Annotated in this window: 45 protein-coding genes, 1 tRNA gene, 1 rRNA gene and 1 pseudogene (1 of these 48 running past the window's edge); 19 read left to right on the top strand and 29 right to left on the bottom strand. The window is 71.1% G+C overall.

Going from position 1 to position 57,671, the window contains the following annotated elements; all coding sequences use genetic code 11:
- The 3 genes in view from ACIQNU_RS24365 to miaB are tightly spaced (at most 50 nt apart) and all read right to left on the bottom strand, a layout consistent with a single transcriptional unit that may run on beyond the window.
- Positions 1–105: the 5' end (the start) of a class III extradiol dioxygenase subunit B-like domain-containing protein gene (locus tag ACIQNU_RS24365; RefSeq protein ID WP_401370075.1), read on the bottom strand. It extends 708 nt beyond the left edge of the window; only the first 105 of its 813 coding nucleotides appear in the window; the start codon lies at positions 103–105; its stop codon lies beyond the left edge, outside the window.
- A gap of 50 nt (positions 106–155) precedes the next feature.
- Complete coding sequence (locus ACIQNU_RS24360) at positions 156–422, bottom strand: hypothetical protein (RefSeq protein ID WP_401370072.1); 267 nt, start codon at positions 420–422, stop codon at positions 156–158.
- 29 nt (positions 423–451) lie between these two features.
- A complete protein-coding gene (gene miaB / locus ACIQNU_RS24355) occupies positions 452–1,990 on the bottom strand; it encodes a tRNA (N6-isopentenyl adenosine(37)-C2)-methylthiotransferase MiaB (protein ID WP_401370071.1) in 1,539 nt (512 codons plus the stop codon).
- A gap of 94 nt (positions 1,991–2,084) precedes the next feature.
- Between miaB and ACIQNU_RS24350 the strand changes: the two genes are divergently transcribed.
- Together ACIQNU_RS24350 and nhaA are read left to right on the top strand one after the other, a co-directional pair.
- Positions 2,085–2,768 carry an NADPH-dependent F420 reductase gene (locus ACIQNU_RS24350; protein ID WP_401370068.1) on the top strand — a complete coding sequence of 228 codons (684 nt, stop codon included), beginning with the start codon at positions 2,085–2,087 and terminating at the stop codon, positions 2,766–2,768.
- 36 nt (positions 2,769–2,804) lie between these two features.
- Positions 2,805–4,766 (top strand): Na+/H+ antiporter NhaA, encoded by a 1,962-nt coding sequence (nhaA, locus tag ACIQNU_RS24345; RefSeq protein WP_401370067.1) that lies wholly within the window; start codon positions 2,805–2,807, stop codon positions 4,764–4,766.
- 24 nt (positions 4,767–4,790) lie between these two features.
- Here the strand turns inward: nhaA and ACIQNU_RS24340 are convergent, their stop codons facing one another.
- Both ACIQNU_RS24340 and ACIQNU_RS24335 read right to left on the bottom strand, forming a co-directional pair.
- Complete coding sequence (locus ACIQNU_RS24340; protein WP_401370065.1) at positions 4,791–5,369, bottom strand: GNAT family N-acetyltransferase; 579 nt, start codon at positions 5,367–5,369, stop codon at positions 4,791–4,793.
- Positions 5,370–5,378: 9 nt separating this feature from the next.
- Positions 5,379–6,209, bottom strand: coding sequence for a hypothetical protein (locus ACIQNU_RS24335; RefSeq protein WP_401370062.1), 831 nt, complete (start codon positions 6,207–6,209; stop codon positions 5,379–5,381).
- 67 nt (positions 6,210–6,276) lie between these two features.
- Here ACIQNU_RS24335 and ACIQNU_RS24330 point away from each other — a divergent pair, with 67 nt between their 5' ends.
- Positions 6,277–6,729, top strand: coding sequence for a hypothetical protein (locus ACIQNU_RS24330; RefSeq protein ID WP_401370061.1), 453 nt, complete (start codon positions 6,277–6,279; stop codon positions 6,727–6,729).
- A gap of 82 nt (positions 6,730–6,811) precedes the next feature.
- On the opposite strand, the gene ACIQNU_RS24325 is transcribed toward ACIQNU_RS24330, so the two are convergent.
- Complete coding sequence (locus tag ACIQNU_RS24325; protein ID WP_401370058.1) at positions 6,812–7,507, bottom strand: hypothetical protein; 696 nt, start codon at positions 7,505–7,507, stop codon at positions 6,812–6,814.
- Between the two features lie 80 nt (positions 7,508–7,587).
- On the opposite strand from ACIQNU_RS24325, the gene ACIQNU_RS24320 reads away from it, so the two are divergent.
- Both ACIQNU_RS24320 and ACIQNU_RS24315 read left to right on the top strand, forming a co-directional pair.
- On the top strand, positions 7,588–8,112 hold the full coding sequence (locus ACIQNU_RS24320; RefSeq protein ID WP_401370057.1) for an AAA family ATPase: 525 nt from the start codon (positions 7,588–7,590) through the stop codon (positions 8,110–8,112).
- Positions 8,113–8,251: 139 nt separating this feature from the next.
- Positions 8,252–9,247: a TAXI family TRAP transporter solute-binding subunit gene (locus tag ACIQNU_RS24315; RefSeq protein WP_401370054.1), complete on the top strand. Its 996-nt coding sequence runs from the start codon at positions 8,252–8,254 to the stop codon at positions 9,245–9,247.
- A 63-nt stretch (positions 9,248–9,310) separates the two neighbouring features.
- On the opposite strand, the gene ACIQNU_RS24310 is transcribed toward ACIQNU_RS24315, so the two are convergent.
- Both ACIQNU_RS24310 and ACIQNU_RS24305 read right to left on the bottom strand, forming a co-directional pair.
- Positions 9,311–10,711: an ATP-binding protein gene (locus ACIQNU_RS24310; RefSeq protein ID WP_401370051.1), complete on the bottom strand. Its 1,401-nt coding sequence runs from the start codon at positions 10,709–10,711 to the stop codon at positions 9,311–9,313.
- A gap of 9 nt (positions 10,712–10,720) precedes the next feature.
- Entirely contained in the window at positions 10,721–11,419 is a 699-nt protein-coding gene (locus tag ACIQNU_RS24305) for a response regulator transcription factor (protein ID WP_401370048.1), read from the bottom strand.
- 279 nt (positions 11,420–11,698) lie between these two features.
- Between ACIQNU_RS24305 and ACIQNU_RS24300 the strand changes: the two genes are divergently transcribed.
- The 7 genes from ACIQNU_RS24300 (at position 11,699) to ACIQNU_RS24270 (ending at position 18,464) form a co-directional block, all read left to right on the top strand.
- Entirely contained in the window at positions 11,699–12,475 is a 777-nt protein-coding gene (locus ACIQNU_RS24300) for an amino acid ABC transporter ATP-binding protein (RefSeq protein WP_401370045.1), read from the top strand.
- 101 nt (positions 12,476–12,576) lie between these two features.
- On the top strand, positions 12,577–13,497 hold the full coding sequence (locus tag ACIQNU_RS24295) for a glutamate ABC transporter substrate-binding protein (RefSeq protein WP_401370042.1): 921 nt from the start codon (positions 12,577–12,579) through the stop codon (positions 13,495–13,497).
- Between the two features lie 158 nt (positions 13,498–13,655).
- Complete coding sequence (locus ACIQNU_RS24290; RefSeq protein WP_401370040.1) at positions 13,656–14,303, top strand: amino acid ABC transporter permease; 648 nt, start codon at positions 13,656–13,658, stop codon at positions 14,301–14,303.
- Positions 14,300–15,235 carry an amino acid ABC transporter permease gene (locus ACIQNU_RS24285; RefSeq protein WP_401370037.1) on the top strand — a complete coding sequence of 312 codons (936 nt, stop codon included), beginning with the start codon at positions 14,300–14,302 and terminating at the stop codon, positions 15,233–15,235. The genes ACIQNU_RS24290 and ACIQNU_RS24285 overlap by 4 nt, the downstream gene beginning before the upstream one ends.
- 259 nt (positions 15,236–15,494) lie before the next feature.
- Complete coding sequence (locus tag ACIQNU_RS24280; protein WP_401370523.1) at positions 15,495–17,081, top strand: FAD-dependent monooxygenase; 1,587 nt, start codon at positions 15,495–15,497, stop codon at positions 17,079–17,081.
- A 451-nt stretch (positions 17,082–17,532) separates the two neighbouring features.
- Positions 17,533–18,072 carry a cysteine dioxygenase gene (locus ACIQNU_RS24275; protein WP_401370035.1) on the top strand — a complete coding sequence of 180 codons (540 nt, stop codon included), beginning with the start codon at positions 17,533–17,535 and terminating at the stop codon, positions 18,070–18,072.
- Positions 18,069–18,464, top strand: a complete 396-nt coding sequence (locus ACIQNU_RS24270) for a rhodanese-like domain-containing protein (RefSeq protein ID WP_401370032.1) — start codon at positions 18,069–18,071, stop codon at positions 18,462–18,464. Before ACIQNU_RS24275 ends, ACIQNU_RS24270 begins: the two co-directional genes overlap by 4 nt.
- Before the next feature lie 83 nt (positions 18,465–18,547).
- Here the strand turns inward: ACIQNU_RS24270 and ACIQNU_RS24265 are convergent, their stop codons facing one another.
- Positions 18,548–21,163, bottom strand: coding sequence for an FtsX-like permease family protein (locus ACIQNU_RS24265; protein ID WP_401370031.1), 2,616 nt, complete (start codon positions 21,161–21,163; stop codon positions 18,548–18,550).
- Positions 21,160–21,888, bottom strand: coding sequence for an ArsR family transcriptional regulator (locus ACIQNU_RS24260; protein WP_401370028.1), 729 nt, complete (start codon positions 21,886–21,888; stop codon positions 21,160–21,162). The genes ACIQNU_RS24265 and ACIQNU_RS24260 overlap by 4 nt, the downstream gene beginning before the upstream one ends.
- A 147-nt stretch (positions 21,889–22,035) precedes the next feature.
- Here ACIQNU_RS24260 and ACIQNU_RS24255 point away from each other — a divergent pair, with 147 nt between their 5' ends.
- A complete protein-coding gene (locus ACIQNU_RS24255) occupies positions 22,036–22,863 on the top strand; it encodes a M55 family metallopeptidase (RefSeq protein ID WP_401370027.1) in 828 nt (275 codons plus the stop codon).
- A gap of 42 nt (positions 22,864–22,905) precedes the next feature.
- Here ACIQNU_RS24255 and recX read toward each other — a convergent pair whose 3' ends face one another.
- Both recX and recA read right to left on the bottom strand, forming a co-directional pair.
- Positions 22,906–23,721 carry a recombination regulator RecX gene (recX, locus tag ACIQNU_RS24250; protein ID WP_401370026.1) on the bottom strand — a complete coding sequence of 272 codons (816 nt, stop codon included), beginning with the start codon at positions 23,719–23,721 and terminating at the stop codon, positions 22,906–22,908.
- Between the two features lie 3 nt (positions 23,722–23,724).
- Complete coding sequence (gene recA / locus ACIQNU_RS24245; RefSeq protein WP_401370024.1) at positions 23,725–24,849, bottom strand: recombinase RecA; 1,125 nt, start codon at positions 24,847–24,849, stop codon at positions 23,725–23,727.
- Positions 24,850–25,240: 391 nt separating this feature from the next.
- Here recA and ACIQNU_RS24240 point away from each other — a divergent pair, with 391 nt between their 5' ends.
- Positions 25,241–26,008, top strand: coding sequence for a hypothetical protein (locus ACIQNU_RS24240; protein ID WP_401370022.1), 768 nt, complete (start codon positions 25,241–25,243; stop codon positions 26,006–26,008).
- Positions 26,009–26,033: 25 nt separating this feature from the next.
- On the opposite strand, the gene ACIQNU_RS24235 is transcribed toward ACIQNU_RS24240, so the two are convergent.
- Complete coding sequence (locus tag ACIQNU_RS24235) at positions 26,034–27,362, bottom strand: AI-2E family transporter (protein ID WP_401370019.1); 1,329 nt, start codon at positions 27,360–27,362, stop codon at positions 26,034–26,036.
- A 96-nt stretch (positions 27,363–27,458) separates the two neighbouring features.
- Positions 27,459–27,653: a DUF3046 domain-containing protein gene (locus ACIQNU_RS24230; protein WP_401370017.1), complete on the bottom strand. Its 195-nt coding sequence runs from the start codon at positions 27,651–27,653 to the stop codon at positions 27,459–27,461.
- Positions 27,654–27,732: 79 nt separating this feature from the next.
- Here ACIQNU_RS24230 and ACIQNU_RS24225 point away from each other — a divergent pair, with 79 nt between their 5' ends.
- Complete coding sequence (locus ACIQNU_RS24225) at positions 27,733–28,689, top strand: hypothetical protein (protein ID WP_401370014.1); 957 nt, start codon at positions 27,733–27,735, stop codon at positions 28,687–28,689.
- 80 nt (positions 28,690–28,769) lie between these two features.
- Here the strand turns inward: ACIQNU_RS24225 and ACIQNU_RS24220 are convergent, their stop codons facing one another.
- The 3 genes and pseudogenes from ACIQNU_RS24220 to ACIQNU_RS24210 form a co-directional block, all read right to left on the bottom strand.
- A complete protein-coding gene (locus ACIQNU_RS24220; protein ID WP_401370011.1) occupies positions 28,770–29,078 on the bottom strand; it encodes an AzlD domain-containing protein in 309 nt (102 codons plus the stop codon).
- The gene (locus ACIQNU_RS24215) at positions 29,075–30,010 is read right to left on the bottom strand and encodes an AzlC family ABC transporter permease (RefSeq protein ID WP_401370008.1); all 936 of its coding nucleotides are present in this window, start codon (positions 30,008–30,010) and stop codon (positions 29,075–29,077) included. The genes ACIQNU_RS24220 and ACIQNU_RS24215 overlap by 4 nt, the downstream gene beginning before the upstream one ends.
- Positions 29,983–30,876 (bottom strand): annotated as a pseudogene (locus ACIQNU_RS24210) (AraC family transcriptional regulator); the annotation flags it as partial. The gene ACIQNU_RS24215 and the pseudogene ACIQNU_RS24210, both read right to left, overlap by 28 nt.
- 80 nt (positions 30,877–30,956) lie before the next feature.
- Here ACIQNU_RS24210 and ACIQNU_RS24205 point away from each other — a divergent pair.
- From ACIQNU_RS24205 to ACIQNU_RS24195, 3 genes are all read left to right on the top strand, one after another.
- Positions 30,957–35,891, top strand: a complete 4,935-nt coding sequence (locus ACIQNU_RS24205; RefSeq protein ID WP_401370005.1) for an ATP-dependent helicase — start codon at positions 30,957–30,959, stop codon at positions 35,889–35,891.
- Positions 35,892–36,026: 135 nt separating this feature from the next.
- Positions 36,027–36,854 (top strand): Fpg/Nei family DNA glycosylase, encoded by an 828-nt coding sequence (locus ACIQNU_RS24200; protein ID WP_401370002.1) that lies wholly within the window; start codon positions 36,027–36,029, stop codon positions 36,852–36,854.
- Between the two features lie 234 nt (positions 36,855–37,088).
- On the top strand, positions 37,089–37,853 hold the full coding sequence (locus tag ACIQNU_RS24195) for an SDR family NAD(P)-dependent oxidoreductase (RefSeq protein WP_401369999.1): 765 nt from the start codon (positions 37,089–37,091) through the stop codon (positions 37,851–37,853).
- Between the two features lie 510 nt (positions 37,854–38,363).
- On the opposite strand, the gene ACIQNU_RS24190 is transcribed toward ACIQNU_RS24195, so the two are convergent.
- The 9 genes from ACIQNU_RS24190 to ACIQNU_RS24150 all read right to left on the bottom strand — a co-directional run bounded on the left by ACIQNU_RS24190 (position 38,364) and on the right by ACIQNU_RS24150 (position 53,521).
- A complete protein-coding gene (locus ACIQNU_RS24190; protein WP_401369996.1) occupies positions 38,364–38,834 on the bottom strand; it encodes a Dps family protein in 471 nt (156 codons plus the stop codon).
- Positions 38,835–39,105: 271 nt separating this feature from the next.
- Positions 39,106–39,477, bottom strand: coding sequence for a helix-turn-helix domain-containing protein (locus ACIQNU_RS24185; protein ID WP_401369993.1), 372 nt, complete (start codon positions 39,475–39,477; stop codon positions 39,106–39,108).
- 109 nt (positions 39,478–39,586) lie between these two features.
- The gene (locus ACIQNU_RS24180; protein ID WP_401369990.1) at positions 39,587–40,111 is read right to left on the bottom strand and encodes a CinA family protein; all 525 of its coding nucleotides are present in this window, start codon (positions 40,109–40,111) and stop codon (positions 39,587–39,589) included.
- Positions 40,108–41,091, bottom strand: coding sequence for a CDP-diacylglycerol--glycerol-3-phosphate 3-phosphatidyltransferase (gene pgsA / locus ACIQNU_RS24175; protein ID WP_401369988.1), 984 nt, complete (start codon positions 41,089–41,091; stop codon positions 40,108–40,110). The genes ACIQNU_RS24180 and pgsA overlap by 4 nt, the downstream gene beginning before the upstream one ends.
- Complete coding sequence (gene rimO, locus ACIQNU_RS24170) at positions 41,088–42,602, bottom strand: 30S ribosomal protein S12 methylthiotransferase RimO (protein WP_401369986.1); 1,515 nt, start codon at positions 42,600–42,602, stop codon at positions 41,088–41,090. Before rimO ends, pgsA begins: the two co-directional genes overlap by 4 nt.
- 127 nt (positions 42,603–42,729) lie before the next feature.
- Positions 42,730–43,614 carry a helix-turn-helix domain-containing protein gene (locus ACIQNU_RS24165; RefSeq protein WP_401370522.1) on the bottom strand — a complete coding sequence of 295 codons (885 nt, stop codon included), beginning with the start codon at positions 43,612–43,614 and terminating at the stop codon, positions 42,730–42,732.
- A 397-nt stretch (positions 43,615–44,011) separates the two neighbouring features.
- On the bottom strand, positions 44,012–46,798 hold the full coding sequence (locus ACIQNU_RS24160; RefSeq protein WP_401369983.1) for a DNA translocase FtsK: 2,787 nt from the start codon (positions 46,796–46,798) through the stop codon (positions 44,012–44,014).
- Between the two features lie 181 nt (positions 46,799–46,979).
- The gene (locus ACIQNU_RS24155) at positions 46,980–47,660 is read right to left on the bottom strand and encodes a two-component system response regulator (protein ID WP_401369980.1); all 681 of its coding nucleotides are present in this window, start codon (positions 47,658–47,660) and stop codon (positions 46,980–46,982) included.
- A gap of 275 nt (positions 47,661–47,935) precedes the next feature.
- Positions 47,936–53,521, bottom strand: a complete 5,586-nt coding sequence (locus ACIQNU_RS24150) for a HAMP domain-containing protein (RefSeq protein ID WP_401369977.1) — start codon at positions 53,519–53,521, stop codon at positions 47,936–47,938.
- 261 nt (positions 53,522–53,782) lie between these two features.
- On the opposite strand from ACIQNU_RS24150, the gene ACIQNU_RS24145 reads away from it, so the two are divergent.
- On the top strand, positions 53,783–56,515 hold the full coding sequence (locus ACIQNU_RS24145; RefSeq protein ID WP_401369974.1) for a SpoIIE family protein phosphatase: 2,733 nt from the start codon (positions 53,783–53,785) through the stop codon (positions 56,513–56,515).
- Positions 56,516–56,586: 71 nt separating this feature from the next.
- Here ACIQNU_RS24145 and ACIQNU_RS24140 read toward each other — a convergent pair.
- The 3 genes from ACIQNU_RS24140 to rrf form a co-directional block, all read right to left on the bottom strand.
- Positions 56,587–56,659, bottom strand: a tRNA-Thr gene (locus tag ACIQNU_RS24140).
- A gap of 104 nt (positions 56,660–56,763) precedes the next feature.
- Positions 56,764–57,465 (bottom strand): DegT/DnrJ/EryC1/StrS family aminotransferase, encoded by a 702-nt coding sequence (locus tag ACIQNU_RS24135; RefSeq protein WP_401370519.1) that lies wholly within the window; start codon positions 57,463–57,465, stop codon positions 56,764–56,766.
- A 113-nt stretch (positions 57,466–57,578) separates the two neighbouring features.
- A 5S ribosomal RNA gene (gene rrf, locus ACIQNU_RS24130) occupies positions 57,579–57,671 on the bottom strand; the annotation flags it as partial.

The raw sequence follows: 57,671 nt of genomic DNA, 5'->3' as shown, positions 1-57,671 counted from the left end.
CTCGTCGCATGCCGCGCGCAGCCCGTCGAGTTCGGGGGCGGCGCCCACGGCGACCTCGGGTACGAGCAGCGGAGGACAGGGACAGACAGCGGCGGCAACAAGCATGATCCGCAGGGTAACCCCCGCGCGCGGGGACGGCCCCGGGTGAGGGCGGGTCACTCCTCGATCAGGACGTCCGTCAGGTCGATCACCGTCACGAGCAGGACGACCAGTTTGCCGTCGCTGATGACGTACTCCACGACGAGGCTGCGGGAGAGGGCGATCTCGCGCGTGGACTCGTCGCCGCCGACGGCATGCGACAGCTTGTGGCGGGGTTCGGTGACCAGGATGGCGAGGCCGCGTTCCAGGACGGCGCGGCGCTCGTGGGGCAGGCTGTCCCGCACCCGTGCCGCGCGCTCCGTGAACTCCACGCTGTACGCCATGACGGTCTCCTTCCCGCCCCGGCGCACGGTCAGTCGCAGCCGCAGGCTCCGCCTGTCGCCACGGGCAGCGGCTCCGGCACGCCGATCTTCGGCAGTCCCAGCATCACGCCGGCCGGCTTGGCGGTCTCCTGGGCGTTGCGCTTCTCCCAGGCGTCCCCCGCGCGCGTGCGGCGCACCTTCAGCGTGGGGCCCTCGGCGAGGAGGTGGTGCGGCGCGGCGTAGGTGATCTCGACGGTCACGACATCGCCGGGGCGCACGTCCTCGTCGGGCTTGGTGAAGTGCACGAGACGGTTGTCGGGTGCGCGGCCGGAGAGGCGGTGCGTGGCGCCGTCCTTGCGGCCTTCACCCTCCGCGACCATGAGGTCCAGGGTGCGGCCGACCTGCCGCTTGTTCTCCTCCCAGGAGATCTCCTCCTGGAGGGCGACCAGGCGCTCGTACCGCGCCTGGACGACGTCCTTGGGGATCTGGTCCGCCATCTCGGCGGCCGGCGTACCGGGGCGCTTGGAGTACTGGAACGTGAACGCCTGCGCGAAGCGGGCCTCGCGGACGACGTGGAGGGTCTCTTCGAAGTCCTCCTCGGTCTCGCCGGGGAAGCCCACGATGATGTCGGTGGTGAGGGCCGCGTGCGGGATGGCGGCGCGCACCTTGTCGATGATTCCGAGGTAACGCTCCTGGCGGTAGGAGCGGCGCATGGCCTTCAGGACGGTGTCGGAACCGGACTGGAGCGGCATGTGGAGCTGCGGCATCACGTTCGGCGTCTCGGCCATCGCGGCGATCACGTCGTCGGTGAAGTCACGCGGGTGCGGCGAGGTGAAGCGGACGCGCTCCAGGCCGTCGATCGCGCCGCACGCGCGCAGGAGCTTGCCGAACGCCTCGCGGTCGCCAATGTCCGAGCCGTAGGCGTTGACGTTCTGCCCGAGCAGGGTGATCTCGGAGACGCCCTCAGCGACCAGGGCCTCGATCTCGGCGAGGATGTCGCCGGTCCTGCGGTCCTTCTCCTTGCCGCGCAGCGCGGGCACGATGCAGAACGTGCAGGTGTTGTTGCAGCCGACGGAGATCGACACCCAGGCGGCGTACGCGCTCTCCCGGCGGGTGGGCAGGGTCGAGGGGAACGCTTCGAGGGACTCCGCGATCTCGACCTGGGCCTCTTCCTGGACGCGGGCGCGCTCCAGGAGGACCGGGAGCTTGCCGATGTTGTGCGTACCGAAGACGACGTCGACCCAGGGGGCGCGGCGGACGATGGTGTCGCGGTCCTTCTGCGCGAGGCAGCCGCCGACGGCGATCTGCATGCCGGGCCGCTTGGTCTTCATCGGGGCGAGCCGGCCGAGGTTGCCGTAGAGGCGGTTGTCGGCGTTCTCACGGACCGCGCAGGTGTTGAAGACGACGACGTCCGCGTCCCCGTCGGACCCCTCGGGCGCGCGCACGTACCCCGCGCCCTCCAGCAGGCCGGACAGCCGCTCGGAATCGTGGACGTTCATCTGGCACCCGTAGGTGCGCACCTCGTACGTCTTCGATCCCTCGTACGTCGTCGATCCGTCCACTGCCTGACTCCGGTCGCTCCCGCTCATGCCACCAGGGTAGGCGGTCCTTTCACCGCCTCCGGCCCCGGAACTGCCCCGTGGCCGACGAGTACGGCATTCATATATCCGGTTTAATGCTGCTATGAGCACTCTTGGGCTGATCGGCAGCGGAAACATCGGCGGCACTCTGGCGCGGCTCGGTGTCGCCGCCGGACTGGACGTGGTCCTCAGCAACTCCCGGGGGCCGGACTCCCTGGCCGATCTGGTGGCCGGACTCGGGCCGAAGGCGCGGGCGGCGACCGCGCCCGAGGCGGCGGTGGCCGGGGACTGGGTCGTGGTGACCATCCCGCTCAAGAACTACCGCCAGGTGCCCGCGGAGCCGCTGACCGGGAAGATCGTCCTGGACACGATCAACTACTACCCGCAGCGCGACGGCTCCGTCCCCGCGCTCGACGCGGGTGAGACCACCACCAGCGAGCTGATCCAACGCCACCTCCCGGACGCCAAGGTCGTCAAGGCGTTCAACAACATCTTCTTCAAGCATCTCGCCGCACTCGCACGGCCCACCGGGGCGCCCGAGCGTTCGGCCCTCCCCATCGCGGGTGACGACGACGCCGCCAAGGCGTCCGCCACCCACCTGCTCGACCTGCTCGGATACGACGCGGTGGACGCCGGAAGCCTCGCGGACAGCTGGCGTTTCGAACGCGACCGGCCCGCCTATGTGATGCCGTACGCGCGCAACCCGCAGGACCTGGCGAACGACCCGGGCAAGCCCGCCGGCGCCGACGAACTGCGCGCCGACCTCGCCGCCGCCACGCGCGGCTGACCCCCACGCGCGCGGAGGGCGTCGGTCGGCGGGGACGTGAACGGGTCAGCGAAGGAGCCGGCCGGGTCCGGCCTGCCCCTGACGGCCGTCACGGTGGCCCGCTGGCGCACCTTCGCGCGAACGGAGGCGGGCAGCGCCGCCCTGCTCCTGGTGGCCGTCGCCGCCGCCCTGATCTGGGCGAACGTCGACCTCCACTCGTACGAAGAACTCTGGAACACGCATCTGTCCGTGCACCTCGGTTCCTACGGCCTCTCGCTGAACCTGCACGAGTGGATCAACAGCGGCCTGATGGCGTTGTTCTTCCTCGTCGTCGGCCTGGAGGCCCGCCGGGAGTTCGACATGGGCGAGCTGCGGGACCGGCGCTGGGTGGTCCTGTCGCTGATCGCGGGCCTGAGCAGCATGGTCGTGCCGGTCGTGATCTACCTCGGCTTCAACGCGGGCCGTGGTTCGGTGCACGGCTGGGGCACGGCCATGTCCACGGACACGGCGTTCGCCCTGGGCATCCTGGCGCTCTTCGGCAGGCGGCTGCCCGCGTCGCTGCGCGCCTTCATGCTGTCGATCTCGGTGGTCGACGACCTGGTCGCGCTCGTCGTCATCGCGGTCTTCTACAGCACCGAGATCCATCTCACGGCCCTCTTCGTCGCCCTCGGCGTCCTGGCGCTGATCGTGGCGCTGCGGCTGCTGGGCGTCCGCAGCGGCGGGGCGTGCGCGCTTTTGTCCCTGGTCGTCTGGGTGGCGCTGCTGGAGTCCGGGGTCGACCCGGTGGTGACGGGGCTGGCGGTGGGCGCACTGGTGATCGCCTATCCGCCGCCGCGCGGGGACCTGGAGCGGGCGAGCGGGCTGTTCCGGCTGTTCCGCGAGCAGCCGACCGCCGAGCTTCAGCGGTCGGCGGTCCAGGGGCTGACCTCGGCGATCTCGCCGAACGAACGCCTGGAGCAGCGCTTTCTGCCCTGGGTCAGCTTCGTCGTCGTCCCCCTGTTCGCGCTGGCCAACGCGGGCATCCCGCTGGGGGCACGGGAGTTGGCCGACGCCTTCACCTCGCCGATCACGCTGGGCATCCTGTGCGGCAGCGTGCTCGGGAAGATCGTCGGCATCGTGGGTTCCATGGCGGCGGCGCGGGCGGCCACGCGGGGGCGGCTGCGCCCGAACGTCGGCTGGGGCGCGGTGACCGCGGGCGGGGCGGTGGCCGGTGCCGCGTTCACGGTGTCGCTGCTCATCGCGTCGCTGGCGTTCACGGGCACGGACCTGAACGAGGCCCGGATCGGCATCCTGGCGACGCTGCCCGGGGCCTACGCCGCCGCGTGGGCGGTGTCCGGCGCCATCGGGCTGCTGCCGGCCGCGCGGCGGGCCCGCGCGCTGCTGGGGACCGCTGAGCCCCTGACGGATCTGGCGGTGGCCGTCGACCCCCGGCACGACCGTGTGCGCGGCCCGGACGAGGCGCCGGTGACGGTGGTCGAGTACGGGGATTTCGAATGCACGTACTGCGGGCAGGCGGAACCCGTCGTCCGGGAGCTGCTGGCCGACTTCGGGGACCTGCGCTATGTGTGGCGGCATCTCCCGCTCAACGACGTCCACCCGCGCGCGCAGCTCGCGGCGGAGGCGGCCGAGGCGGCGGCCGAACAGGGCGCGTTCTGGGAGATGCACGACATGCTCCTGGCGCACCAGGACGCGCTCGCCGTCACCGATCTGCTGCGCTACGCGCGCGAACTCGGCCTGGACGAGGAGACCTTCCGCCGGGACCTGCGCCGGCACCGGGGCGCGCGACGGGTGGCCGAGGACGTGGACTCGGCCGACCTGAGCGATGTGTCGGGCACACCTACGTTCTTCGTCAACGGCCGCCGGCACCGGGGCGCGTACGACATCGCGTCACTGTCGGAAGCGGTGGAGCTGGCGCGGCAGCGGGCGCTGGCGGGGGCGACTGGGGGCGCCTTCGGGGGTGCGTCCGGGAATGCGTCCGGGAGTGCTGCCGGGGGTGGCGGTACGGGAGCGGGCGGCTGACCCGGGGACGGGCGGCGGTGGGTGTCAGGAAGGGGGACGCGGAAGGTCCAGTTCTCCTCGGCGGAGGCGGTACACCTGAAGGCGGAGGCCGTAGTACTTCTCCGTCTCGCCGACCCACTCCATCCCCACGCGCCGCGCCGTGGACGCGCCGCGTTCGTTACGGGGGCGTACCACCGCGAACAGTTCAGACGCGCCGGACTCGAAGGCGTAGTGCGCCACCGCGTGCCCCGACTCGGCGGCGAGCCCCTGGCCCCAGGCACCGCGGGCCAGCTGCCAGCCGATCTCCAGGTCGACGTGCACCGGCGGCAGCGTCAGCAGGGCCACCCCGCCGATCAGCTCGCCCGTGTCACGCCGCTCGATCGCCCAGCGGCCCTGGGGCGGCTCCAGGTGGCTGCTGCTCGCGATCCAACCGCCGATGACGTCGCGCATGGCGGTGACGTCAGGCACCCGTTCCATCGCGGGTGCGAGCCATCGCGCCACCTCGTCGGAGCCGTAGATCTCCAGGGCGGCCTCGGCGTCGTCCGGCGTCCAGCGGCGCAGCACGACCCTCGGCGTAGTGATCCGGCCCTCTTCCACGATCACGCGGTGCTCGGACTCAGCCATACCGGAAGGCTACGACACGGCGCGCGCCGGCGGCGGGTCACCGCTGCCCCGCATGAGCAGCAGATCGTCGCCCCAGGAGTCCAGCACAGGGCCGTGTCCGGCGGCGCGGGCGTGCGGCTCCAGCTCGTCGAAGAGCTGCCGCAGGGCGGGGGCGGGCGACGGGGACAGCGCCCGCTCCAGCAGCGGCAGCAGGTGGTCGTGGGCCCACTCGGGGCGGCTCAGGGGGTGGTGGCGCAGCTCCCAGCCCAGGTACTTGTTGTACGGCCGCACGCGCGCGTGGAGCGCGAAAACGTAACCGAGGTGGAAGGGCAGCGCCTCGGCGGCGTCCAGCCGGGTCGCCGTGGCGTCGCCGTTCCGGTCGTTCTTCAGCGCCCGGTAGACGCTGTTCAGGAAGGCGTCGAGAATCTCGGGCGCCCGCTGCGCGGCCTCGTCGGGTGCGAGGCGTGACTTGGCGAGCACCAGGTCCGCGACAAGGCCGTCAGGGGTGTCCTTCAGTACCTCGGCGTGGCAGAAGGCGTACCGGTTCCACTCCGTGCCGGAGCCGGGCAGCGCGTGCGTACGGAAGTCCCGCAGGGGCAGGACCGACACATCGAGCCGGGCGTCGCGCCGGACCTCCCCGGTGAGCGACGGTTCGGCGCCGTCGGCGGCCACCAGGTACACGTCGTAGTCGGAGTGCGGCGTGGCGGCACCCTCGCGGGCCCGGGAGCCGCTGAGGACCGCGCCGGCGACCCGCGGATCGGCGCGGATCCTGGCGAGGAACGCGGCGAACTCTTCGGCGGGCGTCGGGTCCGTGGGGGTCAGATCCGCGGGTGTGGGGTCGGCGGGCGTCCGGTCGGTCACCGCGCCAGCCAACCACCACCACGGGACCCGCCGCACGGCAATATGTCCGCCCCCGTACTGTGCCGCCATGACACGAGCCATCATCACCGACCGGATCGACGCGACGGACGGCGCACACCAGCTCGTCCTTGTCCTGGACGAACCGGATGCGGCCGGCGAACAGGCGATCCTCGCGCTCGGCGGCTACGGCTACGAGGGCGACGGCGTGCTGTACATCGTCGCGACCGACGGATGGATCGAGTACGCGCGCGAGGGTGACGTGTTGACGGCGGACGTGATGGCGTATCCGCTGAAGGATCTGGACCTGACCCCGTTCCCGGAGACGTCCTCGCTCGACCAGAGGGCGCACCGGCTGCTGCGGGTACGGACGCCCGTCGGCCAGGCGGTCCCCCTCGGGCCGGACGAGGGGGTCGCGGTGTGGTTCGCGAAGCCGTCGGACACGGACGAGGACGTCGTCGCCGCGATCAACGCCGTCGAGGACTGGCCGCTGATCTTCGCACCCGGCCCGGCAACGGACTGATCGTGCGGAACGGCGTCCCGCGCGCGTGGGGGGCCGTTCAGCGGTCAGGCGGGGGCCGTTCGGCGGTCCGGTGGGGGCCGGTTCAGCGGTCCGTATGTACGGCCGTCGGATAGCCGATGACGGTGGCGTCGCCGGTCAGATCCGCGGGCGTGAGCGCCGGGTTCAGCGCCGCGACCAGGTCGCCCGTCAGCGGGCGCAGCGCGTAGAGGTCGCGGATCGCCGGCAGCGGCACGGGGACCTCGTAGTAGTCCTCGGCGAAGTCCCGGTACGCCTCCGGTGTGCCGGCGACGAGGAGGCGGAAGAGCCCCAGCGCACCGTCGGGGTCGTCCCGGCCCTCCGGGAACTCGATCGTCCCCGCACTCCAGTGGCCGTCCGCGGCCTGCCGCCACAGGCAGGCCGTCACCACCGGCACCCCGTCCTCGTCGCAGAACGCCGGGTCCTCCACGCACGGCCGGAACACGTCGGGCACGTCGTCGAGGACGCCCGGCCACGGCCCGTCGTACGCATAGGGGCTCATCCACGACTCGTGCGCGAACCCCCGGACGTAGGCGCTCGCGGCCGACAGGACGACGGCGTACTCGTCGCCGGAGCCGTCGCTCATCGACGCCATCTCCTCGCCGTCGGACCAGTGCGCGTCGAACGAGTAGTGGCGGTCCGCCCAGTCCGGGCACAGGATCGCCTCCGCCATCGCCATCGCACGGCTCACGTCCCGTACGACGGATATCGCCGGCAGCAGCCGGGCCACCTCATGAACGGTCACGCGGTCATCCAACCCCATGCATCCGACGGGCCGTTCACCCCCGGGGCCGCCGAGAATGCGGATGCCGTCGTGTCCCGGCCCTGTCAGGGTGGCGAGCCATGTCGACTTGTGAACTGCTGCTCATCGGGGGCGGCTCCGGGGTCGGAAAGACGAGCGTGGCCTGGGAGGTGTCCGAGCTGTTGCAGGCGGCGGACACCGCGCACTGTCTGGTCGAGGGCGACTTCCTGGACCAGATCCATCCGGCACCCGCCGACGACCCGCACCGCACCGCGATCACGGAACGGAACCTCTCGGCGATCTGGGCCAACTACACGGCCCTGGGACAGCGCCGGCTGATCTACACCAACACGGTGAGCGTCCTGGAGGGAGAGATGATCCGACGGGCCATGCGCGACTGCACGATCAGGACCACGTACATCCTCCTCACGGCCGAGGAGTCGACCGTCCGGGAACGGCTCGCCCGGCGCGAGATCGGTTCCCAGTTGATCGCGCACATCGAGCGGAGCCTGCGGATGAAGGGGCACCTGGACGAGCGGGCACCCGCAGGGACCGTATGCATCGGGACGGACGGCCGGTCGGTGGAGGAAATCGCACGGCAGGTGGTGGAGGCGGCTGCTTGGTGAACGCCCCACGGCGCACCGGAGTTCCCGCGCCCCGCGCCGGAGTTCCCGCACCCGTACGCACCCCTGGTCGGTACCCGTACCCCGTCGGTCCCCCGCCGACCCTGGCCAGGCCGGTGTCCGAACTGGCAGGATCGCCCGCATGGTCCCCCCGCTCCCCCGCATCGGCAGGCGGCGCGCCCTCCAGGGCGCGGTCGCCGGGCTCGTCGCGCTCGGGCTGCTGGCGTGGTGGCTGTACCCGCTGGAGAAGAACACCCCGGGCGGCACCGTCACCTTCAGCACGGGAGTGCGCTCCGGCGTGTACGAGCGCTACGGCAAGCTCCTGGAGGCCGCACTCGCGCGCGATCTGCCCCGCCTCAAGGTGCGGCTGACCAGCAGCGAGGGCTCGCAGCAGAACGTCCAGCGGGTCGCCACGGGCGAGGCCGACTTCACCATCGCCGCCGCCGACGCGGTGGAGAAGTACCGTCTCGACGACAAGGAGGGCGCGGACCGTCTGCGCGGCTGCGCCCGGCTCTACGACGACTATGTGCAGCTCGTCGTACCGCGCTCGTCGGACGTGCAGTCGGCCGCCGACCTGAAGGGCAAGCGGGTGGCCGTGGGCCAGGTCGGCTCCGGGGTACGGCTGATCGCCGACCGGGTCCTGAAGGCGGCGGGCCTCGACGTCACCAAGGACATCGACCCCGTGTCGATCGGTATCGACACGATGCCCGGCAAGCTGGAGAACGACGACATAGACGCGTTCTTCTGGTCCGGCGGCCTGCCGACGACGTCCGTACGGCTGCTGTCGGAGCGGTTCGACATCCGGTTCGTCCCCCTCGGGAACCTCGTGGACGCCCTGCACGCGCAGGGGGGCGCCTCGCGCTACTACCGGGGGTCCGTGATGCCCGCGGACGCCTATCCGGCGGCCCAGGAGGGCGACGCCGTGTCCACGCTGGCGGTCGCGAACCTGCTCGTCACCACGGACCGCGCCGACCCGGGGCTGACCGAGCAGCTGACCCGTACGGTGATCGACAGCCGTGACCACATCGGCGCCGAGGTGCACGCGGCCCAGCTGGTGGACCTGCGCACGGCACTCTTCACGGACCCGCTCCAGCTCAACGAGGGCGCGCGGCGCTACTACCGCTCCGTCAAGCCGTAGCCATAGCCATAGTCGTACCGCCCGGTCAGGCCACTGCCGCGGAGCCCCACGCCGTCAGGCCGCTCACGGCGCCGACCGGGGCACCGAAACCGTCACCCTGAGCCCGTGCGGCTCGTGCCGCTCGTACGTGATGCTGCCGCCGCCCGCCGCGAGCAGGGCCCGGGAGATGGACAGGCCCAGGCCCGAACCCTTCACGTTCTGGTGCCGTCCGCTGCGCCAGAAGCGGTCCCCGACGCGCGACAGTTCGTCGTCGGTGAGGCCGGGGCCGCCGTCCCTGACGACGACCGTCGACGTCGTACCGTCGGCGGCGACCGTGACGCGGACCTCCTCGCCGGCCGGCGTGAACTTGAGGGCGTTGTCGACGATCGCGTCCAGCGCGCTGGACAGGGCCACCGGGTCGGCCCAGGCGGTGACGGCGGGGCACTGTCCGGTCAGCCGCACGCCCTTGTCCTCGGCGAGCGGGCGCCAGGCGGCGACGCGCTCGCCGGCCAGCGCGCCTATGTCGGTCAGTTTCAGGTCGGAGTCGGCGTGCTCGGCCAGCGCCAGGTCGAGCAGGTCGTCGAGCACCTGCGCGAGGCGCTTGCCCTCGGTGCGCACCGAGGCGATCTCCTCGTTCCCCTCGGGGAGTTCGAGGGCGAGGAGTTCGATGCGCAGGAGCAGCGCCGCGAGCGGGTTGCGGAGTTGATGGGAGGCGTCGGCGACGAAGGCGCGCTGCTGTTCGAGCACGTCCTCGACGTTGTCCGCCATCTCGTTGAACGACCGGGCCAGGCGTCTGAGTTCCGGGGGACCGCCGGCCGCCGCGACCCGGGACTTGAGGCGGCCCGTCGCGATGTCGTGGGTCGTCGCGTCGAGCACGCGCACGGGCCGCAGCACCCACCCCGTCAGCCGGAGCGCCGCCCCCACCGCGAGGAGCATCGCGGCCACCTCGCCGGCGCCGAGTACCAGCCACCCCCGCAGCGTCTTGGACCGCATCTGTCCGGTGGGCGAGTCGGTGACGACGACGGCGATCACGTCACCGTCGCGGATGACCGGCGACGCGACGACCAGCCGCCCGTCCTGCCAGGGCCACACCTGGTCCGGATTGTGCCCGGGGCGCGAGAGAAGGGCCTCCTGGAATGTGTCCCTCACGGCGCCCTCGTCCGGCAGGTACCAGTTCTCGGGGGCGTGCGCCATGGGCTCGTCGTTGCGGTAGAAGACGCCCGCCCTGATCCCGTACACCTCGTAGTAGCGCGCCAGCTCCTTCTGGAGGGTGTCCTGGCGCTCGTCCCGGAACGAGACGCGGGAACCGCTGGTCTGACGGGTGACGAACTGGGCGAGTGACGCGAAGCGCGCGGTGTCGTCGATCCGGTCGACGACGACGGTCTGCTGCTCCTGCGCGGCGAGGCTCACGGCGAGCGGGAACCCGAGCGCGAGCAGAACCCCCGCCATCAGGACGATCAGCAGCGGGAGGAGCCTGGCACCCACTCGCGGCCTCTAGGACGCGGGGGCGACGAGCCGGTAGCCCACACCCCGCACGGTCTCGATGAGGGCCGGCATCCGCAGTTTGGAGCGCAGGGACGCCACATGGACCTCCAGGGTGCGTCCCGTGCCCTCCCAGCTCGTCCTCCACACCTCACTGATGATCTGTTCCCGGCGGAACACCACACCGGGCCGCTGCGCGAGCAGCGCGAGCAGGTCGAACTCCTTGCGGGTGAGCTGGACGGCGACGCCGTCGACGCTGACCCTGCGCGTCGGCAGTTCGATGTGCACGGGCCCCAGCCGCAGATCGCTGTCCGTGGACGCGCCGCCCTCGTCGGGGACGGTACGGCGGCTGACGGCGTGGATACGGGCGAGAAGCTCACCGGTGTCGTACGGCTTCACCACGTAGTCGTCGGCGCCCAGGTTGAGGCCGTGTATGCGGGACCGTACGTCCGCGCGCGCGGTCACCATGATCACCGGGGTGCTGGTGAGCTTGCGGATCTTGCCGCAGACCTCGTACCCGTCCTGGTCGGGCAGGCCCAGGTCCAGGAGGACCACCGCGAAGGGCGCACGCGCCGGGGCCGCGTCCGGGAGCAGCGCCCGCAGCGCCTCCTCGCCACTGCGCGCGTGGACGACGTCGAAGCCGTGCCGTGCCAGGACCGCCGACAGGGCAGCCGCGACGTGATCGTCGTCCTCGACGAGAAGCAGTCTCATGCCGGCCCCCTTCGGTTCACCGTTCGTTCCCTCGTGCCCTAGGCATCCACGCCGATCCACAGGGACCCCGTCAAGAGGGATCGGGCGCCGCACACGTTCCGTTACGCACCCGGTACGCGCGCGGGAGCGGTGCGCAGCGGGCCTCGGCGCGGGGACCCATCACAGCCAGTGCACGCTTGCGACCGGATCGTTATGCTCAAGTTCCCCTCAGATGTACTGACGGTGGCATTACCACGTCATTACTGTCCTCCCAATCGAGGAGGACGGAGCAATAAGTCGATGACGGATGTATCGGTGGCCAAGGACGCCGTACCCGCGGCCGACGAACTGGTCGTGCTGAAGACCGTGAACAAGCACTTCGGCGCGCTGCATGTGCTCCAGGACATCGATCTGACCATCGCCCGTGGCGAGGTCGTCGTCGTCATCGGGCCCTCCGGTTCCGGCAAGTCCACCCTGTGCCGCACCATCAACCGCCTGGAGACCGTCGATTCGGGGGACATCTCGATCGACGGCAGGCCGCTGCCCCAGGAGGGCAAGGAGCTGGCACGGCTGCGCGCCGACGTCGGCATGGTCTTCCAGTCCTTCAACCTCTTCGCGCACAAGACGGTGCTCGAAAACGTGATGCTGGGCCAGATCAAGGTCCGCAAGGCCGACAAGAAGACCGCCGAGGAGAAGGCCCGCGCGCTCCTCGACCGGGTCGGCGTCGGCACCCAGGCGGACAAGTACCCGGCGCAGCTCTCCGGCGGACAGCAGCAACGCGTCGCCATCGCACGGGCGTTGGCCATGGACCCCAAGGTCATGCTGTTCGACGAGCCGACTTCGGCCCTGGACCCCGAGATGATCAACGAGGTCCTTGAGGTCATGCAGCAGCTCGCCCGGGACGGCATGACCATGGTCGTCGTCACCCACGAGATGGGCTTCGCGCGGTCCGCCGCCAACCGCGTCGTGTTCATGGCCGACGGCCGCATCGTCGAAGAGGCCGTCCCCGACCAGTTCTTCAGCAACCCCCGCAGCGACCGGGCCAAGGACTTCCTGTCGAAGATCCTGCACCACTGAGTCGAAGATCCTTCCTCACCGGAGTGTGACGCCCTGCGACGGTGCGTCTTGTCCCCAACCGTCGCCTCTCCCGAATCTGTCGACACTAAGGATGTTTCATCATGAAGCTCCGCAAGAGCGCCGCCGTCGCCGCGGCTGTTGCCGCCCTCGCCCTGACCGCCACCGCCTGTGGCGGCGACTCCGGCAACGCCGGTGACAAGCCGAGCGACGCGTCCTCGGGCAAGGACGCGCCGAAGCTGCCCACGTACACGGTCGCCAAGGACGTCAGCATCGACTCGGCGACGCTGAAGAAGGCGCAGAGCGCCGGCAAGCTCGTCATCGGCGCCAAGAACGACCAGCCGTTCCTCGGCTTCGAGGACACCGACCGCAAGCGGTCCGGCTTCGACATCGAGATCGCCAAGATGGTCGCCGCCGACCTCGGTTTCGGGCCCGACCAGATCGAGTTCAAGACCGTCGACTCCAACGTCCGGGAGACCACCATCTCCAAGGGCGAGGTCGACCTGTACGTCGGCACGTACACGATCAACGACGAGCGCAAGAAGCAGGTCGGCTTCGCGGGCCCGTACTTCCTGGCCGGCGCCGACCTCCTGGTCCGCAAGGACGACACCGCCGTCACCGGCCCCGACTCGCTCAAGGGCAAGACGGTCTGCTCCATCAAGGGCTCGACCCCGCTCCAGGAGATCAAGAAGCCCAAGTACGGCGCGAAGACCGTCGAGCTGTCGAAGTACTCCGAGTGTGTCCAGCAGCTCCTCAACAACGAGGTCGACGCCGTCACCACGGACGACGCCATCCTCAAGGGGTACGCGGCGCAGCGCCCCGAGAAGCTGAAGGTCGTCGGCCAGCCGTTCACCAAGGAGCCGTACGGCATCGGCATGAACAAGGACGACAAGGCGCTGCGGGACGCCGTCTCCGACGCCATCGAGGCGCACGAGAAGAACGGCGACTACAAGAAGGCGTACGACGCGACGCTGGGCCTGTCCGGCTCGACGTACACCGAGCCGCCGGCGCTTGAGCGCTACTGATCGCCCCTGATCGGTTGACCGCTCCTGATCGACCCTGACGGCGCCCCAGGGCGCCGCCGGCTCTCCTGGCAGCACTCCGTCCGTCCCGGGCGCGTCCGCGTGGCGCGCCCGGCGGCGGCCCTTCCTGCCCGTCCGCCGCCGCCCACGAGGACATCCCCGTGAACGTATTGCTCGACCATCTCCCGGAGTTCCGCGAGGGGTTCATAGGCACCATCCTGCTGACCCTGGCCAGCGGGGTTCTCGCCATGGTGCTGGGTGTCCTCATCGCCGGATTCCGGGTGTCGCCCGTGCCACCCCTGCGGTTCTTCGGCACCGCCTGGGTGACCCTCTTCCGGAACACCCCGCTGACCCTGCTGTTCCTCGTCGCGTGGTTCGTCGTCCCGGTGATCTTCATGCCGGGACTCAGCCCGTGGACAAAGGCGCTGCTGGCACTGAGTTTCTACACCTCCGCGTTCGTCTGCGAAGCAGTGCGCTCCGGCATCAACACGGTGCCCCTCGGCCAGGCGGAGGCCGCCCGCTCGATCGGGATGACGTTCTTCCAGACGCTGCGCCTGATCGTGCTGCCGCAGGCCACGCGCACAGTGATCCCGCCGCTCAGCTCGATCTTCATCGCGCTGACGAAGAACTCGGCCATCGCGGGCGCCTTCAGCACCGCCGAACTGTTCGGTGTGCAGAAGCTGCTCAGCGACCAGGGCTTCGACATCGCCTGGATCTTCCTCTGGGTGGCACTCGGCTACCTGGTCATCACCTTCACCATCAGCGGTCTGTTCCGGCTGCTGGAGCGGCGCATGGGGGTCGCACGATGAGTTCGAGCGTCCTGTACGACGCACCGGGCCCCAAGGCCCGTGTCCGCAACCTGATCTACACCGTCGTCGGTTCGGCGGCCGTGCTCGGCCTGATCGTCTTCGCGGTCTACCGCCTGAACGTCAAGGGCCAGCTGGAGCCCGAGGTCTGGAACATCTTCAACAACGCCGGTGTGCGGACCAACATCCGCGACGGCGTCCTGGCCACCCTCAAGGCGTTCGCGCTCGCCGGTGTGCTGTCACTCGTCCTCGGTCTGCTGCTCGCCGTCGCCCGGCTGTCGGACCACAAGCCGGTCCGCTGGCTGGCGACCGGCTTCATCGAGCTGTTCCGCGCGGTCCCGCTGCTCATCACCATCTACGGCCTGTGGGTGGTGTTCCTGACCTACCGGGACAACCTGGGCGTCATCGGTGACAGCACCGCCTTCTGGGCCCTCGTCATCGGTCTGACCGTCTACAACGGCTGCGTCCAGGCCGAGGTGCTCCGCGCGGGCATCAACGCCGTCCCGCGCGGACAGGTGGAAGCGGCCTACGCGCTGGGCCTGCGCAAGTCGCAGGTGATGATGACACTGCTGCTGCCGCAAGCCGTACGGTCCATGCTGCCGACGGTGATCAGCCAGCTCGTGGTCACCCTCAAGGACACCTCGCTCGGCTACATGATCCTGTACCCGGAGCTGCTGTACGCGGCCCGGACCATGGCCAACAACATCATCGTCAACGGCGAGAACCCGATCACGCCGGTCGTCATCGTCGTCGGCGCCATCTATGTGGCGCTCTGCATGGCGCTGTCCTCGCTGGCGAGCTGGATCGAGCGGCGCGGCCGGCGCGCGAAGACCGGGGTCGTCGTGGCCGCGGCGGCCGAGCCCGCCACGTCGGACGTCGTCCCGGGCCAGCGTCCGGGCGACGGGTCCACCGCGGGGGCGCTCTCCAAGGACTGAGCGCCCGACGGGACGGACGGCACGCGCGCGTAGGGCGTGTCCCCGCACGCGTACCGCATCTCCCGCGCGCGTACCGCATCTGACGCCGTGTGAGCCGAATGTGTGGCCCAAGGAGGCAGTGGCATGATCGCCACTGCCTCCGTCGCTTGACGGGGACACCGGCAATGGGTTGCATACGTTCTGTGATCGCGCATCCCGCCCCGCCCGTCTGCCGCCGTACGACCCCATGGACACCCCGCCGGGCAGGAGGCGCCGCGCCGTGGACCCGGTGATCGTCGCCGGCGCGGGCCCCGTCGGGCTCACGCTCTCCCTCGCGCTCGCGCGCCACGGCGTCCCCTCCGTCCTCCTCGACGAGGGCCCCGGCAAGGACGAACAGCGCCCTGCGCGGACCGCCGTCCTGCGCGACGACACCGCGGCACTGGTCGAACGGCTCACCGGATCGCCGTTCACCGCGACCGGCACCCGGTGGACGGGATGGCGGTCGATGCGCCGCAAACAACTCATGCAGCACGTCACTTTCGGTGACGACAATCCACCTCCTCTGCATCTGCCGCAACACACGCTCACCACCGCGCTGCGCGACGCCGTCGCGCGCGAGCGGCTCGTCAAGGTCGCCGCCGAGAGCCGGGTCGACTCCATCGAGCAGGAGTCCGCGGGGCTGACCGTCCACACCCGGGAGCCCAAGGCCACATGGTGGCGCGGCAGTTACCTGGTCGGCTGCGACGGCCCCCGTTCCACCGTGCGCAAGCTCCTCGACATCCGCTTCCCCGGCCGCACCGCCGTCGAACGGCACGCGGTCGCCGCGCTGCGGACGGAACTTCCTTGGCCCGGTGAAGCGTTGTTGCATCGGATGCCGCCGTGGCGGCTGTCGGGCAGCGAGGTGACCGGACGCCCCCTCGCCGACGGGATGTGGCGCCTGGACTGGCTGCTCCCGGCACGGGGCGAGCTGGTCACCCCCGAATCGCTCGTCGCGCGCATCCGGGAGACCCTGGCCGGCTGGAGCGGAGGGAGCACACCACCGTACGAACTGATCGACACCGGGGTCCACACCGTCCACCACCGGCTCGCCCGCCGGTGGCGCGTCGGGCGCGCGTTCCTCGCCGGGGACGCCGCGCATCTGCTCGGCGCGCTCGGCACCCAGGGCCTCGACGAGGGGCTGCGGGACGCGGACAACCTCGCCTGGAAGCTGGCGCACACCTGGCACCACGGGCCGCACGAGGCGCTGCTCGCCAGCTACCAGACCGAGCGCCGCGCCGTCGTCGCCGCCCGGCTGCGCGCCGCCGACCAGTCCCTGCCGATACTGCGGGGCGGCGGGGGGCTGCGCGCGTACGTACCGGGCGCCGCGCGCGGCCATGACGCGCTGCTCACGGACGGTCACCTGGGACGCGGTCCGCTGGGCGCGCCGGGCGCGTACACGGGCTCGCCCCTGACGCCCGCGCCGACGGACGCGTCCGCCGAGGTGCACACGCCGCCGGGGGCGCCGGTCGTGGACGTCCGCGTGACCGCCGAGGACGGCACCTTCGTCATGCTCCGGGAGCGGCTGGGGCTCGGGCATCTGGTGGTGCTCCTGGTCGCGCCGGGCACCGGCGTGTGGGAGCGCAGGCACTGGGTGACCGCCGGCATCATGCCCCGGCTGGCCGCCGCCGTCACCGCGCTCCCGCACCGCGCCGAACTCCTCGTCACCGAGAGTTACCCCGGCGCCGCCGCGCACAGCGTCCTGCTGATCCGCCCCGACGGCCACCTGGTCGACTCCTTCACCGGCGTCCGCCCGGCGGAGCTGTACGCGGCGGCCGAGACGACGCTGGGGGGAGCGACGGAGTCGGAACCGGCCCGCAGCTCGCGGTAGCCGGGGCAGGTGGGCGGCGGGTAGGGGGCGGGGGCCGGGGAGGCGGCAGGCGGGCCTCGGCGGCGTCCCGCGACAGCGATTGTCGGCCAGGGCGGGAGGCGGGCGTCCGGCCCGTGAGGGGTGTCCCTCGCGCGCGGGACGGCCGTCGAACGGGCCGCCGTCGCGGGGCGCGTTCCGCTCTCCGACATGGAGTTGACCGGGGCACACCACCATGGTGTACTCCGGATCGTGACCGACACCGAGGTGCGCCTATGGCGGAGGGTCCATATGGACCTAGTCCGCTATCTGGGCTGCGTGTGTCGTTTGTCCTGACTGATTTCGCACCTTCAGCCTCGCCCCCTCCTCCACGCGGCCTCCGTACGGCCCGGTCCTGAACGCGCGTACCTCGCTACGCAGACGTCCCGGCCCGCACCTGGCAGCGTGGTCCCTGCGAACCTCCAGGACGGCACCCGTGTCCCAACCCGCAGTATCCGCGACCCCCTCCGCCCAGGCCGTCGCCCCGCCCACCCAGGCGGACCTTCTCGACTACGTCCGCCGTGTCGCGGCCGACGCCGAAGCCATCGCCTCCCTCCCCCTCGACCCCGAGGGCCGCACCTGGGTCCGCCTCGAAGGACCCGGCGGCAGCGAGGCATGGCTGATCGGCTGGCCGCCCGGCACCGGCACCGGCTGGCACGACCACGCCGAATCCATCGGCGCCTTCCTCACCGCGGCCGGGGAGCTGAAGGAGAACTCGCTCGCCGCGCGCCTCCCCGCCGACGGCTGGCAGACCCTTGAACTGAGCGAAGGAGTCGACCGCGTACGGCAGTTGCCCACCGGCAAGGGCCGCGCCTTCGGCCAGCACCATGTGCACGAGGTGCTGAACGAGTCGGCCGAGAACCACGCCATCTCCGTGCACGCGTACTACCCGCCGCTCCCCCAGATCCGGCGCTACAGCCGCTCGGGACCGATCCTGCGGCTCGAACACGTCGAACGCCCGGAGGACTGGCAGTGACCGGGAAGATCTCCATAGACGCGCACCTGGAGCGGGTCCGCGCGGGCCTCGACCGGATCGACCCCCAACAGGCCTACGCGGCAGCCGAGTCGGGCGAAGCACTGCTCGTCGACACCCGCTACGCGGCCCTGCGCGAGCGCGACGGGCTGATCCCCGGCGCCCTCGTCGTCGAACGGAACGAGCTGGAGTGGCGGCTCGACCCCCAGGGCACCCACCGCGCCCCCGAGGCCACCAGCCACGACCTGCGCGTCATCGTCTTCTGCAACGAGGGCTACGCGTCCAGCCTCGCCGCCGCCTCTCTCCGTCAGTTGGGCCTCCACCGGGCGACCGACCTGATCGGCGGCTTCCAGGCGTGGAAGGCGGCAGGACTCCCGGTCACGGAGGCGACGTAGGCACAACATCCCTGAAAACACTGGACGTTACGCAAGGGTGGGCGCCCCTCGGGTAAGGGGCGCCCACCCTTGCGTACTGCCCCTTACTCCTTGGCCGTCGCCACGGACACCGGAAGGGGCCTGAGCGCCACCCGGCCCGGCAGCGCCGTGGCGACGAGGGCGAGCAGCCCGGCGACCGCGACGACCGCCACATACAGCAGCGGCACCACGGACGGGGCCGCACTGCCGGTCATACCGACACTGAACGCGGTCAGCACCGCCAGCGCGATCCCACTGCCCAGCGCCGTACCTATCAGCAGCACCGACAACGCCTCGATGCGCAGCATCCGCAGCACCTGACGCCGGGTCGCACCCGCCAGCCTGAGCATCGCGAACTCACGGATCCGCTCCGACACCGACATGGCAAGGGTGTTGACGACGGCGATGGCCGTGAACGCGAGCACCAGTGCCATGGCGAGATGGTTCACCTCGGCGTTCGCCCGCTGCCGCTCCGCCTGAAGGTTGTCGGCGGCGACCGGGGCGAGAATCCGCGCACCCGGGAACTTCTGCACGGCCGCCGCGAGTTGTTCCTTCGTACGGTCGCTCCGTACGAGGACGGTGGCGGCGAGCGGGTTGTCCACGTGCCGGGCGACCAGGTCATGGGCCAGGGTGATGTCCCCGAAGCCGAGGCCCTTGGCGTACACCGCGGCGACGGTGAGAGTGGCGGGCGTGCCGTCGCCGAGGGTGAGCTTCAGCGTGCTGCCGGGACGCAGGCCGAGCTGGTCGGCGGCGAGTTCACTGACGGCGGCCCGATCGCCGCGCAGGTCCCGCAGCGTGCCCCGGGTGACGTCCGGGTCCCAGGTGCGCGTCAGACCGTCCAGGGTGACGCCCTGCGCCGGGTACTTGTCGAGACCGACGCGGACCGTGGTGCGGACGACCTCGGTGGCGACGGTGCCGTCACCCGGCGCGCCGCGCAGGGCCCGTACCGCCTCCTCGGGCACACCGGGTCCCCGCGCCGCCAGCACCCAGTCGGCGCGGATGCCTTCGCGCGCCTGCGCACGGGCGGCGTCACCGAGGGTGGGCTGGACGAACAGGACGGTGCAGACCATGCCGATCAGCAGGGTCAGCGGCGTGACCACCGCCGCCATGCGGCCCGCGTTGCCCGCGAGGTTCGCGGCGGCGAGCCGTCCGCCGGGGCCGGCCAGCCGCAGCGGGCCGCGCAGCATCGCGGCAGCGGCCCTGACGAGCAGCGGGCCGAGCAGCGACACGGCACTGGCCAGCACCACAACGGCCAGGAACGTCACGGGAGTCGACGCCGGCTCGGTCCGCAACATGCTGAGCACGGCGACGAGCACCACGCCCCCCGCCAGGAACACCAGCCCCGCGACGACCCGCCCCGGAGCCGGGCGGGACCGCTCGGCCTTGGCCTCCGCAAGGGCCTCGGCGGGGCGGATCCGCGCGACACGACGGGACGACACCCGGGCGGCGGCCCAGGCACCGAGCAGCGTCGCGCCGAAACCGGCGAACAACGGGAAGACGCTGACGGCCCGTTCGAGCGTCGCCGGAACCGCACCCATGGCGACGAACCGTCCGTACAGCCACCCGCCGAGCGGCAGCCCCGCGAGCGCGCCCGCCGCTCCGGCGAGGGCGCCCACCAGCAGCGCCTCGCGGCTGAGCAGGCTCCTGATCTGCCCGGGTGTGGCGGCGACGGCCCGCAGCAGGGCGAGTTCCCGGTGCCGCTGCTGCACCGACAGGGCGAAGGTCCCGACGACCACGAGAATCGCGACCAGGAGCGACGTACCACCCATCGCCCCGCCCATGCTCACCAGCCGGATGCGGGCGCTCGCGGCATCAAGGAACTCCACCGGTCCGCGCGCGTCACCGGTGCTGATCTGCGCAGTGGTGCCCTTCAGTGCCTCCGCGACAGCTTCCTTCAGCCGCGCGATGTCCGTCCCGGGGGCCGGAACCACTCCGAGCGCGGTGACCTGACCGGGCCGGGCGGCCAGTCGCCGGGCCTCACCGTCGGAGAAGAACAGCGAGGTCTGATGCCGCACCGCCACCCCCTGCGGGGCGGCCACACCGGACACGCGGTAGGTGCGGGGCGCCTGCGTCGACTGCACGGTCAGCCGGTCCCCGGGCCCGATCCCGGCCCGGTCCGCCAGCCCGCGATCGACGACGACATCACCGGCGGCACGGGGCGGGATGCCCTCGGTGAGGGTGTACGGGGTGAGGGCGGCGGAGGCCCAGGAGTGGCCGAAGGAGGGGCGGGTGGGATCGAGGTTGACGGGGGTGTCGCGGGTGACGGGGGTTTCCGTGGCGGGGGTGGACTTGGTGGCGGAGGTGTTTCCGGTGCTCGTACGCAGGGTCAACGGCTGGGCGAGGAAGGTTAGTTCCCGGACCACCCGGCCGACTCCTGGCACGTCCTGCACCTTCCGCGTCACACCGTCCGGCAGCCAGGCGCGCTCGGCGATCGGCTTCGCCTTGTGCTTGACCTTGGTCTTGCCCTTCTTCTTGACCGTGGTCTGGTGGACGTTCTGGTCGGCGGAGACGACCAGCGGGGCAGCGGCGTACCGCTCGGTGCCGATGGTGCCGCGCAGACCCGTTTCGAGAAGAGTCCCGCAGGCAGTGATGAGGGCGGCGGCACACATCAGGGCGAGAAAGGCTCCGAGGAACCCGCCCTTCCGGGCCCGGACGGTCCGGAGGGCATAACGCAGCATCATGATTCGTGGCTCTCGCTTCTGTCTTGGGGCGCGGGAAAGGCGAGGAAACGGGTGAGCACCGTCCGTGCCGCCGCAGGGGTCTCGGCCTCGGGCCGCTTGTACCGGTTGAGCAGGGCGATGTACGCCTCGAAGAACTCGTGCAGTTCGTCCACGGTCAGCCGGATCGTGCCGCGCGAGTAGGGGAAGGCATCGGCCCAGGCGGGGTCGGTCACGCCTGAGGTGGCGGCCGAACCGGACGCACCGGGGCTGTCGGGTCCGGGGGAACTATGGGGACCTGCAGGGCCGTTGGGGCCGTCAGGGGATTCGGGGCGACCGGGGTTGCCAGGCGGGTCTGCTTCGGCTTCGGCGTCGGCCTCACGCCGGAGCTGCGCGAACAGCTCCAGGTCGGCGGCGTACGCCAGGTGGTCCAGCTCCTCCATGACGAGCCGCATCTCAGGGCTCTGCCGACTGCGGGGCGGAAACCGCCGGTCGCCCGGTACGGCCCGCCACCACCGCTCCCGTCCGTGCCCCGCCCCTTCGGCCTCGGCGACGAACCCGTACCGCGCCAGTTCCCGCAAGTGGTAGCTGGTCGCACCGGTGTTGAGCCCGAGCGCCCGGCCCAGCGTCGCCGACGTGGCCGGGCCGTGCACGGTGAGGTGTTGCAACATCAACTGTCGCCGCGGCTGGGCCAATGCCTTCAACGCGGCGAGATCGGACAGCTCGACGACCCCGGGTTCCTGTGCCATGCGTACACAGTCGTCTGTGCACAGACACCTGTGCACTCCGGCAACCAGGCATGTGTGTACGGGGGTTACCCCCACCACGTGTACATCTCCACCGGCCGGTGCCGCGCCCAGGGGCTCGCTGTGCGGGACGCGTAAGCTCGCTGCCCCATGAAGGTATTGATCTCTGTGGACATGGAGGGCATCTCGGGGATCGTGCATCCCACCGAGACGAATCCGGATCGCTACGACTACGAGCGCGGCCGTGCCCTGATGACGGCCGAAGCGAACGCTGTGATCGCCGGCGTCCTGGACGCCGATCCCACCGCTGTGGTTCTGGTCGCCGACGCACATGGGCCGTTCCGCAATGTGCTGCCCGAGGAACTCGACCGGCGGGCGCACCTGGTGCGCGGCAAGCCACGTCCGCTGGGCATGCTCGGCGGGCTCGACGACCACACGGACGCGGTGATGCTCATCGGCTACCACGCCCGCGCGGGCGGCGGCCCGGCCGTGCTGGCGCACACCATGAACGACGGCATCTTGGACGTACGCGTCGCCGGACGTTCCCTCGGCGAGATCGGTCTCAACGCCGCCATGGCCGGGCACATGGGCGCGCCGGTCGTGCTGCTCAGCGGCGACGACACCGCCTGCGCCGAACTGTCCGAACTGGTCCCGTCCGCGCTCACCGTCGCCGTCAAGCAAGCCCTCGGTCAGAGCGCCGCCATCGCTCTCCACCCCGAAGAAGCCCGCGAGCGTCTACGCGGCTCGGCCGCCGAAGCCGTGGAACGGCGCGCCCAGATCGCACCACTGACCTTCGCCGGCCCTTTGGAGGTCGAGGTCGATCTCTACGGCCCGTACATGGTCGACCTGGCAACACTCGTCCCGGGCGTCTCCCGCGCGAAGGGCGCCCGCACCATCACCTTCACGGCCGCCGACTACGCGGAGGCATACCGGTTGGTTCTGCTGCTGGCCCAACTCGCGACCATCAGGCCGAGTTAGGGGCCGGGGGCCCTCCCCCCTCCCCCCTCCCCGCCCTCCCCTTCAGATCCCCTCGTCCCCCAAGTCCCCCACGTCCTCTCCCTCTTCCTCCAATGCCTGGCGGACCACCCGGAGGGCCATGCCCTCGGGGTAGCCCTTGCGGGCGAGCATGCCTGCGAGGCGGCGGAGGCGTTTGTCCCGGTCGAGGCCCCGGGTGGACCGCAGTTTGCGGGCGACCAGTTCGCGGGCGGTCGCCTCCTCCTGCTCGGAGTCGAGTTGCCCCACGGCCTCGTCGATCAGCGTGGAGTCGACGCCTTTGGTACGCAGTTCCCGGGCGAGGGCGCGCCGGGCCAGTCCTCTGCCGTGGTGCCGGGACTCCACCCAGGCGTCCGCGAAGGCACCGTCGTTGATGAGGCCGACTTCCTCGAAGCGGGAGAGCACTTCCTCGGCTACGTCGTCGGGGATCTCTCGCTTGCGGAGGGCGTCCGCGAGTTGTTTGCGGGTACGCGGGGTCCCGGTGAGCAGGCGCAGGCAGATGCCGCGCGCCTGCTCAGCCGGGTCCCCTGGCGATTCCCCCTTTTCGGCCCTCGACGAGTGAGGGGAACCGCTGTCCTGGTGGCCGCCGGAACGGCCGGAGCGGCCACGTCGTCGCCTGCCCCCGCCCCGGCGTCCGTCCGCTTCGTCGCCCCGCTCGGTGTCGCTTTCCTCCCGGCGCCGGCCGTCCCAGTGGCCGTCTCCGGGCAGGTCCGTTCCCCCGCTGTTCTCACGTCGTGGCCGGTCGTCGTCCCCCGTGTCCCAGGGGTCGTGGCCGACCGCACGGCCGCGGCCCGCGCGGTCGGCGGGACCCGAGGGGTCCGGCCAATCGGTTCGCCGTGTCACGGATCAGCTCTTGGCCGCCGCGGCCTTGGTCTTGCCGGCCTTGGCCGCCGGCGCGGGCACGGTCTTGGCCGCGTCGTCGGCGGGTGCGGCGACGGCCGCGTCCGCGCCGGGCTCCGCGGTCGGGGCTTCGGGCCTCACACCGACGCCGAGCTTTTCCTTGATCTTCTTCTCGATCTCGTTCGCCAGGTCGGGGTTGTCCTTGAGGAAGTTACGGGCGTTCTCCTTGCCCTGTCCGAGTTGGTCGCCCTCGTACGTGTACCAGGCGCCTGCCTTGCGGACGAAGCCGTGCTCCACGCCCATGTCGATCAGACCGCCCTCGCGGCTGATGCCCTGGCCGTAGAGGATGTCGAACTCGGCCTGCTTGAAGGGCGGCGCGACCTTGTTCTTGACGACCTTGACGCGGGTGCGGTTGCCGACCGCGTCGGTGCCGTCCTTCAGGGTCTCGATGCGGCGGATGTCCAGGCGCACCGAGGCGTAGAACTTCAGTGCGCGGCCACCGGTCGTGGTCTCCGGGGAGCCGAACATCACGCCGATCTTCTCGCGGAGCTGGTTGATGAAGATCGCGGTGGTCTTGGACTGGTTGAGCGCGCTGGTGATCTTCCGGAGCGCCTGGCTCATCAGCCGGGCCTGGAGGCCGACATGCGAGTCACCCATCTCGCCCTCGATCTCCGCGCGCGGCACCAGTGCGGCGACGGAGTCGATGACGATCAGGTCGAGGGCGCCGGAGCGGACGAGCATGTCGACGATTTCCAGGGCCTGCTCACCGTTGTCCGGCTGGGACAGGATGAGGTTGTCGATGTCGACGCCGAGCTTCTTCGCGTACTCGGGGTCGAGGGCGTGCTCCGCGTCCACGAAGGCCACCTGGCCGCCGGCCTTCTGGGCGTTGGCCACCGCGTGCAGCGTGAGGGTCGTCTTGCCGGAGGACTCCGGTCCGTACACCTCCACCACTCGGCCGCGCGGCAGGCCGCCGACGCCGAGAGCCACGTCGAGCGCGGTCGACCCGGTGGGGATGACCTCGATGGGCTCATTCGGCCGCTCGCCCAGGCGCATCACGGCGCCCTTGCCGAATTGCCGTTCAATCTGTGCGAGTGCGGCGTCGAGCGCCTTCTCGCGGTCGGTTCCTGCCATGGGTTCCACCCGGTTTGCTTGAGTCGATCGCTTCACGTCACAGACGCTAGCGCCTGCCACTGACAATGCGCCCCGACGCCGGTCCAGCCTGTGGATAACTCGGGCCCGACGGCCCCGACCACCCCTCAATAAGAATGGATGTTCGATTTTGGTGTCAAGCGCACCACGCGGCACCACCGAGCCTACGTTCACGGTCTGACACCGCAGGTCTGACGCCACGAGTCCGACACCACGCGTCCGACGCGTCGCCGGATCCGACACCATCAGGCCGACGAACCCGGCAGCCGTACTCCCGGGGGCGTATCGCCGGAGTCTTCGGCCGGAGGACGACCGGGCTGTGTGACCGGCCGAAGCTGGGGCCCATGGAAAGCCGAACCGGAACACTCCCCCGATGACCCCGCCCTCCGCGTCCTTGCGCCGCGCGGCGCGCTCCGCCGAACGCCTCTGCTACGCGGTGGGTGCCGTCCTCGTCCTCTCCGGTCTGGCGCATCTGGTGGTGTTCGCCGTGGACGGCGGTCCCTGGGAGGGGCCCGTCTCCTGGCGCAAGCCCGTCACATTCGGGCTCTCCTTCGGGCTGACACTGATGGCGATCACCTGGGTGACGTCATATCTGCGGATCGGTTCGCGCGTGCGGAACGTTCTGCTGGTCGTGTTCGCCGCCGACTGTGTGCTGGAGGTCGGCGGGATCACCCTTCAGTCGTGGCGTGGGGTGCCGTCGCATCTCAACATGGAGAGCGCCTTCGACAGCCGGGTGTCGATGTCCCTGGCGGTGGGCGGAGGCGTGCTCGTGGTGCTGCTCTCCGCCTTCGCCGTCGCGTCGTTCCGGCGCCGCCCCACAGGGCCGGCCGGTATGGGGCTCGCCGTGCGTTCCGGGTTCGCGGTGCTGATCGTCGCCCTGTTGTCGGGCGCCGCGATGATCGCGCGCGGGGTGGTGCTCACCCGGACCGGTCACCAGGAGGCCGCGTACCACTCGACGGCGCCGCTCAAGCCACTGCACGGGGTGAGTCTGCACGCGGTCCTCGTGCTGCCCGCCCTGGCCTGGCTGATGTCCCTGACCGGTTGGAGGGACGGGACGAAGGAGAGGGTCGTGTTCGGCGCGGTGTGCTGCTACGCGGCTGCCGTCGCCGGTGCGGGGGTGTGGGCGCTCATGACGTACTGAGCGTCCCCTGGGCACGGCCGAGTGTTCAGCCGCTGCTCGTGGCACCGTCCGCGTCGGGTTCCGTGCGTATGACCCCGGTCGGCCCCGCTTCCACCTCCACCCGCGCCCCGCCCGCACCCGCGGCCTCGGGCTCCGGACGGCCGGACGGACGGCCGGTCCACATACCGCGGGCGCGTGACAGCAGACCCTCGCCCGTGCGCCGCCGCCCGTGCACGCGCGGGTCGTCCGCGACGTCGTACCGCTTCACGTACGCGCCCAGGAACGCCTGGAGCGTCGCGACCGCCGGGATGGCGATCAGGGCGCCGACCGCGCCGAGCAGCGCGGTGCCCGCGATCACCGAGCCGAAGGCGACAGCGGGGTGGATGTCCACGGTCCTCGCGGTCAGCTTGGGCTGGAGTACATAGTTCTCGAACTGCTGGTAGACCACGACGAAGATCAGGACCCACAGCGAGTACCAGGGGTCGACCGTGAAGGCGATGAGCATCGGCAGGGCGCCCGCGAGATAGGTGCCGATGGTGGGGATGAACTGGGAGACCAGGCCCACCCAGACGGCGAGCACGGGCGCGTAGGGCACGCCCAGAGCCTGCAACAGGATGTAGTGGGCGATGCCGGAGATCAGTGCCATCAGCCCGCGGGAGTACAGATAGCCGCCGGTCTTGTCGACGGCGATCTCCCACGCGCGCAGCACCTCGGCCTGCCGGGCGGGCGGCAGGACGGAGCAGAGGGCGCGGCGCAGGCGGGGTCCGTCGGCGGCGAAGTAGAACGAGAACAACAGGACCGTCAGGAGCTGGAAGAGTCCGCCGAGTACCTGTGCGGACACGTCCAGGACGCCGCTGGCACTGTTCTGGACGTACTTCTGGAGCCAGTCGGAGTGGACGAGGCTGTCCTGGACGGCGACCCGGTTCAGCTCGGTGCGGAAGGTGGAGTTGATCCAGTTGATCACCGAGTCGAGGTACTTCGGGAAGTCCTCCGCGATGCTCATGATCTGGTTCGCGAGCATCGATCCGAGCAGCGTGACGAAGCCCGCGCTCACGATCATGACGCCGAGGAAGACGAGCGCGGTGGCCAGTCCGCGGCGCATGCCGCGGGCGGCCATCCGGCTCACGGCGGGCTCGACGGCCAGCGCGAGGAAGAAGGCGATCAGGATGTTGATCAGCATCCCGGTCAGCTGGTGGAAGGCCCAACTGCCCAGTTGGAAGCAGGCGACGAGGGCAAGGGCGAGCACCATGGCGCGCGGCAGCCAGCGTGGCATGCGGGCGCCACGGCTCGCCGTGCCCGCCTCGGAGGGCGGCTCGGCCGGCGTCGTGCCGAACGGCGTCGGGGTCGTCTGCGCGGTGTCGTCAGTGGGTGCCACGGAGCAAGTCTCGCCCACGCCACCGACAATCCGACCCCGCCCCTCCACATCGGGCCTCCCGGCACGGTCGGAGCGGGCGTTCACGGACCCCGCGGATCACCGGTGCTCGGCGGGTACGTCCATCGCGACGCACACCGCGCGCCACACGTCCTTGGCCTCCCAGCCCGCGTCGAGCGCCTGGTGCACCGTGCGCCCGCCGAGCCCGGAGAGCACGTGATCGCGCGCGAAGGTGTCGGCGTATCCCGGACCGAAATGGTCCGCCATCTGCTGCCAGAAGACCGTCAACCGCATGCCCCCAGTATCCCGCCCCTGAGGGTGCAGCCCCGCCCGGGTGGCCCCCTCTGCACGCTTTCCGCCCTACGGTCAGGGTATGGCCGATTCCGGAGCATCCGTACGTCCCCCGTCGTCCTCGTCGCGGTCGGCGCTGGCCCGTGCCGAGCAGTTCGTGTGGCTCACCGCGCGCGTGCTGGAGCAGCGCAGGTTCGCGTATCACTTCATCGGCTCGCGGAGCGAGGGCGCGGCGGACGCGGTGGAGACGGCGCTCGACGCCTACCGCACGGGCGACGGCGGCTACGGTCACGCGCTCGAACCCGATCTGCGGGGGCCGGTCAGCCAGCCGCTGCACGCGGGGCACGCCTTGCGGGTGCTGGACTCGATCGGGCGCTGCGGCGGGCAGCGTGTGGAGCGGGTGTGCCGGTATCTGACCTCCGTCTCGACGTCCGACGGCGCTCTCCCGGCGGTCCTGCCCAGTCAGCGCGGCTATCCGGCGGCACCCTTCGTGCCGGTCGTGGACAACCCTCCGGGGGAGTTGCTGGCGACCGGGCCCGTGGTGGGGCTGCTGCACGGCAACAACGTGTGGCACGCGTGGCTGTTCCGGGCCACGGACTTCTGCTGGCAGGCGGTCGAGTCCCTGGGCATGACCCATCCGTACGAGGTGGAGGCGGCCGTCGCCTTTCTGGACGGCGTACCCGACCGCCCGCGCGCGGAGGCCGCCGCCGACCGCCTGGGCCGGCTGGTCCGGGAGCAGGGGCTCGCGGTGCTCGACCCGAAGCGGCTGGACGCGTTTCCGGTGTCACCCGGCTACGCGCCCGGTGAGCACCACTTCCCGCACGACTTCGCGCGCGTACCCGAATCGGTGTCCCGCGCGTGGTTCACGGACGGCGAGATGGCACTGTCCCTGGACCATCTGGAGAGCGAGCAGCAGGACGACGGCGGGTGGCCGGTCCGGTGGCGGCAGTGGGCGCCGGGCAGCGCCCTGGAGTCGCGTCCGATCGTCAGCATCGACGCCCTGCGGACCCTGCGCGCGTACGGGCGGCGCATCGACTGAGCGCGCGCCGGAAAGCGCGTGCAGGGCAGCGGAGGTCGGCCGTGAGGAGACACGGGCAGAAGCGGGGGCGCGATGGCAGCTCAGCCCGCCATCGCGCGTACTCCCGCCGTGACCAGGACGGCCGCCCCGACGACGAGCAGGAACGGCGCCCGGAACAGCAGCGCCACAGCCGCGGCAGCGAGCCCCGCGCTCTTCGCGTCGAGGGTGAGGGCCCGCCCGTCGGCGAACGTCTGCTGAGCCGTGAGCGCGGCGAGCAGCGCCACCGGCAGCAGCGCGGCGAGCCGCTTCACGAGCGGCCTCTCCAGGACGCCCACGGGCACCAGCAGGCCGATGAGCTTGACGGCGTAGCACCCGACCACTGTGGCGCCGATCGCGATCCAAATGGTCAACGGTCTTCCTTCGATGTGTCGTGGTGTGCGTCGTCGTGGTGGGTGTTGCTCTGCGAGTCGTCGTCGCGGGCGTGGGCGTCGTTCCGCGAGTCGCCGGGGGCGACGTGTGCGCCTTGAGCGCCTTGAGCGCCGTCCCGGGCGGTGTCCCTGATCTCGTGCGCGGTCGCCCGCGCGCGTGCCCTGCGGCCCTCCGCGTAGAGCACCGCCGGGGCGGCGAGCGCCGCGACCAGGACGGGCACTCCGGCGGGCAGGACGGGCAGCAGGCCGAGTCCGAGGACGACCGCGAAGGCGGCGACCGCGCGCTCCGTGGTCGTACGCAGCATGGGCGCGAGAAGCGCCAGGAAGACGGCAGGGCCGGCGGCGTCGAGCCCCCAGGCGTCCGTGTCGCCGATGGCCTCGGCGCCCAGTGCGCCGAGCAGGGTGGTGAGGTTCCACAGCAGGTACAGCGTGAGCCCGGTCACCGTGAACCCGATCCGGGCGGCGCGTCTCGTGGGCTGGGCGAGCGAGACGGCCGTGGTCTCGTCGATGACCCACTGCGCAGCGAACGGGCGCACCGCGCGCGGGAGGGCCAGAAGCTGCGAGAGACGCAGCCCGTAGAACGCGTTGCGCACTCCGAGGAAGAAGGCACCGGCAGCGGCCGTCAAGGGGTTGCCCCCGGCGGCGAGCGCGCCCACCAGGGCGAACTGTGAGGCGCCCGTGAAGACGAGCAGGCTCAGCGCGCAGGTCTGCAGGACGGTGAGGCCGCTGCCCGCCGCTGTCACTCCGAAGGCGAATCCGGAGAGCCCGACGGCGACGCCGACGCCGAGCGCGTCCCGGACGACCGCCGCGTCGCTCTTCGCGGGTTCCGGACCGCCTGGGCCGACCGCCTTGCCTGAGGTGCCCCGCCCGCCCGGGTGCGGGCCTATGTCCGCGGGTGCTGTCTGTTCTGCCACACCTCGGACGGTAGAAGCAGCGTGCCGCCGGCGTCTTGTACGTTCTTGCGCTCGCGCTGGTACGCGCCCGGGGGTACCCCGACGATCCGGGTGAAGTGCCGGTTGAGGTGCGGCTGGTCGGTGAAGCCGACGGCGACGGCCGCGTCGGCGGGCGACGTCCCGGCGTCGAGGAGGCGCCTGGCGTGCCGTACGCGCGCGTCGGTGAGCCAGGTGTGCGGCGGCATGCCGTAGGTGTCGCGGAAGGCGCGCAGCAGCGCGAAGGGGCTGGTGCCCAGTTCGGCGGCGAGCTTCTCCAGCGAGGGCGGCCCGGCCATCCGCTCCTCCAGCACGGCACGCGCGCGTGCCGCGACACGGGCGCCGGCCGAGCGCACGGAGCGCTGCGGAAGGGTTCCGCCGTTGACACGCAGGAGCCGGGTCACGGTGACCCGCAGCAGGGTGTCGGCCGCGAGCGCGTTGCCCTCGTCGACGGCGCGCAGCACCCGGTGGACGAGGGACGCGGCGTACGGGTCGTCGAGCACCGGGCGGGTGAAGCCGGGTGTGCCCCGGACGGTGGTGGTCTCGGCGGCGATGGCGGCGACGAGGTCGGGCGCCGGGTAGACGGCGCCGTACCGCCAGCCTTCGGGAAGCGCGGCCCGACCGGTGTGCGGGGTGTCGGGGTTGACCAGGGCCAGCGAGCCGGGGCCCGCGTACTGGTCGGCGCCGCCGTGGTGGAAGACCTCGACGCCGTCGCTGATGGCGGCGATCACGAAGTTCTCGTGGGTGTGCCGGACGAACGTCTTGTGGATGTAGCGGGCCCGCAGCAGGTCGACACCGGGCAGTTCCGCGTACTGCCAGTGCCGCGCCCGCTCCGCCCCCGAACCTGCCATGTCCCCATTCTGCGCCACCGCCGCCCTGGGCGTTTGCGCAGGTGACGGGCGTTGTCAGTGGTCGGGTGCAGGATGGGGGCATGGTCAGGTCCGCTCACGACTCCCACGGCGCTCACGGCGCTCACGGCGCTCTCAATGGGTTCTCCCCCGCGACCCGCAGCTGGTTCACGGGGGCGTTTCCCGCGCCCACCAGTGCCCAGGCCGGGGCGTGGCAGGCCATCGGCGCGGGTTCGGACGTCCTGGTCGTGGCCCCGACGGGCTCCGGAAAGACCCTCGCCGCGTTCCTCGCCGCCCTGGATCAGCTGGCGTCCACCCCGCCGCCGGCCGATCCGAGGAAGCGGTGCCGCGTGCTGTACGTGTCTCCGCTGAAGGCCCTCGCGGTGGACGTGGAGCGCAATCTCCGCAGCCCGCTGACCGGCATCCGCCAGGAGGCCGTCCGGCTGGGCCTGCCGGAGCCCGAGGTGAAGGTCGGCATCCGGTCGGGCGACACCCCGGCCGCCGAGCGCCGCGCCCTGTCGACCCGTCCCCCGGACATCCTGATCACCACCCCGGAGTCGCTGTTCCTGATGCTGACGTCCGCCACGCGCGACGCGCTGACGGGCATCGAGACGGTCATCCTGGACGAGGTGCACGCGGTGGCGGGCACCAAACGCGGCGCGCATCTCGCGCTCACCCTGGAGCGGCTGGACGAGCTGCTGCCCCGCCCTGCGCGGCGCATCGGCCTGTCGGCGACGGTCCGCCCGGTCGACGAGGTCGCGCGCTATCTGTCGCCGAGCCGCGGCGCGACGATCGTCCAGCCGCCGTCGGGCAAGGAGTTCGACCTGTCGGTGGTCGTGCCCGTGGAGGACCTGGCCGAGCTGGGCGGCTCCCCGGTCGCCGACTCCGACGACGGCGCGGAGCGCCCCTCGATCTGGCCGCATGTCGAGGAGCGCATCGCCGATCTCGTGCAGGCCCACCGCTCCACGATCGTCTTCGCGAACTCCCGCCGCCTCGCGGAGCGCCTGTGCAACCGGCTGAACGAGATCGCGTACGAGCGGGCGACCGGCCACCCGCTGGACGAGGCGCATTCCCCGGCGGAGCTGATGGGCGGCTCCGGGGCGGCCCAGGGCGCGCCGCCCGTCATCGCGCGCGCCCACCACGGTTCCGTGTCGAAGGAGCAGCGCGCTCTGGTCGAGGAGGACCTGAAGGCGGGCCGTCTGCCGGCCGTGGTCGCCACGTCGAGCCTGGAGCTGGGCATCGACATGGGCGCGGTGGACCTCGTCGTCCAGGTGGAGTCCCCGCCGTCGGTCGCCTCCGGCCTCCAGCGCGTGGGCCGCGCGGGACACCAGGTCGGCGCCGTGTCGACAGGTGTGGTGTTCCCGAAGTACCGCGGTGACCTGGTGCAGGCCGCCGTGGTCACCGAGCGCATGCGGACGGGCTCGATCGAATCGCTCAAGGTGCCCGCGAACCCGCTGGACGTCCTCGCGCAGCAGCTCGTCGCGATGACCGCGATGGACACCTGGCAGGTCGACGACCTGCTGGCGCTGGCCCGCCGCGCGGCGCCCTTCGCGTCGCTGCCCGAATCGGCGTTCACGGCTGTCCTGGACATGCTCGCCGGGCGCTATCCGTCGGACGCGTTCGCGGAGCTGCGCCCGCGCGTGGTGTGGGATCGCGTCGCCGGCACGGTCACCGGCCGCCCCGGCGCGCAGCGGCTCGCCGTCACCTCCGGCGGCACGATCCCCGACCGCGGCCTGTTCGGCGTGTTCCTCGCCGGCGCGGACCCCAAGAAGGGCGGCGGCCGGGTCGGCGAGCTGGACGAGGAAATGGTGTACGAGTCGCGCGTGGGCGATGTGTTCACGCTCGGCACCAGCTCCTGGCGGATCGAGGACATCACGCGCGACCGGGTGCTCGTGTCACCGGCGCCCGGGGTGCCGGGACGGCTGCCGTTCTGGAAGGGCGATCAGCTGGGACGCCCGCTCGAACTGGGGCGCGCGGTCGGCGCGTTCCTGCGGGAGGTCGGCTCGCTGCCCCAGGACGACGCCCGGCTGCGGCTGCTGGCCGCCGGGCTCGACGCGTGGGCCGCCGACAACGTCCTCGCGTACCTCGCCGAGCAGCGCCAGGCGTGCGGGCACGTCCCGGACGACCGCACGATCGTCGTGGAGCGGTTCCGTGACGAGCTGGGCGACTGGCGGGTCGTCGTGCACTCCCCGTTCGGCGCCCAGGTGCACGCGCCGTGGGCCCTCGCCCTGGGCGCCCGCCTCAGCGAGCGGTACGGCATGGACGCGCAGGTCATGCACGCCGACGACGGCATCGTGCTGCGCCTGCCGGACGCCGATCTGATGAGCCTGGACCTGCTCGACCGGGAGCCGACGAAGGCAGGCACCGAGTACGACGCGGAGCAGGCACCCGTAGGCGCGGGTGACGTCGTCTTCGACAAAGGCGAGGTCGATCAGGTCGTCACCGACCAGGTCGGCGGTTCGGCGCTGTTCGCGTCGCGGTTCCGCGAGTGCGCCGCCCGCGCGCTGCTGCTGCCGCGCCGCAGCCCCGGCAAGCGCACCCCGCTGTGGCAGCAGCGCCAGCGCGCCGCGCAACTGCTCCAGGTGGCGAGCGAGTTCGGCTCGTTCCCGATCGTCCTCGAAGCCGTAAGGGAATGCCTTCAGGACGTCTTCGACGTGCCGGGCCTGACCGAGCTGATGGGCGACATCGAGTCCCGCAAGGTCCGCCTCGTCGAAGTCACCACCCCCGAACCGTCCCCCTTCGCGCGCTCCCTGCTCTTCGGGTACGTGGCCCAGTTCCTGTACGAGGGCGACTCCCCGCTCGCCGAGCGGCGCGCCGCCGCCCTGTCGCTGGACTCCCGGCTCCTCGCCGAACTCCTGGGCCAGGCCGAGCTGCGGGAGCTGCTCGACGCCGACGTCCTCACGGAGCTGGAGCGTGAGGTCCAGTGGCTCACCGACGACCGCCGGGTGAAGGACGCTGAGGGAGTCGCCGATCTGCTGCGTGTCCTCGGCCCGCTCACCCCCGGAGAGCTGACCGAGCGCGGCGCCGAACCGCGCTGGGCCGAGGAGTTGGCAGGGGCGCGGCGCGCGATCCGGGTGCGTATCGGCGGGACGGACCACTGGGCGGCGATCGAGGACGCGGGACGGCTGCGGGACGCACTCGGGACGGCCCTTCCGGTGGGCGTCCCCGAGGCGTTCACGGAGCCGGTCAAGGACCCGCTGGGCGACCTCCTCGCGCGCTATGCGCGCACCCACGGCCCGTTCACCTCGGCCACGGCCGCCGCTCGCTTCGGGCTGGGCGTCGCCGTCACGGAAGGCGCACTACAGAGGCTCGCGGCGAGCGGCCGAGTCGTCCAGGGAGAGTTCCATCCCGCGGGCATCGGCCAGGAGTGGTGCGACGCGACCATCTTGCGCCGGCTGCGGCGGCGCTCCCTGGCCGCGCTGCGCCACGAGCTGGAGCCGGTACCGCCCGCGGCACTCGCACAGTTCCTGCCGCAGTGGCAGCACGTGGGCGAGCGCGGCGGACTGCGCGGCGTCGACGGTCTGGTCCGCGCCGTCGAGCAGTTGCAGGGAGCGTCGGTGCCCGCGTCGGCGCTGGAAAAACTGGTCCTGCCCTCCCGGGTGTCCGGGTACGCGCCGGCGATGCTCGACGAACTCACCGCGGCGGGCGAGGTGGTGTGGGCCGGTGCGGGCGCCCTGCCGGGCAAGGACGGTTGGGTCTCGCTGTATCTGGCCGACGCGGCGCCCCTCCTGCTGCCGCCGCCGCACCCTTTGGAGCTGACACCGCTGCACCAGTCCGTCCTGGACGCCCTCTCCGGGGGGTACGGGCTGTTCTTCCGCCAGATCACCGACCAGGTCCGCGCCACCACACACCCCGACGCCACCGACCCCCAACTCGCCGACGCCGTCTGGGACCTGGCATGGTCCGGGCGCCTCACCAACGACACGCTGTCCCCGATGCGCTCCCTGCTCGGCTCGGGCCGTACCGCGGGCTCCACCGCCCACCGCGCCAAACGCGCCGTACCACGCGGGCGTTACGGCAGCCTGACCGCCGCCGCACGCCCCGCGTCGCGTACGGGCCCGCCGACCGTCGCCGGACGGTGGTCCCTTTTGCCGCCGGTCGAGCCCGACACGACGCTGCGCGCGCACGCCCTGGCCCGTACCCTCCTGGACCGGCACGGCGTGGTGACCAGGGGTGCGGTCGCGGCGGAAGGTGTCGAGGGTGGGTTCTCGGCGGTGTATCGGGTGCTGTCGGCGTTCGAGGACAGTGGTCAGGCACGGCGCGGGTATGTCGTGGAGGGACTGGGTGCCGCACAGTTCGCGATGGACGGCGCCGTCGACCGCCTGCGGGCCACGGCCAACGCCCGCGAGCGCGGCGAGACGCTGCCGGGGCCCTCCGGGGGCGAGGGGACCGACGGCGCGTACGGCTTCCCGGCGGACGGCTCCAACGGCTTCCCCGGCACCAATCCGCACGGCTTCCCCACGGACGGCACGCACGCGCTGCGCGGCAACGGCTCGGGGCACGCGAGGGAGACCTACGACGACGGCGACAGCGGCGACGGCAGCGAGACCAACGGCTTCCCGGACCCCGTCCCGTACACCGCCCCGAACCGTTTCCGAAGCCGGGGAAACCCCTCCGCAACCGGCCCACGCGCGGTGGTCCTGGCCGCCGCCGACCCCGCGAACGCGTACGGAGCCGCGTTGCCCTGGCCCGAACCGCCGACCGGCGCGGGACACAAGCCGGGCCGCAAGGCCGGGTCCCTCGTCGTCCTGGTCGACGGCGAGCTGACGCTGTACATGGAGCGCGGCGGCAAGACCCTGCTGGCCTGGCCCGCACATCCGGACGCCCCCGCCGACCCCGACGACCGCCGCCTCGCCGCGGCGGCCGACGCCCTCGCAGCCGCCGCGCGCGCGGGGTCCCTCGGCACTGTCACAGTGGAGCGCGTCAACGGCGCCTCGGCCCTGACATCGCCACTCGGCACCCTCCTCGAAACGGCGGGCTTCCACGCGACCCCGAGGGGATTGCGCCTGAGAGCTTGAGACCTCGGCACCCGAGGAGCCCGAGGCCCCGTACCCGCACCGGCACCGGCACCGGCACCGGCACGCGCACCCACCCCCGCCACCGCACGCGCACGGCCACCGCAACCGCCACCCCCACCATGCAACCCTGTACCCATGCCCGAAGGAGACACCGTCTGGCAGGCCGCAGGGCGTCTGCACCGCGCCCTGGCGGGGCACGTCCTCACCCGGTCCGACCTGCGCGTCCCCAAATTCGCCACGGCCGACCTCACCGGCCGCACCGTCCTGGACGTCACCCCGCGCGGCAAGCACCTGCTGACCCGGATCGAGGGCGGCCTGACCCTGCACTCGCATCTGCGGATGGACGGCTCCTGGAAGATCTACACCCCCGGAGAACGCTGGCGCGGCGGCCCCGCCCACCAGATCCGCGCCATCCTGGGCACCACCGGCCACACAGCCGTCGGCTACCGGCTCCCCGTACTCGAACTCCTCCGCACCACCGACGAACAGCGGGCCGTCGGGCATCTGGGCCCTGACCTCCTCGGCCCGGACTGGGACCCCGACCAGGCCCTGACCAACCTCCTCGCAGGCCCCGCCCGCCCCCTCGGCGAAGCCCTGCTCGACCAGCGCAACCTCGCCGGAATCGGCAATGTCTACAAATCCGAACTCTGCTTCCTGCTCCGCGCGACCCCTTGGCTGCCCATCGGCGAACTGCTCCCTGACACCGCCGCACGGCTCCCGGCCCTCGCGAAGAAGCTGCTGGAGGCGAACCGGGACCGCCCGGCGCGTTCCACGACCGGCGTCCGCGATCAGAACCTCTTCGTCTACGGCCGCGCCCCGCGCCCCTGCCTACGCTGCGGCACACCCGTCAGGCAGGCCGACCAGGGCGACGGCTCCCGCGAGCGCCCCACCTACTGGTGCCCGACCTGCCAGTCCGGCCCGGCACCCGGCCGCCACACGACACCCCGTCGCGGCCGAACCTGACACCGCCCCCACCCGTACCGCCCCACGTATGTCCCGTGGACCCATGCCCGGCAGACCCACATATCCCGTAGACCCACATCTCGTAGCCCCATGTCTGATGGCCCTATGTGCCGCGCCCCCATATGCCCTGGCCCCATATGCCGCGGCCACATATCCCCTGACCCCATACCCACTCCACCCACACCCCCTCCAAGCCAATTGACGGACCGTCAGATCCGCCCGTACGGTCGCTGCATGCCCGTAGACGCGTACGACCTCACCGGACGCACCGCCTTCGTCACCGGAGCCGCGAGCGGCATCGGGCGCGCCAGTGCCGTACTGCTCGCCCGCGCCGGTGCCACCGTGCACTGCGCGGACCGCGACGCCCAGGGACTGGACGAGACCGCCACGGCCATCAAGGACGACGGCGGAACCGCCCACCTCCACCCGCTCGACGTGACCGACCGCGCACGCCTCAAGGAGGCCGTCGAGGCGTGCGGCCGGCTCGACATCATGGCGGCGGTCGCCGGCATCATGCACACCAGTACGGTCCTGGAGACCCGCGACGAGGACCTTGACCGCGTCCTGAACGTCAACTTCAAGGGCGTCCTGTACGCATGCCAGGAGGCGGCCGGCTCAATGATCGCGAACGGCGTGCCCGGCAGCATCGTCACCATGGCCTCGGGCGCCATCGACACCGGAGGGCCCGGCCTGCTCTGCTACAGCGCCGCGAAGGCCGCCGTCGTCCAGCTCACCAAGACCCTGGCGACGGAGACAGGCCCGCGCGGCATCCGGGTGAACGCGGTGGCTCCGGGCTGGATCCGTACGCCGATGACCGACCGCCACGACGCGGCGGCGCAGGCGCACAGCGAAGCCGCGATGATCCGCAGGACACCCCTCGGCCGGGTCGGCGAACCGGGCGACATCGCACACGCCGTGCTGTATCTGGCGTCCGACGCCTCCGCCTTCACAACGGGCCAGATCCTCCGCCCGAACGGCGGCGTCGCCATGCCCTGGTAACCCGACCGAGCAGCCACGAAGCCCCACGGGCACCGCCGGCCGCACCCCCCGGACCCCCCACGCCGCCCGCGCTCCCCACACCCCCGGTGCCCCCACCGGTATCCACCACACCCCTGCCATACGCGGCGCCGCCACCGGACACCTCCCCGCCATACGCCCCGTACGACCCCACATCCCCGCCGGACCCGCGACACCCGCCAGACCAGACCCTGCCGCCCTCCCCGGCACCCGCGAACCCCACCCCCGCAACCGCTCCCACCACCGGAGCCTCCCGCCCCGGCCCGGCCCCTACCCCCCGCCGCCTCAACATCCGCCTCGCCTGCGACTTCGGTACGCAGTGCACCGGCAGCAAGCTCAACCCCCAACCGCCGGCGACCACCGTGCCCTCCACCGCGCCCGCGTCGGGCGCCAGGGCGAGGCGCAGTACGGCCCACCACCACAATGCACCCAGGGCCACCGCGATGGCCCGCCACGCTATTCGCCCTGTCATGGCCCGGCCCGGAGAGCCGCTCAGCCGTTCTCGGCCTGGAACATCCAATGATGCTTCTCCAGATCGGCGGTGATGCCGATGAAGATGTCCTGGCTGACGGGGTCCGCCTCGGCGGTGACCTCCACCCGTTCACGCATCCGGGTGATCACGGCGGCAAGCGCATCGACCAGGGTGCCCACCGCGTCGGCGTCCTTGACCCAGCCTTCCGGTACGGCACCGATGCCGCTGGTGCGGGAGACGGTGCCAGCGCGTCCGTCCGGGGAGACACCGAGCGTGGAGGCACGCTCCGCGACGGTGTCGGAGTGCTTCCGGGCCGTGTCGACGACCTCGTCGAGCTGGAGGTGGACCGAGCGGAAGCGCGGCCCGACCACGTTCCAGTGGATCTGCTTGGCGATCAGCGAGAGGTCCACCAGGTCCACGAGCGCGCCCTGGAGGGCGTCGGCCACGGTCTTCAGGTCCGCCTCGGACAACGGGCTCTTCACGACGTACATCCGAATCCTCCGGTTCCTTGATCGGGTCCCTTGACCGGGCCCCATGATCGAGTTCCTTGATCGAGTTCCTTGAGGAGGGGCCCTGGTCGGGCGCCTTGATCGCTACCCCATCCACCATGGCACAACCGTTAGAAACCGGTCACTCGACGCAAACCGCCAGACACGGCAGAACTGGCGCACACAGGGGAACCTCCCGGCACGCAAAAACCCCGACCACAGCGCCCCCGTGGTCTCCCACGGAGCCGCCCCGGCCGGGGCATCCCAAGCGAAATCAGGCGGCGACTACGTCGACCGCCTCCGTTGGGGCCTTGATCGTGACCCGTTCCGGTGGCACACCGGCCACCGATACGGAGTTGAGCATCGGGCGTACCGGCGCGGGGACCGGCTCGACTGCCGCAGACTCGGCCAGCTCGGCGAGGGCAAGGTCGTCGCTCACCTCACGCATGAGCTCGGACATCCGTACGTCAAGCGCGTCGCAGATAGCGGAGAGCAGCTCGGAGGAAGCCTCCTTCTGCCCCCGCTCCACCTCGGAGAGATAGCCGAGCGAGACTCGGGCGGACGAGGAGACTTCGCGCAGAGTACGGCCCTGGCGCTGGCGCTGCCGACGCAGCACGTCACCCAGCAGGCGACGGAGCAGAATCATCGGTGGCTCCCTCCTCGGACCGTGTAGCCGCATCCTTCACGCCCCACCGTACCGCCTCGCGCGGCGGCCGTGCGGGGAGCGATGTCGTGTTCACTCAGGGCTGCAAACATCAATTCCCCCCGTTGTGTTCCGTATCCTGTGTCCGCTCATTCCCGAGGTGTTCGCCGGAAAGCCGCTCCAGGAGAAGGGCGAGCACGCTCCGTGCGCTCTCCCTACGAATGTCCGCCCGGTCGCCGTTCAACCGCAGCGAAGCCACTTTCCCGTTGTCACGGGGGCCGCGCACGGCCACGAAGACCGTGCCGACGGGCTGTCCGTCCTGGGGTTCGGGCCCGGCGACGCCGGTGGTGGCTATCCCCCAGTCCGCGCCGAGCGCCGTCCGGGCGCCTGCGGCCATCTGCAGCGCGACCTCGGGGTCCACGGCGCCGGACTCGGCCAGGAGGGTGCCGTCGACCCCCAGGAGCCGTTGTTTCAGCTCGGTCGCGTACGCCGTGACGGAGCCACGGAAGGCGTGGGACGCCCCCGGTGTCGCGGTGATGTCGGCCGCGACCAGGCCGCCGGTCAGCGACTCGGCGACGGCGAGTGTCTCGCTCCTCGCGCGCAGCAGTCGCAGCGCCTCGGCGGCCTCCGCCGTCACCGCTCGGACTCCTCGCCGCGCGCGGGTTCCCGCGCCCCGGCGACTCCGGCAGTTCCCCCGGTCTCGGTCACCCCAGCGCGCTCCGGCGTCTGCGCCCCTTGCGCGCGCCCTTGCGCCCCCTGCGCCTCGGAAGCGCCCTCTCCAGCAACGGCACCGGCACCATCACGGACCCCGGACCCGCCGACACCGCCGGACGCACCGGACACCCCGGACAGACCAGACGCCCCGACGCCACCGTCAGCAACGACCCCGCCGCCGACATCACCCTCCGCAACGACCTGGCCACCGGAACCCGCACCCACACCGGCACCCGCCACCACGCCCCGCTCCACCCGAGCCTCCCGCTCCGCCAACCCCCGCCTCCGCAACACCACGGCCTGCCTCACATAGTCGAGCCCGGTGACCACCGTCAGCACCACGGCGACGGCCATCATCCAGAACCGGAGGGTCGCCAGCGGCCCGGTCAGCGCCAAGACGTACATCCCGACGGCCGTGCCCTGCGCGAGCGTCTTCATCTTGCCGCCGCGGCTGGCGGGAATGACCCCGAACCTGATGACGAGAAAACGCAGCAGGGTGATCCCGAGTTCCCGGCCGAGGATCACGCCGGTCACCCACCAGGGCAGGTCCCCGAGCGAGGAGAGACAGATCAGCGCGGCGCCCATGATCGCCTTGTCGGCGATGGGGTCGGCGATCTTCCCGAAGTCGGTGACCAGGTTGTACGTACGGGCGAGATGTCCGTCGAACAGGTCGGTGATCATGGCGATGGCGAAGGCGGCCCAGGCCAGAGAGCGCCATGCCGGGTCGTAGCCGCCGTCGGCCAGCATCAGGGCCACGAAGCCCGGTACGAGCAGCAGCCGGACCATGGTGAGGATGTTCGCGATGTTCCAGAGGCTGGCCTGGTTGACGGCCGCAGCGCCCAGCTTGCCGCCGGGCGCCGGCCTGCCGGAACCGCCCGCCGCGGATGCCGGGACTCCGGTCATCTGGCCGCCTCCTCGGAACACGCGCCGCGCTCGATGACTTCAGCCACCAGATCGACGCCTTCGGTGCCCACCACCTTTGCCACGACCATACGGCCCACGCTCAGGCCCTCGCCGCTCGTGAACTGCACCTGACCGTCCGTCTCAGGTGCCTGGTGCGCGGCGCGCCCGACGGCGGGCTCGTCCTCGTACGCGGAGAGGCCGCCGGAGCCGTCCGCCCCGGGGACGGACTCGACCAGGACCTCCAGGGTCTCGCCGAGCCGTTCGTCGGCCCGCTGCGCGGTCAGCTCCTCGGCGAGCCGCGACACGCGCGCGAGGCGCTCGTCGACGACCTCCTGAGGCAGCTTTCCGTCGTACGTGGCGGCTTCGGTGCCCTCCTCGTCGGAGTACCCGAACACACCGACGGCGTCGAGGCGCGCGCCCGTGAGGAAACGCTCCAGCTCGGCGAGGTCGGCGTCGGTCTCGCCGGGGAAGCCGACGATGAAGTTGGACCGCACCCCGGCCTGGGGTGCCTTGCCGCGGATCTGGTCGAGCAGGTCGAGGAACCGGTCGGTGTCCCCGAAGCGGCGCATCGCGCGCAGCACCCCGGGCGCGGAGTGCTGGAAGGAGAGGTCGAAGTAGGGCGCGACCTTCTCGGTGGAGGTGAGGACATCGATGAGCCCCGGCCGCATCTCGGCGGGCTGGAGGTAGCTCACGCGCACGCGCTCGATGCCGTCGACGGCGGCGAGTTCGGTCAGGAGGGTCTCCAGGAGGCGGATGTCGCCGAGGTCCTTGCCGTACGACGTGTTGTTCTCGGAGACCAGCATGATCTCCTTGACGCCCTGCTCGGCCAGCCAGCGGGTCTCGCCGAGGACGTCCGACGGACGGCGCGAGATGAAGGAGCCGCGGAAGGACGGGATGGCGCAGAAGGAGCAGCGCCGGTCGCAGCCGGAGGCCAGCTTCACGGACGCGACGGGTGAGGTGCCGAGGCGGCGGCGCAGGGGCGCGCGCGGGCCGGACGCGGGGGCGAGGCCGTCGGGCAGGTCCACCGGGGCGGCCACGGGTGCGTGCCCGGGGAGGGCGACGCCCGAGCCCGCTTCCTGCCGCTGAGCGGGGCTGACGGGCAGCAGCTTGCGGCGGTCGCGGGGGGTGTGCGAGGCGTGGATGCCGCCGCTCAGGATGGTCTGGAGGCGGTCGGAGATGTCCGCGTAGTCGTCGAAGCCGAGGACGCCGTCCGCCTCGGGGAGGGCGTCGGCGAGTTCCTTGCCGTACCGCTCGGCCATGCAGCCGACGGCGACGACGGCCTGGGTTCTGCCGTGTCCCTTGAGGTCGTTGGCCTCCAGGAGGGCGTCGACGGAGTCCTTCTTGGCGGCTTCCACGAATCCGCACGTGTTGACGACGGCTACGTCGGCTTCTTCGGCGGTCTCGACGAGCTGCCAGCCGTCCGCCTCCAAGCGGCCCGCCAGCTCCTCCGAGTCCACCTCGTTACGGGCGCAGCCAAGAGTGACTAGGGCGACAGTGCGGCGTTCGGGCATGGGCTCAGACTACTTCGTCCCACCGACAGCCCCTGCGACGAGGCTCCCCGATCTTGGCCGGGGCGGCTGTCGCCGGGCGGCCGTGCGGTCGGTGGGGTCCGGCCGCGGGCCCGTCGTACCTGCGGGTTCAGCCCACCTCGGGGTCGCCCTTGGTGTACGAGAGGCGCTCGACCTGGCCCGGCTGGAACTCGTCGTCGATGGCCTTGCCGTTGACGAACAGCTTGATGGCGCCGGCGTCACCGAGGACGAGGTCGATCTTCTGGCTGTCCTCGAAGGTCTTCGACTCGCCCTCCTTGAGGAGGCCGTCGAACATGGTGCGGCCGTTGTGGTCCTTGGCGGAGATCCAGCTGCGGCCGTCGGCCGCGTCCACCTTGACGGTGACCTTGTCGGTGGGCGCCGCGGCGATGGCGCTCTCGGACGGCTTGGGGTTGGTGGGCTTCTTCTGCGGGGGCTTGGGCGCGGGCTTGCCGGTGGCGGGCGTGGGGCCCTCGGTGACCTGCGTGTTGGCGGTGTCCGCGCTGTCGTCGCCCTTGAACGCGGTGAACCCGACGAAGCCGATCACGGCGACGATCGCCGCGACCATGGCCGCGGTCCAGTTGGGGCGGCGCGGCTCGGGCCGGATCCGCTCGGCCTCGAACAGCGGTACGGCGGCGCTCTGCGACGGGCGTCCACCGTGTTCGGCTGCGTACCGTTCCAGCAGCGGCGCCGGGTCGATGCCCACCTCGCGCGCGATGGTCCTGATGTGCCCGCGCGCGTAGACATCGCCGCCGCAGCGGGAGAAGTCGTCCTGCTCGATCGCGTGCACGATCGGGATGCGCACCCGGGTCGCGGCGCTGACCTCGTCCACGGTCAGGCCCGCGTCGATGCGGGCCGTCTGGAGGGCACGGCCGATGGAGAAGTGTTCGTCCTCGGCGGGACGGTCGGCTTCGGCTGCGGGACGGTCGTCTTCTGTCGAGGGCCGGTCGTCGTGGGTCGACGGACGGTCGTCTTCAGGGGAGTTGCCGATGGACACGAGGGTGCCTTTCGAGCGTGTAGCCACCTGCTGGAGGTTCAGTCTAGGGGGGGTACGAAAGGGTGGGGCAACCGGGCGGTGGGACTTTGTACGCCATCGGTATGGCCGGGCGTCCCGATGGCGAGACAGGGACGGGACGCCGGTGAGCCGGTGGCGGACGCAGCGCTGTCCCTTCCCTCAACTTGACGTACGCCGAAGGGAAACGGTTGCCCCCGCTGCCCGTACGGGTGAGCCCGTTCGGAAGCCCGGACCGCGCAGCGGCCTCCGGCACGGATACGAAGCCACGCGTACAAAGCGACGCGACGAAGCCGCGCGTACGTATGCATGAATTCGCAGCCATGAACACACAGCCACGGCTGCTGTGGGGTGACGGATTCGGAGCGACGGGTCCCGATTCCTAGGGTTGAGCCTCCCCACGGATCACGGCGAGCACTCCATCGATTTCGTCGGCCTTCACGAGGACATCGCGCGCCTTGGAGCCCTCGCTGGGTCCGACGATGTTCCGGGACTCCATCAGGTCCATGAGCCGGCCCGCCTTGGCGAAGCCGACGCGGAGCTTGCGCTGGAGCATCGACGTGGATCCGAACTGGGTCGAGACCACCAGCTCGGCGGCCTGGCAGAGCAGGTCGAGGTCGTCGCCGATGTCCTCGTCGATGTCCTTCTTCTGCTTGGTGCCGACGACGACGTCGTCCCGGAAGACCGGCGTCATCTGGTCCTTGCAGTGCTGGACGACGACGGCGACCTCCTCCTCGGTGACAAAGGCGCCCTGCATTCGGGTCGGCTTGTTCGCGCCCATGGGCAGGAACAGGCCGTCGCCCTTGCCGATGAGTTTCTCGGCGCCGGGCTGGTCGAGGATGACGCGGCTGTCGGCGAGCGAGGAGGTGGCGAAGGCGAGACGGGAGGGCACGTTCGCCTTGATGAGGCCGGTGACGACGTCCACGGACGGGCGCTGTGTCGCGAGCACCAGGTGGATGCCCGCCGCGCGCGCGAGCTGCGTGATGCGGACGATCGAGTCCTCCACGTCGCGCGGCGCCACCATCATCAGGTCGGCCAGCTCGTCGACGATGACCAGCAGATACGGGTATGGGTGAAGCTCGCGTTCGCTGCCTTCGGGGGCCTTCGCCTTGCCGTTGCGGACGGCCTGGTTGAAGTCGTCGATGTGCCGGTAGCCGAAGGCGGCGAGGTCGTCGTAGCGCAGGTCCATCTCGCGGACGACCCATTGGAGGGCCTCGGCCGCGCGCTTGGGGTTGGTGATGATCGGTGTGATGAGGTGCGGGATGCCCTCGTAGGCGGTCAGCTCGACGCGCTTGGGGTCGACGAGGACCATCCGGACGTCTTCAGGGGTCGCCCGCATCATGACGGAGGTGATCAGGCAGTTGATGCAGGACGACTTGCCGGAGCCGGTGGCGCCGGCGACCAGGACGTGCGGCATCTTCGCCATGTTGGCCATCACATAGCCGCCCTCGACGTCCTTGCCGAGCGCGACGAGCATCGGGTGGTCGTCCTCGGCCGCGGCAGCCAGGCGCAGCACATCGCCCAGGTTGACCATCTCGCGGTCGGTGTTGGGGATCTCGATGCCGACGGCGGACTTGCCGGGGATGGGGCTGATGATGCGGACGTCGGGGCTGGCGACGGCGTAGGCGATGTTCTTGGTGAGCGCCGTGATGCGTTCGACCTTCACGGCGGGGCCCAGCTCGACCTCGTAGCGGGTGACCGTCGGCCCGCGCGTGAAGCCGGTGACTGCGGCGTCGACCTTGAACTCCGAGAACACCGTCGTGAGGGACGCGACGACGGCGTCGTTCGCCGCGCTGCGCGACTTGCCGGGCCCGCCGCGCTCCAGGAGGTCGAGCGAGGGCAGTGCGTAAGTGATGTCTCCGGCGAGCTGCAGCTGCTCCGCGCGCGGGGGGAGGTCCCGGGGGGCGTCAGGCGCGGACTTGGTGAGGTCGGGCACGGCGGCACGCGCGGGCGATGCCTCCTCGTCGTCGCGGTCGTCGCGCGCGGGGACGTCCTTCTTGAGGGCCGCCTTGACGGGTGCCTCCTCGCGCAGGGACTCCTTCACGCGCGCGGTGGGCACGACGGGGCTCGGCTCGGGTTCCCGCTCGACGGTGACGCCCTGGGTGAGGTCGGCGACCAGTGGCGAGGGCGGCATGCCGTGCAGGACGGCGCCGTCGAGTGCGGCGGCGGCAGCGGCGGCCACGTCGACCGCGTCCATGGGCCGGTCGAGGACGGGCTGCACGGGGGTGCGGCGGGGCCTGCGGCGCTTGGAGAGCGCCTCTTCCTCGGCCTGGGCGGCGGAGCGGGCCTGATCGTACGCGGCGGGCGCAGGGGCGCGCCTGCGGCCTCGGTCGGGCAGCGCCTCGCGCCACTGCTCGTCGTACCGCTCGTCGTCCTCTCCGACTCCTTCGGCGGGTTCGGGGTGGACGACGCCGAGCTTGACGCCGAGCAGGCGCAGCCGCTGCGGGATGGCGTTGACGGGGGTGGCGGTGACGACGAGCAGCCCGAAGACGGTGAGCAGCACGAGCAGCGGCACGGCGAGGACGTCGCCCATGGTGTACGTCAGCGGGGTGGCGGTGCCCCAGCCGATGAGGCCGCCCGCGTCCCTTATGGCCTGCATGCCGTCGCTGCGGGCGGGTGCGCCGCACGCGATGTGGACCTGGCCGAGTACGCCGATGACGAGCGCGGACAGGCCGATGACGATACGTCCGTTGGCGTCGGGCTTCTCGGGGTGGCGGATGAGGCGGGCGGCGACGACGGCGAGCAGTATCGGCACGAGCAGGTCGAGCCGGCCGAAGGCACCGGTCACGAGCATTTCGACGAGGTCGCCGACGGGGCCGCGGAGGTTCGACCAGGTGCCGGCGGCGACGATCAGCGCGACACCGAGCAGGAGCAGCGCGAGGCCGTCCTTGCGGTGGGCCGGGTCGAGGCCCTTGGCGCCGCGCCCTATGCCGCGGAACATCGCCCCGACGGTGTGTGCCGAGCCGAGCCAGACGGCGCGTACGAGCCGGTACACGCCCCCGGTCGGGTTGGGTGCGGGCTTGGGTGCCGGTTTCTTCGCCGCCGCCTTCTTGGCCGGGGCTTTCTTGGCGGGCGCTTTTTTGGCCGCGGCCTTCTTCGCCGGAGCCTTCGCCGGCGCGGGTGCCTTCTTCGCGGGCGACTTCTTGGCTGCGGGCTGACGTGAGGCCATGGGTGTGAGGTTACCGGTGGAGACCACAGCGGACACGTGTGCCCACTGCTTCACCCGTTCGTGTCGCTGCTGCTGTGGCGCGGAACTGACGCTTCCTCAGCCCGGCCCCCGGCCCGGATCGGCCCCCGGTCAGGGGCCGTTGGACGGGGTGACCCGCGATCCGGCCGCCGAGGCCGCCGGGTCAGTTCTGCGACGGGAGGCTGGGCGCGCCGGTTCCGGCGCCCGGTTCCAGGGCGTCAAGCGCCCTGCGCAGGCCCGTCAGTTTGCGTTCGAGATGGGCCGCGGTGGCGACGGCCGCCGCGTCGGCGGAGTGGTCGAGCTGCTTCGACAGGGCCTCGGCCTGCTCCTCGACGGCGGCGAGCCGCGCGGAGAGTTCGGCGAGCAGTCCGGCGGGCTCCTTGGCGTCGCCGACGTCGCTCCTGCCACCGCCTTCGAGCTGGAGCCGCAGCAGGGCGGCCTGCTCCCGCAGTTGGCAGTTCTTCATGTACAGCTCGACGAAGACGGAGACCTTCGCGCGCAGGACCCAGGGGTCGAACGGCTTGGAGATGTAGTCCACGGCGCCGGCCGCGTATCCCCGGAAGGTGTGGTGGGGGCCGTGGTTGATGGCGGTGAGGAAGATGATCGGGATGTCCCGGGTACGTTCGCGCCGCTTGATGTGCGCGGCGGTCTCGAATCCGTCCATGCCCGGCATCTGGACGTCCAGCAGAATGACCGCGAAGTCGTCCGTGAGCAGTGCTTTGAGCGCTTCCTCCCCTGACGATGCCCGCACCAGTGTCTGATCGAGCGCGGAGAGAATGGCCTCCAGCGCCAGCAGATTCTCCGGCCGGTCATCGACCAGGAGGATCTTGGCCTTCTGCACCATGGCCCGCCCTCCTCGTCCCGGCAGTGCACCGGGTGCCGCCCCAGGGGACGGCTCCCTTACGCCGTCCGTCCTTGTGCCGGTCATCGTAGCCGCACCCCGCCTGTCGCCACACCCTGTCACCGCGATGTCACTGCGCACGTACCGGAAACGTGGCGCGAGACCAGAAGGTTCCCCGGACACGGCAGTTCTACACGGCCTCCGGCATCTGCCCTCGGCACCTGCACGTACTCCGCGCGTTCCCCGCCGGTCCCGCTCGTCCGCCGTCCGGTACGCCCCTATTCCGCGTGCATCCACTGTCCCATCACCGAAAGAAGATGATCGGGGTCGACCGGTTTGGTCACGTAGTCGGAGGCTCCAGATTCGATGGCCTTCTCCCGGTCGCCCTTCATCGCCTTCGCCGTCAGCGCGATGATGGGCAGCCCGGCGAACTGGGGCATCCTGCGGATCGCGGTCGTCGTCGCGTACCCGTCCATCTCGGGCATCATGATGTCCATGAGGACGAGCGTGACGTCGTCGTGCTGTTCCAGGACCTCGATGCCCTCGCGGCCGTTCTCGGCGTACAGCACCGCCAGGCCGTGCTGTTCGAGGACGCTGGTGAGCGCGAACACATTGCGGATGTCGTCGTCGACGATGAGGACCTTCTCGCCGCCGAACCCGTAGACGCGCCGGGGTGCGGTGGGTGCGGCCGGCTCCTGGCCGTTGCCGCTGCCCGCCCACGCGTCGTCACGCTCCGTCGTCCGATCGGAGAGCCGGTCCGCCATCCGGTCCGACAGCCGGTCCGCCATCCGCTCGGAGATCCGGTCGGACGTACGCGGCAGCGCGGGACGGTGCTCGGAGCCGGACGACACGGCCCTGCGGCGGCGCCGGAAGAGCGCGGCCGGACCGTTCTGGGTGTCCTGGTACGACTTCACCTCGGGCGGCATCTCCGCTTCGAGCCGGGCGTGACCGCCCTCGGACATACCGCCGTCCGACAGACCGCCTTCGCCGGACGCTCCCCCCGGCGAAAGCTGCGGATAGCCCTGCGGCGGCAGTTCGCTGGGGTGCAGCGGCAAATACAGCGTGAACGTGGAGCCACGGCCCGGTTCGCTGGCCGCGTGGATCTCGCCGCCGAGCAGCCGCGCGATCTCCCGGCTGATCGACAGGCCCAGACCCGTACCGCCGTACTTACGGCTGGTCGTGCCGTCGGCCTGCTTGAACGCCTCGAAGATCACCCGCATCTTGCCCGACGCGATCCCGATGCCGGTGTCGGTCACCGAGAACGCGATCAGGTCGGCGTCCGCGTCCCGCAGCGAACCCGCCTCCAGGAGCTGTTCCCGGATGGCGACCGGCACATCGGCACCGGCCGTCCTGATCACCAGCTCGACGGCGCCGGAGTCCGTGAACTTGACCGCGTTGGACAGCAGATTGCGCAGCACCTGGAGCAGTCGCTGCTCGTCCGTGTGCAGCGTCGCGGGCAGCTCGGGCGACACCCGTACGGAGAAGTCGAGGCCCTTCTCGGCGGTGAGCGGCCGGAAAGTGGCCTCCACGTAGTCGACGAGCTGGACCAGGGCGATCCGGGTCGGCGAGACGTCCATCTTGCCGGCCTCGACCTTCGACAGGTCCAGGATGTCGTTGATCAGCTGGAGCAGGTCGGAGCCCGCGCCGTGGATCGTTTCGGCGAACTCGACCTGCTTGGGCGTCAGGTTCGCGTCGGCGTTGTCGGCGAGCAGCTTCGCCAGGATCAGCAGCGAGTTGAGCGGGGTGCGCAGCTCGTGCGACATGTTGGCGAGGAACTCGGACTTGTAGCGCATCGACACGGCGAGCTGTTCGGCGCGCTCTTCGAGTACCTGCCGGGCCTCTTCGATCTCGGTGTTCTTGACCTCGATGTCGCGGTTCTGCTGGGCGAGGAGTTCGGCCTTGTCCTCCAGCTCCGCGTTGGACTCCTGGAGCGCCTTCTGCCGGTTCTCCAACTCCGCCGACCGTTCCCGCAGTTGCTCGGTCAGCTCCTGGGACTGCTTGAGGAGTACTTCCGTCTTGGTGTTGACGCTGATCGTGTTGACGCTCGTCGCGATCATCTCGGCGATCTGGTTGAGGAAGTCCTTCTGAATGTGCGTGAACTGCTGGAACGACGCCAGCTCGATCACACCGAGCACCGTCCCCTCGAAGAGCACAGGCAGCACGATCATGTGCCCGGGAGGCGCCTCCCCGAGCCCCGAGGCGATCTTCAGATAGCCCGGCGGCACGTTCTCCACGAGGATCGTCCGCTTCTCCTTCGCGGCCGTCCCGATCAGCGTCTCGCCGAGCCGGAACGATGTCGGCATGGAGCCCATGGAGTACCCGTAGGAGCCGAGCATCCGCAGCTCGTACTCCTCGTCGTGCGCGGCGGCGACGTCCTGTCCGTCGTCCGTGGGCATCGCCAGGAAGAACGCGCCGTGCTGCGCGGAGACCACGGGCGTCAGCTCGCTCATGATGAGCCCGGCCACGTCGTCCAGGTCACGGCGGCCCTGCATCAGACCGGAGATGCGGGCCAGGTTGCCCTTCAGCCAGTCCTGTTCCTTGTTGGCGATGGTGGTGTCGCGGAGGTTCGCGATCATCGTGTTGATGTTGTCCTGGAGGTCCTGGATCTCGCCGGCGGCGTCCACGTCGATCTTCAGGTTGAGGTCGCCGCGGGTCACCGCGGTGGCGACCGCGGCGATGGCACGCACCTGACGGGTCAGGTTGCCGGCCATCTCGTTCACCGACTCGGTCAGGTCGCGCCAGGTGCCGTCGACGTCGCGTACGCGCGCCTGGCCGCCGAGTTGGCCTTCCGTACCCACCTCGCGCGCCACCCGGGTGACCTGCTCGGCGAACGACGACAGTTGGTCGACCATCGTGTTGATGGTCGTCTTGAGTTCGAGGATCTCCCCGCGCGCGTCGATGTCGATCTTCTTGGTCAGGTCACCCTTGGCGATGGCGGTGGTGACCATGGCGATGTTACGGACCTGCCCGGTCAGGTTGGACGCCATCGAGTTCACGGACTCGGTGAGGTCCTTCCAGGTCCCGGAGACACCCGGCACGCGCGCCTGGCCACCCAGGATGCCGTCCGTGCCCACCTCGCGCGCGACACGGGTCACCTCGTCCGCGAAGGACGACAGGGTCGTCACCATCGTGTTGACGGTGTCGGCGAGCTGCGCGACCTCGCCCCGGGCCTCGACCGTGACCTTCTTGGTGAGGTCGCCATTGGCGACGGCCGCGGACACCTGGGAGATGTTCCGCACCTGACTGGTCAGGTTGTTGGCCATCAGGTTGACGTTGTCGCTGAGGTCCTTCCAGATGCCCGTGACACCCGGTACGCGCGCCTGGCCGCCGAGATTGCCCTCGGTACCGACCTCACGGGCGACACGGGTCACCTGCTCGGCGAAGTTGGACAGCTGGTCGACCATCGTGTTGACGGTGGTGACGAGTTCCAGGATCTCGCCCCGCGCGTCGACAGTGATCTTCTTGGACAGATCACCCCGCGCGACTCCCGTGGTGACCTCGGCGATGCTGCGGACCTGGATGGTCAGGTTGTTCGCCATGAAGTTGACGGACTGGGTGAGGTCCTTCCACGTACCGGACACACCCTGCACCTCGGCCTGCCCGCCGAGGATGCCCTCGGTGCCCACCTCGCGCGCGACGCGCGTGACCTGCTCGGCGAAGTTCGAGAGCTGGTCCACCATCGTGTTGAGGGTGTTCTTCAGCTCCAGGATCTCCCCGCGCGCGTCCACGTCGATCGTCTGCGACAGGTCACCGCGCGCGACGGCGGTGGCGACCTGGGCGATGTTGCGGACCTGCGCGGTGAGGTTGCCCGCCATGCCGTTCACGGAGTCCGTGAGGTCGCGCCACACGCCCGCGACGCCCGGCACCTGCGCCTGGCCCCCCAGACGCCCCTCCGTGCCCACCTCGCGCGCGACACGGGTCACCTGGTCGGCGAAGGCGGAGAGCTGATCGACCATCGTGTTGATGGTGTTCTTCAGCTCCAGGATCTCTCCGCGCGCGTCCACGTCGATCTTCTGGGAGAGGTCCCCGCGCGCGACGGCGGTCGTCACCTGGGCGATCTGCCGCACCTGGGACGTCAGGTTCCCCGCCATGAAGTTGACGGAGTCCGTCAGCTCCTTCCACGTACCGCTGACGCCGTCCACGCGCGCCTGGCCGCCGAGCCGGCCCTCGGTGCCCACGTCGCGGGCCATCCGCGTGACCTGGTCGGCGAAGCTGGAGAGCTGGTCCACCATGGTGTTCACGGTGTTCTTCAGCTGGAGCATCTCGCCTGAGACGTCGACGGTGACCTTCTGCGACAGGTCGCCGTTCGCGACCGCCGTGGTCACCTGCGCGATGTTGCGGACCTGGCCCGTGAGGTTGCGGAACGCCGTGTTCACGGAGTCCGTCAGGTCCTTCCAGGTGCCCGCCGCACCCGGCACCTGCGCCTGACCGCCCAGCTCGCCCTCGACACCGACCTCGCGCGCGACACGGGTCACTTCGGAGCCGAACGCGGAGAGCTGGTCGACCATCGTGTTGACGGTGTTCTTCAGCTCCAGCATCTCGCCCGCGACATCGACGGTGACCTTCTGCGACAGATCGCCGTTGGCGACCGCCGTCGTCACCGCGGCGATGTCCCGCACCTGCGTGGTGAGGTTGCGGAAGACCGTGTTCACCGAGTCGGTGAGGTCCTTCCAGGTGCCCGCCGCACCCGGCACGTTCGCCTGGCCGCCGAGCTGGCCCTCCCCGCCGACCTCGTTCGCCACGCGCGTGACCTCGTCCGCGAAGGTACGCAGCGTCGCGGTCATCTGGTTGATCGTCTCGGCGAGTTGCGCGACCTCCCCGCGCGCGCTGACGGTGACCTTCCGCGACAGGTCACCGTTCGCGACGGCCGTCGTCACCTCCGCGATACCGCGTACCTGGGCCGTGAGGTTGCCCGCCATGAGGTTGACGGAGTCGGTGAGGTCCTTCCACACGCCCGCGACGCCCGGCACCTGCGCCTGCCCGCCCAGCTCCCCTTCCGTGCCCACCTCGCGCGCGACGCGGGTCACCTCGGACGAGAACGACGAGAGCTGATCCACCATCGTGTTGACGGTGTTCTTCAGCTCCAACATCTCACCGGCGACATGAACCGTGACTTTCCTGGACAAGTCACCCTTGGCGACCGCGGTCGTCACCAGCGCGATGTCCCGTACCTGCGCCGTCAGCCGGTACGCCATCGTGTTGACGGAATCCGTCAGGTCCTTCCAGGAACCGGACATTCCGCGCACCCGGGCCTGACCGCCCAGCTTGCCCTCGGTGCCCACCTCGCTGGCCACCCGCGTGACCTCGTCGGTGAACGTCGACAACTGGTCGACCAGGTTGTTGACGGTCCGCCCGACCTTCAGGAACTCGCCACGCAGCGGATGCCCGGTGCCGTCCGGCGCCTGCGCCCGCAGCTCCATGCGCTGCTCCAGGTCACCCTCGGCGACCGCCGACAGCACCCGTCCGACCTCGGAGACGGGCCGTGCGAGGTCGTCGACGAGGGAGTTGGAGGCATTGATCGCCGCCGCCCAGGAACCCTCACAGGCGCCCGTCTCCAGCCGCTCCGTGAGTTTTCCCTCACGTCCGACCACCCGCCGCACCCGCGACAACTCTCCGGTGAGATGAAGATTACGGTCCGCGACCTCGTTGAACACCGCCGCGATCTCCGACATCACACCGTCGCCGGAGACCGTGAGCCGCTTGCGGAAGTTCCCGTCCCGCATCGCCACCAGCGCCGCCAGCAACCTGTTCAGCGACGCCGTGTCCACCGCCGTCGTCCCTTGCCCCGCGTCACGCGGTTTCTTCAGGGACCGTCCGTCCTTCGCGCGCGTGCTTGTGCCCCGCGTCGCTGCGCCAGACTCCACCGTGTCCCTCCCGCAAGGGTCGACCTCGTGCATTGGCTGTCTCATGAAGCCTGCCCAGTGTTTCACCATGGCGGAACCCGGCCATAACAGTTCGGCAGCTTCGCACACCGTCCGCACACCCTCCGGGCGGAAACAGTGGCAGGCGGCATCCGCATGGACGGCGAAGGTAAGTAACCTTGCATGCGGCTGTCCACCCACCCCGGTCCGCCCGGCCAGGGTGGTGGCACGAGTACGAGCGGGCATCGGAGGGGCGGCCCCAGCATGACCACCGGACTGCAACTGCACGGGGGCCAGCCCTCGGAACCCTGGCCGCACCAGCGGGGAGGGCGGGGAGCACTGCACGTCGACACCCGGACGAGGAGATCTGTGATCACCGCGCGCGCGGCTGCCACCTTCGAACCCGTCGGACGCTCCGTCGCGACCGCACGGTCCTTCGTCCGCGACACCCTCCAGGGCTGGGGCTTCGCCGACATCATCGACGACGCCGTGGTCCTCACCAGCGAACTGGTGACCAATGCCGTGGTGCACGCGGGAACCGCCGCCGACGTCCTGTGCCTGCGCGCCGACGACGGTGTCCGCATCGAGGTCGCCGACCGCTATCCGGAACGCGAAATCCCACTCCAGCACTCCCCCGTGGACATGGGCAGCCCCGACCGCGAGGGAGGCCGCGGTCTGCAACTCTGCGCGGCACTCGCCGGCCACTGGGGCGTCGAGTACACCCCCACGCACAAACAGGTCTGGTTCCAGCTCGACCTTCCGGAACGCCCCGTCGGCACCCGCACCGCCGGCCCCTCGCTCCCGGTCGACCTGCTGCCCCTCACCGACGGCCGCGTCCGGGTCGCCGTCCTCCAGATCGACCGCGCCGGCGCCCTGTCGTCCTGGAACGAGGACGCCGATGACCTCTTCGGGTACGCCGCCGAGCAGGTCATCGGCAAACCCCTCACCGACCTGGCCGCCTGGCCGCACACCCCGGGCACCAGCACCGGCATCGCCGACGCCCTCCAACTCTCCCGCTGGGAGGGCAGCTACGGCATCCGCGGCGCCGACGGCCGCGTCATCCCCGTCTACGCCTCGCATCTACGCGTACGCGACAAGGACGGCGAGCCCTCCACGGTCTGCCTGCTGGTACGTGACGACGAGCGCGCGGTCCTCCAGACGCCCCTGCGCGTCCCCGCGCCCGACATGACGACGATCTCCGAGTCAGGGAAGGCGTCCGACCCGTTCGAGGTCTTCATCGGATCGCCCGCCCCCGACGACCTCGACGGCCTCCTGCAACGCACCGTGGAACGCGCCCGCGACATGCTCGACGGGGACGCCGCGTTCCTCCTCCTCGCGACCGACGACGAGACCGAGTTGGAGGTCCGCGCCTCCACCGGACTGCCCTCCGCACGACAGCGCTTCGCGCGCGTGCCCGTCGAAGCGGGCCCCGGACGGTACGGCTCCGCCCGGATGCCCGCCGTCCACGAGGACCTCACCGTCGTCCCCGGCGCCGTGCCCCTGCTGGGCGGCACCGGAATGCGCTCGGTCGTCACCGTCCCGCTCAAGGTCGAGGGCCGCCTCACCGGTTCACTGGGCGTCGCGGCGGAATCCCCGGACCGGTACTCGAACGAGGAGGCCCTGCGCCTCCAGTTCGCCGCCGACCGCATCGCCCTCGCCGTCGAGTCCGCCCGGCTCGGCGAGTTGGAACGCCTGCGCCGCGGCTCCCTCAGCTTCCTCGTCGAGGCGTCCGACCTGCTCGCCGGCACCCTGGACCGCGATCAGACCCTCGCCCTCATGGCCCAGATGACGGTGCCGACCCTGGCCACCTGGTGCGCCGTCTACACGATCGCCGACCAGGCGTCCGACCCGTACCTCTCGTACGTCCTGCACGAGGACGAGGAGCGCATCGACGGCCTCAAGGCCCTCCTGTCGAAGATCGCCCCGCCCGACCCCGTACCGACGCCCGGAGCGCGCGTGTGGCACGCTCCCGCGCAGGCGGCCCACCAGGATGCCCTGCGCACCTCCCGGCGCAGCCTGGACGGCCGTGGAGAGCCGCACAGCGTCCGCTCCGGAGTGGGCGCCGCGCACGGCACGGCGTCGGCGGTCGGTGGCGAAACGGTCGTCCTGCCGCTGGTGGCCCGCAACCGCGTGATCGGCATGCTGACGCTCGGCAAGCCCGCCGACGAGCACTTCCGGCAGGAGATCCTCGAACTCGCCGAGGACATGTCCCGCAGGGCCGCCCTCGCCCTCGACAACGCCCGCCTGTACTCGGAGCGCACAGCGATCAGCCAGTCCCTCCAACGCAGCCTCCTGCCCCCGGAGCGCCCCGAAGTGCCCGGCGTCGAGGTCGAGGTCATCTACCGCGCGGCAGGCGAGGGCAACGAGGTCGGTGGCGACTTCTACGACCTGTTCCCGATCCGCGACGGCGTCTACGGCTTCGCGATCGGCGATGTCTGCGGTACGGGCCCGGAGGCAGCCGCCGTCACCGGTCTCGCCCGGCACGCACTGCGCCTCCTCGCGCGCGAGGGCTTCGGCGGACCCGCCGTCCTGGAGCGGCTCAACGCCGCCATCCTCGACGAGGGAGCCCGCAGCCGCTTCCTGACCCTCCTGTACGGCGAGTTGTGGCCCCAGGAGGACGGCAGCGCGGTCCTGAAGGTGGTCTGCGCCGGCCATCCGCTCCCGCTGCGCCTGCGCCAGGACGGCACGGTCGAACCGGCCGCCGAACCCCAGCCCCTCCTCGGCGTCATGGACGACCTGGAGCTGTACGAGCAGACGGTGACGCTCGACCCGGGCGACGTCCTTTTGTGCGTCACCGACGGCGTCACTGAGCGCCGCGAGGGCAGCCGCATGCTCGGCGACGACGGTCTCGCGGAACTCCTGAAAACGTCGACGGGCCTCACCGCGGGCGCTGTCGCCGCGCGCGTGATGCGCGCGGTGGAACGCTTCGCGAGCGCCGCGCCCTCCGACGACATGGCGATCCTCGCGATGCGCGTACCGGGCCTCCAGAAGGACTGAGACACCCGCGAAGACACCTCCGCACACGACAATGGCCCCCGCCCACAAGGGCGGAGGCCATTTTCCTGCGGAGCCCCCAAACGGAATCGAACCGTTGACCTTCTCCTTACCATGGAGACGCTCTACCGACTGAGCTATAGGGGCCTGTTGCGCTACGCGGACTCCCGCGCGGCAACGGAGTAGATCATACCCCGAACAACAGAGTGCTTCGAACAGACCGCGCGCCGTGCGAAGAACACGGCGGGGCCTCAGAGCGATGCGGCCAACCAGAGCGGCCCGGCGGGCTGGAGAAGCCCTCCCAGCGCATTGCACGCGGACACGATCCGCTGCCGCTCCCTACGCGTCAGAGATGCCCCCACGGGCAGCGCCAGCGTCTCATCGGCGGCCCGCTGGGTCTCCGGCAGAATCACACTCCGCCGGTGTTCGGGCGTCCGGTGCACGGGCGTCTTTACAGGTACGCGGCAGTCGACTCCCCTGGCCCGTACGGCTCGTGCGAACGCGTCCCGGTCGGGCCGCCCGTTGCCGGGCACACGAACCACGTACTGCTCGTAGGTGTGCCCTTCACCGCGGGCCGGCGTGATGACGCCCTTGAGCCGCGCGTCGAAGTAAGCGGCATGAGCACGCCGCTCCCCCACCTCGTCGTACGGAGCTGCCTCCAGGGAGTGATCCGCGTCGGCCTGGCCCAACACCAGGAGACCGTGCCGCTCACCGAGCCGCCGCAGACCGGCCACATCGGCCGGCCGCCCGAAGCGGTGCACGGCGACGACGGCCGCGGTGCGTGAACTCAGCACGGCGGCCACGGAGTCGGCATCGATGCAGTACGTCACCGGGTCGATGTCCGCGAAGACGGGTACCGCACCGGCGAGCGCCACGGCCTCGGCGACTTCCGCGTTCCCGAAGGCCGGTACGACGACCTCGTCACCCGTTCCGACACTTGCGGCACGCAACATTGCAACTGTCCCCATGACGCGGATGCTGGCGGCACAACGTGAACAGCAAGTGACGCAAACAAAAAAGGAGCGGGTCCCTGATCCTAAGATCAGGGACCCGCTCCCTAAAGGTAGTTCGGCGGTGTCCTACTCTCCCACAGGGTCCCCCCTGCAGTACCATCGGCGCTGTGAGGCTTAGCTTCCGGGTTCGGAATGTAACCGGGCGT

The organism is Streptomyces sp. NPDC091292 (assembly GCF_044757265.1).
Taxonomy (GTDB): Bacteria; Actinomycetota; Actinomycetes; order Streptomycetales; family Streptomycetaceae; genus Streptomyces.
Note: the sequence above shows the minus strand (reverse complement) of the source record. Positions and strands in the feature narration are given on the sequence as shown.

Coding starts and splice junctions, on each gene's coding strand:
- ACIQNU_RS24295 (WP_401370042.1), top strand. CDS start 12,577: ATGAAGCTCCGCAAGAGCGCCGCCGTCGCCGCGGCTGTTGCCGCCCTC.
- ACIQNU_RS24200 (WP_401370002.1), top strand. CDS start 36,027: ATGCCCGAAGGAGACACCGTCTGGCAGGCCGCAGGGCGTCTGCACCGC.
- ACIQNU_RS24300 (WP_401370045.1), top strand. CDS start 11,699: ATGACGGATGTATCGGTGGCCAAGGACGCCGTACCCGCGGCCGACGAA.
- recA (WP_401370024.1), bottom strand. CDS start 24,849: ATGGCAGGAACCGACCGCGAGAAGGCGCTCGACGCCGCACTCGCACAG.
- ACIQNU_RS24205 (WP_401370005.1), top strand. CDS start 30,957: ATGGTCAGGTCCGCTCACGACTCCCACGGCGCTCACGGCGCTCACGGC.
- ACIQNU_RS24330 (WP_401370061.1), top strand. CDS start 6,277: ATGACACGAGCCATCATCACCGACCGGATCGACGCGACGGACGGCGCA.
- ACIQNU_RS24225 (WP_401370014.1), top strand. CDS start 27,733: ATGGCCGATTCCGGAGCATCCGTACGTCCCCCGTCGTCCTCGTCGCGG.
- ACIQNU_RS24340 (WP_401370065.1), bottom strand. CDS start 5,369: ATGGCTGAGTCCGAGCACCGCGTGATCGTGGAAGAGGGCCGGATCACT.
- ACIQNU_RS24135 (WP_401370519.1), bottom strand. CDS start 57,465: ATGTTGCGTGCCGCAAGTGTCGGAACGGGTGACGAGGTCGTCGTACCG.
- ACIQNU_RS24190 (WP_401369996.1), bottom strand. CDS start 38,834: ATGTACGTCGTGAAGAGCCCGTTGTCCGAGGCGGACCTGAAGACCGTG.
- ACIQNU_RS24320 (WP_401370057.1), top strand. CDS start 7,588: ATGTCGACTTGTGAACTGCTGCTCATCGGGGGCGGCTCCGGGGTCGGA.
- ACIQNU_RS24305 (WP_401370048.1), bottom strand. CDS start 11,419: ATGAGACTGCTTCTCGTCGAGGACGACGATCACGTCGCGGCTGCCCTG.
- ACIQNU_RS24285 (WP_401370037.1), top strand. CDS start 14,300: ATGAGTTCGAGCGTCCTGTACGACGCACCGGGCCCCAAGGCCCGTGTC.
- miaB (WP_401370071.1), bottom strand. CDS start 1,990: ATGAGCGGGAGCGACCGGAGTCAGGCAGTGGACGGATCGACGACGTAC.
- ACIQNU_RS24195 (WP_401369999.1), top strand. CDS start 37,089: ATGCCCGTAGACGCGTACGACCTCACCGGACGCACCGCCTTCGTCACC.
- ACIQNU_RS24230 (WP_401370017.1), bottom strand. CDS start 27,653: ATGCGGTTGACGGTCTTCTGGCAGCAGATGGCGGACCATTTCGGTCCG.
- ACIQNU_RS24145 (WP_401369974.1), top strand. CDS start 53,783: ATGACCACCGGACTGCAACTGCACGGGGGCCAGCCCTCGGAACCCTGG.
- ACIQNU_RS24160 (WP_401369983.1), bottom strand. CDS start 46,798: ATGGCCTCACGTCAGCCCGCAGCCAAGAAGTCGCCCGCGAAGAAGGCA.
- ACIQNU_RS24350 (WP_401370068.1), top strand. CDS start 2,085: ATGAGCACTCTTGGGCTGATCGGCAGCGGAAACATCGGCGGCACTCTG.
- pgsA (WP_401369988.1), bottom strand. CDS start 41,091: ATGACCGGAGTCCCGGCATCCGCGGCGGGCGGTTCCGGCAGGCCGGCG.
- rimO (WP_401369986.1), bottom strand. CDS start 42,602: ATGCCCGAACGCCGCACTGTCGCCCTAGTCACTCTTGGCTGCGCCCGT.
- ACIQNU_RS24315 (WP_401370054.1), top strand. CDS start 8,252: ATGGTCCCCCCGCTCCCCCGCATCGGCAGGCGGCGCGCCCTCCAGGGC.
- ACIQNU_RS24360 (WP_401370072.1), bottom strand. CDS start 422: ATGGCGTACAGCGTGGAGTTCACGGAGCGCGCGGCACGGGTGCGGGAC.
- ACIQNU_RS24325 (WP_401370058.1), bottom strand. CDS start 7,507: ATGGGGTTGGATGACCGCGTGACCGTTCATGAGGTGGCCCGGCTGCTG.
- ACIQNU_RS24265 (WP_401370031.1), bottom strand. CDS start 21,163: ATGATGCTGCGTTATGCCCTCCGGACCGTCCGGGCCCGGAAGGGCGGG.
- ACIQNU_RS24260 (WP_401370028.1), bottom strand. CDS start 21,888: ATGGCACAGGAACCCGGGGTCGTCGAGCTGTCCGATCTCGCCGCGTTG.
- ACIQNU_RS24255 (WP_401370027.1), top strand. CDS start 22,036: ATGAAGGTATTGATCTCTGTGGACATGGAGGGCATCTCGGGGATCGTG.
- ACIQNU_RS24155 (WP_401369980.1), bottom strand. CDS start 47,660: ATGGTGCAGAAGGCCAAGATCCTCCTGGTCGATGACCGGCCGGAGAAT.
- ACIQNU_RS24185 (WP_401369993.1), bottom strand. CDS start 39,477: ATGATTCTGCTCCGTCGCCTGCTGGGTGACGTGCTGCGTCGGCAGCGC.
- ACIQNU_RS24240 (WP_401370022.1), top strand. CDS start 25,241: ATGACCCCGCCCTCCGCGTCCTTGCGCCGCGCGGCGCGCTCCGCCGAA.